Genomic DNA, 57,243 nt, shown 5'->3' on the forward strand with positions numbered 1-57,243 from the left:
GGTGAGCGCGGTCCGCCCGATCTGCGCGAGGACGAGGACGATCGCGACGTCGTCGGCATCGTCGGCCTCGTCCTCGCGATCGTCCTCGTCCTCGCGCAGATCGGGCGGACCGCGCTCACCACGGCCATCCCGGTCCTCGCGTTCCAGGGCGGCTTCGACACCGCGCAGATCGGGGCGCTCTTCGCCGCCCTCGGGGTCACGATGCTCGTGCTCGCGACGGCGACCGCGATCGTCGGCGTCATCGGCGTCGCGCGGAAGGACCGCGCCCGGCTGCTCTCGGCCGTCGCGCTCGGCGTCGGCGCCAGCGTCGCGATCGTCGAGCTGGGCGCGCTCGTCGTCCCGCCCCTGGTCGGCCTCTCGCTCCAGTACTGACGAGGCCCGCCGGAGCGGATCCCTCCGCCCGCCCTCGCAGCATCCGCACGGCGCCGCGTCAGTTACCCGCGCTCCGCTGCGCCGCGACGGCCCTGCCGGCTCCCCGGCGATGCGCCAGGATGGGGGCATGACGACACGCGTGGACGGCCTCTTCGTCTACCCGGTCAAGGGCCTGACCCCGCAGCCGCTCCCCCGCGTCGAGCTCACCGCCGGCCGCGGCGTCCCCTTCGACCGCACGATCGCCCTCGCCCGCCCCGGCGGCGCGTACCGGCCCGGCATGCGGCACGGCATCTCCAAGCGCGAGTACTTCGTCCTCGTCGCCGAGGCCCGCCTCGCCGGCCTGACCACGCACCTCGACCCCGACAGCGGAGTGCTCACCGTCGACGTCCGCGGCCACCGGGTCCTCTCCGCCGACCTCGGCGCGGAGGACGGCCGGGCCGCACTGCGCTCCTTCGCCGCCCGCGTGCTCGACCTGCCGCCCGGCGTCGAGCCCGTGATCGCCCAGGACGCGGGGCGCCGCTACACCGACACGGCCCACAACTCCGACATCGAGATGGAGTACGTCTCGCTGATCAACCTGGCGAGCGTCCGCGACCTCGCCGAGCGCACCGGCCGGAGCGTCGATCCGCTGCGGTTCCGCGGGAACATCCACCTCGAGGGGCTGCCCGCGTGGAGCGAGCTCGAGCTGCTCGGCCGCGAGCTCACCGCGGGCGGGCTGCGGCTGCGGATCACGAAGGCCACCGAGCGGTGCGCCGCGACCGAGGTCGAGCCGGGCACCGGTCGGCGCGACCTGCCCGTCCCCCGCCTGCTGCACGAGACCTACGGCCACGAGCTCCTCGGCGTCTACGCGGAGGTCCTCGACGGCGGCACGCTCGGCGTGGGCGACGAGCTGGTGCTCCGTGGCTGAGCTGCGGCTCGTGGTGGCCGAGCGCGAGGCGCTCACCCCGGCCGTCACCCGCTTCGTGCTGCGGAGCGAGGACGGCGCCCCGCTGCCCGGCTACTCCGCCGGCGCGCACCTCACGCTCACGACCCCCTCCAGCGAGCGCCGCAGCTACAGCCTGGTCGAGCCGGGATCCGCGGAGCCGTCGCACTACGCGATCGCGGTGCGCCGCGAGCCCGGGGGTCGGGGCGGATCGCGGAGCCTCCACGACGACGTCCGCGTCGGCGACGTCCTCTCCTCCGCGCCGCCCGCGAACACCTTCGCCCTCCGGCCCGCCGCCCGCTACCTCCTGATCGCCGGCGGGATCGGCGTCACCCCGATCCGCGCCATGGCCGCCGAGCTCCGGGCGCAGGGCTCGGCCGTGCAGGTCGTCTACCTCAGCCGCACCCCCGAGGACACCGCGTGGCTCGACGAGTTCTCCGCCGACGGCTCCCTCGTGCACCACAGTGCGATCCACGGCCGGCTCGACCTCTGGCCGCTCGTCGCCGAGCCCGACGACGACGCCCGGATCTACTGCTGCGGTCCGTCCGCGCTGATCGACGAGGTCCTCGCCCTCACGATGCACTGGCGCCCGAGCCGGATCCACGTCGAGGACTTCGCGGGCGTCGACGCCGTCGGCGACCGGGCCGTCCCCTTCGCCGCCGTCTGGGAGCCGACCGGAGCCGTCGTGGAGGTCCCGGCCGACCGCTCGCTCCTCACCGCGCTCCGCTCCTCCGGGATCGACGTCGACTCCTCCTGCGAGTCGGGCACCTGCGGCACCTGCCGCCTGCGCCTCGTCGGCGGGACGGCGGAGCACCGCGACCTGGTGCTGACCCCCGAGGAGCAGGACCGCTGGATCATGCCGTGCGTCTCGCGCTCCGCCGGCGGCGAGCTGGTCGTCGCCCCGGAATGACGGAGCGACGGGGCCGGGCCCCACGCACGCCGGCCGACACGCGTCGGCCGTCGTGTGACGCCGCGTGACGGGCGCCCGGCGCCCGGTCCCCCGCATGCCTAGGCTCCCGGACGGGGGACCACGACCGTCACGACCGAAGGACTTCCGATGACCAGCACCTCCGTCCGCACCCAGCTCGACGAGTTCACCGTCGGCTTCGACGAGACGGTCGGCCCCGAGCTCGCCGCCGTCTTCTCCGGCGAGCGCGACGACCTCGTCGCCGCCGGCGCCCCGAGCGGAGCCGTCACCGCCGGCGACGCGCTCCCCGCCGCCTCCGTCGTGACCGTCGACGGCGACACCGTCGACCTCGCGGACGTCCTCGGCGCGGGCCCGGCCGTCCTCGTCTTCTACCGCGGAGCCTGGTGCCCGTACTGCAACATCACGCTCAAGCACTACAACGAGACCCTCGCCCCCGAGCTCGCGTCGCGCGGAGTCGCCCTCGTCGCGATCAGCCCGCAGACCCCCGACGGGTCGCGCGCGGCGGTCGCGAACGGCGACCTGGGCTTCACCGTCGTCTCCGACCCCGGCAACACGCTCGCGAGCGCTCTCGGCATCGTCACCGCCCCCAGCGGCGACGCGCAGGAGGCGCACACCGCGCTCGGCTTCGCCGTGAAGGACAGCAACGCCGACGACACCCCGGCCGTCCCGTACCCGACCGTCCTGGTCGTCGACGCCGACCGGATCGTCCGCACGGCGGACGTGCACGTCGATTACACGACGCGCACGGAGACCGAGGAGATCCTCGCCGCCGTCGACGCGCTCTGACACCTCCGCTCGCACCCTGAGCACGCGCGGCGGTCGAGCGCACCCCCTCGCCCGCCGCGCCGCCGCTCCCTAGGCTCGACCCGTGACAGCGGAGACGGACGTGCTCGTGGTCGGCGGCGGTCCGGTCGGACTCCTGCTCGGCGCGCTCCTGGCGCGGGCCGGAGTGGACGTGCAGGTGTGGGAGCGGCGCTCCTCGGTGCCGCGCGGCTCGCGGGCGATCGGCATCCATCCGCCGTCGCTCGACGCGTTCGCCGCAGTCGGCGCCGATGCTCCCGTGCTGGCCGAGGCCACCCGGGTCCGCGAGGGCGTCGCGCGCAGCCGGGGCCGCACCCTCGGCACGCTCTCGTTCGCGCGCGCCTCCGCGACGCACCCCTACGTCGTCACCCTCGACCAGCACCGCACCGAGGCGATCCTCCGCGAGCGCCTCGAGGCGGCGGCCCCGGACGCGCTGCGCCCCGGGGTCGCGCTGACCGGCCTGCTCCGTCGCGGCTCCACCGTCGAGGTGACCGGCACCGGACCGGGCGGCGAGCCGGTCTCCGTCCGCGCCGCCTTCGTCGTGGGAGCCGACGGCGCACGCAGCACCGTCCGCGATCTGCTCGGGATCCGCACCACCGGCCGCGACTACCCGGACCGCTACGTGATGGGCGACTTCGCCGACCCCGAGCCCGGCGGTCTCACCGGCACCGCGCTGGTCGACGTCGGCCCGGCCGGAGTGGTGGAGTCCTTCCCCCTGCCGGGCGGTCGGCGCCGGTACGTCGCCCTGAGCGGCCCCGACCGCTCCCTCGGCGCCCCCGCCTGGCGGCCCGAGGAGGCCCCCGACCAGGAGGCCGCGCGCGCCCTGGCCGCCGCTGTCCGCGACCGGACGGGCGCCGACGCCGACCCGGAGACCTGCACGATGCTCAGCGGCTTCCAGGTGCGGCGCCGCGAGGCCGAGCGGATGGGCGTCGGCCGCGTCGTGCTCATCGGCGACGCCGCGCACGAGATCAGTCCGATCGGAGGGCAGGGCATGAACCTCGGCTGGCTCGACGCCGCCGAGCTCGCCCCGCTCCTGGCCGGTGCCGTGCGCCGCGGCGAGGCCGGCCCCTGGCCCGGCTTCGCCCGGCGGCGCACCACCGCGGCCCGGCGCGCGGGGCGGCAGGCGGAGGCGAACATGGCCCTCGGACGCCCGCTCGGCTCGCTCGCGCACCGCGGCCGCGAGGCGTTCCTCCGCACCGCCCTCGCCCTGCCGACCTCGGACCTGCTCGCCCGCGTCTACGCGATGCGCTGGTCCTGAGGGCGGCCGGTCAGCCGATGAGCCGCGCGCCCGCCAGCCCGAGCTCGACCACCAGCACGAGCGAGGCCGCGATCACCAGCCGGAACAGGGTGCGCGTGGGCGGGCCGGTCAGCACCAGGCGGATGCCCGCCGCGGCGAGCACGACCACCGCGAGGGTCCCGATCACCGCGAGCACCACACCCGTCCCGCGCACCGGCTGGTCGCCGACGAGCTGTCCGACGAGCACGAGCAGCGCGGCCACCACCAGCGACCCGAAGGCGACGACTCCGGAGAGCCGCAGGCCGAGGCGGTGCGGGAAGCCGCGGACCCCGGTGGCCTCGTCGTCGACCAGGTCGGGGAGCACGTTCGTGCAGTGGATCGCGACGCCGAACACGGCGCCGGTCGCGATCGCCCACCAGGCGGGGACCCGGCCGTCGCCCGCCGGCACCGCCACCACCGGCAGCAGCCCGAAGGCGACCACGAAGGGAACGACGGACCAGACCGTGCGCTTGAGCCCCGCGTCGTAGGCCCAGCCCGCGGCGACCAGCACCAGGTGCGCGACCGCGGCGACCGGTCCGAGCAGCAGCGAGAGCACCACGGCGGCCGCGGCCGTCCCCAGTGCGGCGGTGCGGACGGCGCCCACGCCGATCAGCCCCTGCGCGACCGGCTTGTCGGTGCGCCCCACCGCGCGGTCGCGGTCGGCGTCGATCCAGTCGTTCGCGAGCCCGATCGAGAGCTGCCCGAGCAGCACGGCGAGCGCCACCAGCACGACCTGCCCGAGCGGATGCCCGGACGCCGCCGCGATCACGGTCGCCAGCACGGTGACCGTCACGGTCGGCCCGGGGTGCGACGAGGCCAGCAGGAGTCGCACCCGGGACGTCATCCCGCCAGCCTACGGTCGCGGCGGCACAGCGGGGCGCCGGTCGCGCTCCCCGCCCCGGAGCGGGATCCAGCGTGGTTCGAGCGCGGCGCCCTCATCAGCCCGCGACGGGAATGGCCCGGGATGGGGCAGGGTTGCACCACCCGGCATCCCGACTCAGGAAGAAGGCCTCGTGGACCTCGTGCACTGGCTGTTCGACGCGCAGATCGTCATCGGCGAGCAGACCGTCCTCTGGCGGGAGGTCATCGGCAACGTCTTCGGGCTCCTCAGCGCCCTCGGCGGGATGCGGAGGAAGGTCTGGGCCTGGCCCGTCGGCCTCATCGGCAACGTGCTGCTGTTCACGGTCTTCATGGGCGCCCTGTTCGGCACTCCGAACCCCGTCAACCTGCTCGGCCAGGCCGGGCGGCAGGTGATGTTCATCCTGGTCAGCGTCTACGGCTGGTACCGGTGGACCCACCGCCCCGACGACTCGACCACCTTGATCGAGCCGCGCTGGGCGTCGTGGCGCACCCGCGGCCTGCTGGTGCTCGGGATGGTCGGCGGCACCGCAGTGCTGACCCCCGTGTTCCGCGCGCTCGGCTCCTACGAGCCGGTCTGGAGCGACGCGTGGATCTTCGTCGGCTCCGTCCTCGCCACCTACGGCATGGCGAAGGGCTGGACCGAGTTCTGGCTCATCTGGGTGGCCGTCGACCTGGTCGGCGTGCCGCTGCTGTTCTCGGCCGGCTACTACGCGTCGGGGCTGATGTACGTCTTCTACGGCGCGTTCACCCTGGTCGGATTCTTCGTCTGGATGCGGCAGGGCACCCGTCCGTCCGCCGCTCCGATCACGGTCGGCTAGCTCTAGCAGCCTGCCGCCGCCGGCGGAAGTGGCCGTGCGGGAGGCGCTGTCGGTGGTCCACTGGGAGCGGAGGCGCCCGCCTCCCCCACCCGGAACGGACGCCATGCTCTCCCTCGTCTACTCCAGCCGCACCTCCGCCGGCTTCACGGACGCCGACCTCCCCGCGCTGCTCGCCCAGTGCCGCGCGAACAACGAGCGCCTCGGCCTGACCGGCATGCTCCTGCACCGCGACGGCCGATTCCTCCAGGTGCTCGAGGGGCCGGACGCGGTCCTGCGCGAGCGGATGGCCGTCATCGCCGCCGACGAGCGCCACGCGCAGCTGCGCACCCTCCTCGAGGAGCCGATCCGGGAGCGGCTGTTCCCGGAGTGGTCGATGGCGTTCGAGTCCGCCGCCGACGCCGACGCCGCCGGGCTCCGCACCTCCTTCGACGACCTCGACGACGCCGAGGCCGAGAGCCCGACGCTCCCGGCCCTGCGCGAGCTCATCCGCTTCTTCCGCGAGCGGAGCTAGGCGGAACTGGGCGGAGCTGGGCGGAGCGATACGGGACGCCGCGATCGCGGCCGGTCCGCCGCCGGAACCCGACGCCCGTCAGTCCTCCGCCGAGGGAGGAGCGAGCCGGTCGAGCCGCGCCAGGAGCGGGGCGAAGCCGTCGCCGAGCAGGGCGCTCAGCGGCTCGCCGAACCAGAACCGCCAGACGGCGTCGAGCTCCTCGCCGGTGATCCGTCCTCGGCGCAGGAGGATGCTCGCGATCGGGGCCGCCTCAGACGCGTACTCGTCGCGGGGAGCGCCGTCCTCGCGACCCGGCTCGAGTCCGTACGGATCGACCCCGTCGAGCTCCCGCAGGACGGCCGCCACCATCGCGTCACGGCGTTCCGCGGTCGCGCCGTCCTGATTCGTCGGTGCTCGGCGCTCCATCGCGAGAAGGTACCCAGCCCACTCCTCGTCGTCCATTCGTCGTCTCCGATCTCTCCGGATGCCGCGCCTTCTCGAGGCCTTTCTCTTCTTTCGGCGCCGGCTTGTCGAGGCACGGGGGAACCGCCTCTCCGACGGCTTGTCATCCCCCCGCGAGAAAGGCGCGGACGCCTTCCCGCGTCAGCCCCGAGGCGACGGCGAGCCGGTGCTCTCCGGCCCCGAGTCGGGCGGCTCCGCGGAGGGCCGCGGCCCTTTCTCCGCCCTCGCCGGAAGTCCCGCTCCGGAATGCCGCGAATTCCGCGGACACCTTATCGAGAGCGTCGGCGACATCGCCGGACACGCTCTCCGGCGGCTCGCCGAGATCGATGCGCCAGCCTCTCCCGGACTTCTCGTCGCTGTCGTTCACACGCGGGAAAGTACCCCGGACCGCAGGGTGGCGCCTGTGATCGCCCGACGCCGTCGCGCCCCAGGGATCCGTCGTCGACGTCCGAGCGCACACGCCTCCCGGTCCGGAGAGGACGGCCTTCGAGGACTGTCCCGCGGACCTCGTCGCCGTGCTCCGCTCCGATGCGGCCTTCGCCTCGGCCGAGGTCTTCGACGGCTGACCCGACCGCGTCGACCACCCGCTGCGACGACCGCGGGGCGGAGGCGCGGATCGCGTCGTTCCGGCGCGCCCGCACCAGCGGTGCCGGAACGTCCGGCCGATCCGGGAGCGGCACGCGTCCGCGCCGTCGAGGTTCCGTCAGTGTGCAGGGCCCCGCGCCGAGGGACGTAAAGTGTGCTCACACGCGCCCGCGGACGGGCGAGCCGCCCGTGAGGGCGCCCCGGTCCTGCGTCGGAGGCGCCGATCACAGAGAGCCGCGGTGCCCGATGCCGGAAGACAAGCCCGCGTCGCGGGCGCCGAGCATCTACGACGTCGCCCGCGCGGCCGGCGTCTCGCACCAGACCGTCTCCCGGGTCCTGAACGACCACCCGAGCCTCCGCGCCGAGACGAAGAAGCGCGTGCTCGAGGTCATGGCCGAGCTCGACTACCGCCCCAACCTCGCCGCGCGGGCACTGGTCACCAGCCGCACCCGCACCGTCGGCGTGCTGTCCTCGCAGAGCCTGCAGTACGGTCCGGCCTCCAGCATCCAGGCCATCGAGGTGGCGGCGCGCGACGCGGGCTACCTCGTCGTCACAGCCAACGTCGACGGCACCGACGGCGCGTCGATCCAGGCCGGGATCCGGCATCTGCTCAACCAGGCGGTCGAGGGCCTCGTGGTCGTCGCCCCGCAGATCCGCGTCTTCGACATCCTGTCCGGAGTCGCGCTGCGCATCCCGCACGTGACGCTGCAGACGAGCGAGGACGACCGCGACGACGCGCTCTACGTCGACCAGATGGCCGGCGCCCGCATCGCCACCGGGCACCTGATCGACCTCGGGCACACCGAGATCGTGCACCTCGCCGGCCCGCAGGACTGGATCGAGGCCGAGGCGCGGATGCGCGGCTACCTCACCGAGCTCGACCACCGCTCGATCCCGCTGCGCCCGCCTCTGCTCGGCGACTGGAGCGCCGAGCGCGGCCACCGCGTGGGCCTCGAGCTCTCGCGCTTCCTCGACTTCACCGCGGTGTTCGCGGGGAACGACCAGATGGCGCTCGGACTGATGAGCGCGTTCCACGAGCGCGGGGTCCGCGTGCCGGAGGACGTCAGCGTCATCGGCTTCGACGACATCCCCGAGGCGGCGTTCTACTGGCCGCCGCTGACCAGCGTCCGCCAGGACTTCGTGGAGCTCGGACGCCGGTGCGTGGCCGCGCTGCTCAGCCTGATCGAGGGCGACCGGCCGGAGAAGGCGGCGCCGATCGCTCCGCAGCTGGTCGTCCGCGGATCCACGGCCGTCCCCCGGAGCGCGAGCGTCACCGCCTCGCGCTGACCGGCGGCCGCGACGCCCTCGCGCCGCGACCGCCCGGGATCACTCGCCGTGAGCGGCGATCGACACGTCGTTCCAGCGCTTCCAGGTCTCGAGGCGCGACTCGTAGTCCGCCGTCGCGATGCCCAGCGGCGCGCGCCCGAAGAAGATCCGCAGCGGCGGCTCGTCCGCGTCCACGACCGCGAGGATCCCGAGGCGCGAGGCCCGCGGGTCGCCCTGCTGAGCGGCGGAGGGGCGTCGGCTCGCTGCCTCCCGGACCTCGTCGTACGCGGCGATCGGCTCGCTGCGCGACGCGGAGGGACCGGACCAGTCGGTCGAGTACCCGCCGGGCTCGACGAGGGTCACGTGGATCCCGAAGCCGGCGACCTCGGCGGCCAGCGACTGGGTGAAGCCCTCGAGCGCCCACTTCGACGCGTGGTACGCGCCGATCGAGGGGAACGCGCTGATGCCGCCGATGCTCGACACCTGGACGATGTGGCCCGAGCCCTGCTCGCGGAGGATCGGCAGCGCGGCCTGGGTGACCCAGAGGGCGCCGAAGACGTTGGTCTCGAGCTGCGCGCGGACCTCCTCCTCGGTGAGCTCCTCGATCATGCCGAAGTGCCCGTAGCCGGCGTTGTTGATCACGACGTCCAGCCGGCCGAACCGCTCGGCCGCGGCCTGCACAGCGGCGAAGCCGGCCGCGCGGTCGGTCACGTCGAGGGTCAGCGGGAGGAACGTGTCCGGATACTCCTCGACGAGGGCGTCGAGGGTCTCGATCCGGCGGGCGGTGCCGGCGACCGAGTCGCCGCGCTCGAGCGCCGCCTCGGCCCACTCGCGGCCGAAGCCCTTCGAGGCGCCGGTGATGAACCAGGTCTTCGTCATGGTGTGCGTCCTTTCGACAGTGCTGGACGCAACGCCGACAGCTCCGGCTCCCTTCCGGGGCCGGGGACCCTTGACAGCACCGCTCCGAGAGCGGACGACGCGCCGCGGGTGTCCCGTTACCGAGTCGAGACGTGCGCGTTGACACGAACGGCGCCGTCGGGTCTAGCATGACGCAATGTGATCGCTCACATGGCATCACATCTCCGCCCCGATCCCGAGGGCGGCCCTGCATCCACTGCATTCAATGACGAAGGAATCACAGTGACCACAATGAAGCGCGCTCTCATCGCCGGCATCGCCGGCGGAGCGATGATCCTCTCCCTCGCCGCCTGCTCCTCCGGAACCGGTGGCGGCTCGGGCTCGGGATCCGGCGACGGCGGCCTCGTCGGCGTCGCGATGCCGACCAAGTCGTCCGAGCGCTGGATCGCTGACGGCAACAACGTCAAGTCGCAGCTCGAGGAGGCCGGCTACCAGGTCGACCTTCAGTACGCCGAGGACGACATCCCCACCCAGGTCTCGCAGCTCGAGAACATGATCACCAAGGGCGCCAAGGCCCTGATCGTCGCCTCGATCGACGGCACCACCCTCACGAGCGTGCTCGAGGAGGCCAAGGCCAACGACATCCCCGTCATCGCCTACGACCGCCTCATCCGCGACTCCGAGAACGTGGACTACTACGCCACGTTCGACAACTACAAGGTGGGCGTCCAGCAGGCCACCTCGCTCCTCGCGGGCCTCGGTCTCACCGACCTCACCGGCGCGAAGGCCGCCGACGCCCCCGCCGGCCCGTTCAACGTCGAGCTGTTCGCCGGCAGCCCCGACGACAACAACGCCACGTTCTTCTTCAACGGCGCGATGGACACCCTCCAGCCGTACATCGACGACAAGACGCTCGTCGTGAAGTCCGGCGAGACCGACTTCAACACCGTGGCCACGCTCCGCTGGGACGGCGAGGTCGCCCAGAGCCGCATGGAGGACATCCTCACCAAGACGTACTCCGACGGCTCCAAGGTCCAGGGCGTCCTCTCGCCCTACGACGGCCTCAGCCGCGGCATCATCTCGGCCCTGACCGACGCCGGCTACACCGTCGGCTCCGACTTCCCGATCATCACCGGTCAGGACGCCGAGCTCGACTCCGTCAAGGCGATCATCGCCGGCGAGCAGTACGCGACCATCTACAAGGACACCCGCGAACTCGCCAAGGAGGCCGTGAAGATGGCCCAGGCCGTGCTCGAGGGCACCGAGCCCGAGGTCAACGACACCGACACCTACGACAACGGCAAGAAGGTCGTCCCGTCCTTCCTGCTCGAGCCGGTCATCGTCACCAAGGACCAGATCCAGTCCGTCCTCGTCGACGGCGGCTACTACACCGACGCGGAAGTGAACGGCTAGTCCTCTCTCCTCACCCGAGAAGGAACACCCCGGGAGGGCGCCCACCGGGCGCCCTCCCCCACTACGAAGGAAGGGAGGCGGCGTGACCTCGAACATCCTCGAGATGCGCGGCATCACCAAGACGTTCCCGGGCGTGAAGGCGCTCCAGGACGTCACGCTCAACGCACAGCGCGGCGAAGTCCACGCGATCTGCGGGGAGAACGGCGCCGGCAAGTCGACGCTGATGAAGGTCCTGTCGGGCGTCTACCCCCACGGCACCTACGAGGGCGACATCGTCTTCGAGGACGAGGTGATGCAGTTCTCCAGCATCCGCGACTCGGAGGCGAAGGGCATCGTCATCATCCACCAGGAGCTGGCCCTCAGCCCCTACCTCTCCATCGCGGAGAACATCTTCCTCGGCAACGAGGTGCGCGGCTTCGGCGGCCTGATCGACTGGAACAAGACCAACCAGGAGGCGGCGGCGCTGCTGGCCCGCGTGGGTCTGCGCGAGAACCCGACCACCAAGATCATGGAGATCGGAGTCGGCAAGCAGCAGCTCGTCGAGATCGCGAAGGCGCTCTCCAAGCGGGTCAAGCTGCTCATCCTCGACGAGCCCACCGCGGCCCTGAACGACGAGGACTCGGACCACCTGCTCGACCTGATCCTGCACCTCAAGGAGCAGGGCATCACGTCGATCATCATCAGCCACAAGCTGAACGAGATCAAGAAGATCGCGGACACCGTCACGGTCATCCGAGACGGCAAGACCATCGAGACGATCGCGCACGACGACGTCACCGAGGACCGCATCATCAAGGACATGGTCGGCCGCGACCTCGACCACCGCTACCCGGACCACACGCCGCACATCGGCGAGGAGATCCTGCGCGTGGTCGACTGGACGGCCCACCACCCCCAGGACCCGACCCGCGTCATGGTGGACAAGGTCAACCTGACGGTGCACCGCGGCGAGATCGTCGGCATCGCCGGGCTCATGGGCGCCGGGCGCACCGAGTTCGCGATGAGCCTCTTCGGCCGCTCCTACGGCAGCCGCATCTCCGGCCAGGTCTTCAAGGCCGGCAAGGAGATCAAGATCCGCAACGTCTCGGAGGCGATCGCCCACGGGCTCGCCTACGCGACCGAGGACCGCAAGCACTACGGCCTCAACCTCATCGACGACATCAAGCGGAACATCTCGCTCGCGTCGCTCGACAAGGTCGCCCGCGGCGGACTCGTCGACGACAACCGCGAGTTCGAGGTCGCCAACGAGTACCGCGGCAGCATGAACATCAAGTCGCCGACCGTGCTCGCCAAGACCGGGAAGCTCTCCGGCGGCAACCAGCAGAAGGTCGTCCTGTCGAAGTGGATCTACTCCGACCCGGACGTCCTCATCCTCGACGAGCCCACCCGCGGCATCGACGTGGGTGCGAAGTACGAGATCTACACCATCATCAACCGGCTCGCGGCGCAGGGTAAGGGGATCATCGTCATCTCCTCCGAGCTGCCGGAGCTGCTCGGCATCTGCGACCGCGTCTACGCGCTGTCGGAGGGCCGGATCACGGGCGAGCTGCCCATCGCCGAGGCGACCCCCGAGGCGGTCCTCACCCTCATGACCCAGGAGAAGCAACGATGACCGATCTGCAGAACGAACCGTCCACCGCGGCCGGTGCGCAGGTGAAGCCCACCGAGAACGCCTTCACGAAGCGCCTCAGCCACGTGCTGGGCGACCTCGGCAAGAACGGCATCTTCATCGCCCTCATCGTGGTGGTGCTGCTGTTCGAGGTGATGACCGGCGGCATCCTCCTCCGCCCCCAGAACATCTCGAACCTGATCGTCCAGAACGGCTACATCCTGATCCTCGCCATCGGCATGGTGATGGTCATCGTGGCCGGGCACATCGACCTCTCGGTCGGCTCGGTCGCGGCGTTCGTCGGAGCGATCTCGGGCGTCTTCGCGGTCAACATGGGTCTCCCGTGGTGGCTGTCGATCGTCCTCTCCCTCCTCATCGGCGCCCTGGTCGGAGCGTGGCAGGGCTTCTGGATCGCGTACGTCGGGATCCCGGCGTTCATCGTGACCCTGGCGGGCATGCTGATCTTCCGCGGCCTGGCGCTCGTCGTCCTCGGCAACGCGAACATCGGCTCCTTCCCGACCGAGTACCGCGCGCTGGGCAACGGCTTCCTCACCGACCTGTTCGGCGAGACCGACCTCGACCCGCTGTCGCTCGTCATCGGCGCGCTCGCGATCGTCGCCTTCGCCGTGCAGTCCGTGCGCACTCGCCGCGGCCGCCAGAAGTACGCGCAGAGCGTCGAGCCGGGCGCCTGGTTCGTCACCAAGCTCGTCCTCGTCTCCGTCGTGATCGCGGCCTTCTCCTTCGCGCTGGCCACCTTCAAGGGCATCCCGGTCACCCTGATCGTGCTCGCCGTGCTCGTCCTGATCTACGGCGTGGTCATGAACCGCTCCGTCTTCGGCCGTCACGTCTACGCGATCGGCGGCAACCTGCACGCCGCGGAGCTGTCCGGCATCAAGACCCGCAACGTCACCTTCTGGCTGTTCGTCAACATGGGCGTCCTCGCGGCGCTGGCCGGCCTCGTCTTCACCGCGCGACTCAACCTCGCCGGCCCGAAGGCGGGCGACGGCTTCGAGCTCGAGGCCATCTCGGCCGCCTTCATCGGCGGCGCGGCGGTCCAGGGCGGCGTCGGCACCATCGGCGGCGCGATCATCGGTGGTCTCATCATCGGCGTCCTGAACAACGGCATGTCGATCATGGGCATCGGCATCGAGTGGCAGCAGGCGGTCAAGGGCCTCGTGCTCCTGCTCGCGGTCGCCTTCGACGTCTACAACAAGCGCCGCTCGGGCGGACGCTAGGCCCTGCGGTCGTGCCCGACTGGTCGCGGTTCCTGCCGCTGAGCACCGGGCCCTCGGTCGACGAGACGGGCGTCAGCAACGACTGGCGCCCCCTCGTCGCCGAGAGGCTCGACCGCCTCGCCGTCCTGGCCGCCTCCCCCTCCACCACGGAGGGCGAGGCGGCCAGTGCCGTCTCCCGGGACGCCCTGCTCGGAGAGCTCGTCGTGCGGCTCTCGAGCAGCACCGGCCAGCGCCTCGCGACGCGGATGGGCGCCCGCGAGGCCTCCTCCCCTCCCCCTGCCGCCGAGATCGCCCCGGCCCTGGCCGCTCTCGCCTCCGCTCGCCGCGCCGGCGCTGGTCCCCGCTCGGTCGCCGAGCTGGTCGAGGTCGTCCGCGTCGAGCTCGCCCTCTCCCCCGAGCCGCTCGCCCTCTCCTCCCGCATCACCGGCGGGGTGGCCCTGGACCGCCTGCAGCGCGCGCCGCTCGCGATCCGCGCCGCCGTCCGCGGTCGCACCCTCGCTCCGACCGACGCGGAGTGGGAGCTCGGCTCCGGCCCCGCCCTGCGCGTGCCGGCCGACGCGATCCTCCGCTTCCTGCTCGGCCTCGGGCCCTTCCCCGCCGAGCCGACCGCCTAGGCGGCGCCGCCTCCTGCCCCCGGGCGGAGGCGGCGCCGCGCCGGTCGTAGCATCGGAGGATGACGCGCTCACTGCCGAGAAGCACCCCGTCCGCCCGCTCCGTCGACGCCGAGGGAGTGCTGGCCTTCGTCGAAGGGGTCGAGGCCGCTCCCGGCGTCGAGCTGCACGGCCTGATGGTCGTGCAGGGCGGCGACGTGGTCGCCGAGGGCTGGTGGGCGCCGTACTCGGCCGAGCGGCCGCACCTCTTCTACTCGCTGAGCAAGAGCTTCACCGCGACCGCCGTCGGCCTCGCGGTCGCCGAGGGCCTGGTCGACCTGGACGCCACCGTCCTCTCGTACTTCCCCGAGCTCGACGACGAGATCACCGACCCGCGCTCGCGTGCGGTCCGCGTCCGCCACGTCCTCGCGATGGCGAGCGGCCACTCCGCCGAGACGATCGACCGTGCCGAGGAGACGGACCCGGCCGACCTGGTGCGCGGCTTCCTCCTCCTCCCGCCGGAGCAGGAGCCGGGCAGCGTCTTCGCCTACAACCAGCCCTGCACCTTCGCCGCCGCCGCGATCGTGCAGCGCGTGAGCGGGCAGTCGCTGACCGACTACCTGCGCCCGCGCCTGCTCGATCCGCTCGGCATCGGCGAGGTCGCCTGGCATCGCGACGACTCGGGGCGCGAGCTCGGCTACAGCGGGCTGCACGCCACCACCGAGGCGGCAGCTGCGCTCGGACTGCTGTACCTGCAGGAGGGGCGCTGGGGCGACCGGCGGATCCTCTCGCCGGAGTGGGTCGCCGAGGCGTCCCGCGCGCACGTCCCGACCCACGAGGACGGCGGACCGGACTGGCAGCAGGGCTACGGCTTCCAGTTCTGGCGGTCGCTGCACGGCTACCGCGCGGACGGCGCGTACGGGCAGTTCAGCCTGATCGTGCCCGAGCACGAGCTCGTGATCGCGCTGACCGGCCAGACCTCGGACACGCAGACGCTGCTCGCGCTCGCCTGGGAGCACCTGCTCCCCGCCGTCGGCCGAGGGTCCACGGCGGAGGCCGACGCCCGACTGGCCGACCGGCTGTCGGAGCTCGCCCTGCCCGCGCTCGAGGGCGCCTCCCCCGCGACCGGGAGCTACACGCCGGTCGGATCGTGGCCCGACGCCGTCGAGGTGACGGCCGACGAGGGCGGCTGGACGCTCGCGCTGACCGAGGGCGACGAGCGCTTCACGGTGACGCCCGGCGCGGGAGCCTGGACCGTCGACGGGCCGTTCGCGGCGAGCGCCGGACCCTCGGGCGACGGAGTCCTGGTCGACGTCGTGTTCCTCGAGACCCCGCACCGCCTGCACGTCGAGCTCGGTCCCGACCGCACCGCCCGCGTCCGCTGGGAGACGGAGCCGCTGCACGACGGCCCGCTCGCCGGGCTGCGCGCCCCGCGCTGACGGCAGGGCCCGCTCCGCTCATCCGTCGCGAGCGGCCCGTCCGCCCGCTCCGCTCATCCGTCGCGAGCGGCCCGTCCGCCCGCTCCGCTCATCCGTCGCGAGCGGCCCGTCCGCCCCTCGGTGACGGGCCGTTCGCGACGGATCGAGAGGGGTCGCGCTCGGCCGTGCGGACCGCGCGCATCGGGCGGTGCACACCGGGGGTCGACGAGTCGAGGAGCGGAGTGGGCACGAGGGTCCTTCCTGGGGGGCGGCGCTCTGGCACAATCGTCGGAGCGCTGCTCCGGAACATTGCGGAGCACTGCTCCGGAACGTGGTGGAGCTCCGCTCGGAGACATTACGGAGCGCCGCTCCGAAAAGCAAGGAGAACCGATGAGCGACCGTGTGCCCCGCACGCCCGGCCGACCGCGGACGAGTCGCGACGCACTGCTCGCCGCCGCGGCGACGGTGTTCGTGGCCTCCGGCGTGGACGCGCCGGTCCGCGAGATCGCGGCGGAGGCCGGCGTCGGCATGGGGACGATCTACCGGCACTTCCCGACCCGCTCGGAGCTCGTGGTCGCCGTCTACCGCCACCAGGTCGAGGCCTGCGCGGAGGCGGGCCCACGGCTGCTCGCCGACAGCGCGACCCCGGAGGCCGCCCTCCGGGCCTGGGTCGCCCACTTCGTCGACCTCCTGGTGACCAAGCACGGCCTCGCCGGTGCGCTCCAGGGCGACAGTGCCGGATCCGACGCCCTGCACGCCTACTTCGTGGAGCGGCTCGTCCCCGTCTGCGGCGACCTGCTCGAGGCGGCACGACCCGCCCGGATCCCGGCGTCGAGCCTCAGCGGCTACATGCTCCTCAAGGGCATCGGCAACCTCTGCATCGGCGCCGCCCACGATCCGGACTACGACGCCGACACCCTCGTGCAGGCCCTCGTCACCGGAGCGCTACAGGCGGATCAGCCCTGATGGCCTCCACGGTCCGCTCGACCGCGTCCTCGACCGCCGCCCGGCGGCTCGCGTCGTCCTCGCGCTCGGACTCGTGGACGAAGACGGCTGCGCCGCGCCGGGCTCCGCAGTAGTCGATGATCCCGTGCTGGATCTGCGTCAGCAGCGCCTGCTCGTAGCCGTGCCGCTCGTAGGTCCCGGCGGAGTCCCCCGCGACGAGGACGAGGTGGACGGTCAGAGCGCCGAGCCTGCGCTGCGTGCCGTGGACGGGGTCGATGTCGAAGGCCCAGCCGGCGAGGAAGACGCGGTCGATCCAGCCCTTCAGCAGCGCGGGCATCGACCACCAGTAGACGGGGAAGACGAGCACGAGGTGGTCGACGCCGTCGAGCCGGCGCTGCTCGCGGAGGACGTCGTCGGGAACCGGGCCGACACCGCGGTAGCGGTCCCGGTCGGCCGCGCCGAACCGCGGGTCGAAGCCCTCGCTGTCGAGGTCGGCCGTCTCCACTCCGTCGGGGCCGAGCTCGTCCCGCAGCCGCCGGGCGAGGGCGGCGGTGAGGGAGTCGCGGTCGGGGTGCGCGGTGACGAGGAGGGTGCTCACCGCTCCAGTGAACCGCACCCGCCCTGCGGCACCCCTGGCAGGATGACCCGGTGACTCCGCACCGCTCCCCCCGCCGCCCCGACGTCGTCTCCGTCGAGCTCGTCGGCGGACCGGAGCCGCTCGAGCTCGCCCTGCACGAGCACGACCCCGAGTGGTCCGCCGTGTTCGAGGAGCACCGGCGGCGCATCCTCGAGGCCGTCCCGGGCGTGCGGGTCGAGCACATCGGCTCGACCTCCGTCCCGGGCCTGCCCGCGAAGCCGATCGTCGACGTGCTCGTCGTCGTGCCCGACGTCACGGCGGAGGAGGACCACGTCGCGCCGCTGCTCGCGGCCGGCTACGTCCTGCGCACCCGCGAGCCCGGGCACCGGCTCGTCCGCACGCCCGGACGGGACGCCCACGTCCACATCTACGAGGAGGGTCATCCCGCGATCGACGCGTACCTCCTCCTGCGCGACCGGCTGCGCACCGACCCGGCCGACCGCGAGCTCTACCGCAGCACGAAGGCGTCTCTCCTCCTCCGGCGCTGGGAGGACGGGAACGACTACGCCGAGGCGAAGTCCGCCGTGATCGCGGCCATCCTCGAGCGCGCGAGATCCTCGCAGCCCTGAGACCTCCCGCGCTTCGTCCAGAACAGCGCCAACTTCCTCGACCTGCGCACGCTGGGCGGCGACGACGTCGGAGCGGACTACCTGCCCTGGGCGGCGACCGCGGCGGACGCGGCGGACGGCTCCGTCGTGGGCGTGCCGACCGACGTGGGCGGCCTCAGCTTCGCCTACCGCGCGGACCTGTTCGAGCAGGCAGGCCTCCCCACCGATCCGGACGAGGTCGCCGCGCTCTGGAGCGACTGGGACGGCTTCCTCGCGACCGGCGAGAAGTACACGGCCGCGACCGGTGAGCCCTTCGTCGACAACGTGGAGACCAGCGTCTTCTACTCGACGATCAACCAGGTCACCGAGAAGTACTACTCCCCCGACGGCGAGCTCGTCTACGACACGAACCCGCAGGTGGAGGACGCCTTCGACATCGCCGTGAAGGCCCACGACGCGGGGATCAGCGCCGGCATCGCCGCCTTCTCCTCCGGCTGGGCGCCCGGCCGGGCGAACGGCTCGTTCGCCGTGACCGTCGCTCCGTCCTGGATCCTCCAGGGCATCAAGACCGACGCCCCCGACACCGCGGGGAACTGGCGCGTCACCTCGGTCCCCGGAGTCGGCGGCAACTGGGGAGGCAGCGTCATCGCCATCCCGGCGCGGGCCGAGCACCCGCAGGCCGCGTGGCAGTACATCCAGACGATGATGTCGGCGGAGGGCCAGGAGGACCACTTCGCCACCTCCGGCACGTTCCCCGCCGCCACCGCCGCCCTGCAGAGCGACAGTGTCCGCGCCTACACCGATCCGTTCTTCGGCGACTCGAGGATCGGCGAGGTGATCGCGAGCTCGGTCGAGGACTTCCCCTCGTTCGTGAACGGCCCCGACACCGGAGCGATCGGCGCCGCTCTCTCGGGGGCGCTGGTCGAGCTGGAGTCGGGCAACGTCTCCTCCGCCGACGCCTTCTCGAGCGGGCTCGACAGCGCTCGCCAGGCGGTCGGCGGCTAGGCCGCACCGCACGTCCGATCGCCCTCGAGCCCTCCGGCCCGGGGGCGGTCGCGGTTCGGGCGGCATCGGATGATCGACGGTTCGCGGAGCGCGCCCTCCAACCGGGCGGAGCGCTCGCGCCGGAAGGTCGAGCAGCGAGGACCGGGCCCGCGCAGCCGTCGGTATCCGGCGACCGAGTGGATTCGGATGTTGACGTCATCAGAGCCTCGTGGAAGCCTGATGTTTGCGTGAACATGCGCGAAGTCCCCGGTGCAAAGGAGCACAGCATGACGTCTCGACCACGAACGGCCGCCGCGGCGGTGGCCGCGCTGCTCGTCGCAGCGCTCCTGGGAACAGGAGCGCAGTCGGCCTCGGCCGCCGTGGCCACGGATCCCGACGACGGAGTGCCGCGCACCTCGACGCCCGTGACCTACACCGACTACCCGGCGGTCCAGGACCCGGGCAGCACCGCGGTCGGCTACTTCCAGCCCTACTGGTACGACACCGTCGGCCGCCACATCCAGGCGCACGGCGGCCAGATCGTCACCGTCGAGGAGGGCGGTCAGCAGGTCCAGTACTGGTACGGCGAGGACCGCACGAAGGGCTACTGGAACAGCCCCGGAGTCGCGGTCTACCGCTCCACCGACGGCCACAACTGGGAGAACAAGGGCACCGCGCTGCGCAGCGTCTCGGCTCCGGCCGACCTCGAGGCCCCCTACTTCGACGCGCTCTACGACACCGTCGACGACTCCGGAGCCCCTCGCGCCGACCGCATCGCGGAGCTCGACTACCACCTCGACACGACGCAGGCCTCGCCGAACACCGCCATCTTCGAGCGCCCCAAGGTCCTCTTCAACGAGAAGACCGGCAAGTGGGTCATGTGGTGGCACTCCGACGGCCGGACCACGCCGGGCGGCAGCACCTACGCGCGCTCGATGGCGGGAGTCGCCGTCTCGGACAGCCCGACCGGGCCCTTCACGCTCCAGGGCGTCTACCGCCTCTACAACCGCACGGACTACAAGGCCTGCACCACCTCCGCCGTTCCCGGGCAGGCGCGGGACATGACCGTCTTCCAGGACGAGGACGGCACCGCGTACATCTCCTACTCCTCCGAGGAGAACTACTCGCTCTACGTGGCGAAGCTGGACGCCGACTACACCAACGTCGAGCGGACCACCACGACCGACACCCTCGACGCGAACCAGTACTCGGCCGACGGGACGTACCCCTACGTCTTCGCCGACGGTGCGGCCGGAGCACCGGTGCGCGGCACCGACTTCCAGATCGTCAAGGAGTGCGGACACCTCGAGGCGCCCGCGATCTTCGCCAACGGCGGCAAGTACTACACGATCGCCTCCGGGGCGACCGGCTGGGCGCCGAACCCGCAGACCTACTACACCGCCGACTCGATCCTCGGCGCGTGGACCCGCGGAGTCGAGAAGGGCGACGCCGACGAGAACGTCGCCTACAACGCGATCCCGGAGGGCGGCGACGGCCTGCTCTCGATCGGCGACTCCCGCAAGACGACCTTCGGCTCGCAGTCGACGAACGTCCTCACGCTCGCTCCCGGGAAGTACGTCTACATGGGCGACCGGTGGAACGAGGGCAAGTCGGACTCGACCTACGTCTGGCTCCCGATGACGGTCGGTGAGAACGGCCGCCTCGAGATGCGGAACCCGGCTCAGGAGGACCCGGCGCGCTGGGGATCCGGCTGGAACCTCTCCTACTGGGACGACAAGGGGGTCGGCGAGGGCGTCTGGTCGGTCGTGGACGCCCGTCTGCCGAAGCAGGTCCGCCGCGGCGCCGACATCGCCGCCGCGCTCCCCTCGACGGTCTCGGTCGCGAGCAACGGCTCGACCCGCGACGTCGCCGTGACCTGGGCCGCCCCCGGCCCCGCCGAGCTCGGCACGGTGCAGGTGACGGGCACGCTCGCCGCCGACGCCGGGTTCTCCTCCGGCCGCCGCTTCACCCGCACGATCGAGGTGGCGGAGCCGGGCATCGCGAACCTCGCTCCCGGAGCGTCCGTCGCGGTCTCGAGCCGCACGGACCTCGCCGGCAAGCTCATCGACGGCGACGTCAAGGGCAAGGGCTGGGACGACTGGTCCTCGGCCGGCTACCCGCGCGACAGCCGCCTCTCCTTCTCCTGGGGCGCGGCGCAGAACCTCGACTCGGTGACGGTCAGCACCTACAAGGACGGTGCGACCGCCACCTGGCCGTCGAGGATCGAGGTCGAGTACCAGGTGAACGGCGCATGGACGACTTCCTCCGTCGCCACCACCCTCAGCCAGGCCGCGACCGGATCCGCCCCGACGGCGATCCTCGACCTGTCCTCCCTGCCCGACACCACGGGCCTCCGCCTGCACCTCACCAGCGCGGCGAACACGTGGCAGTCGGTCTCGGAGGTGCAGATCTGGGGCACCGCGCCGCCGACGAACGTCTGCCGCGTTCCCGGGGCCGCAGTCTCGGCGTCGTTCAGCCAGACGAAGTACGCGACCCTCCCCGCGAAGAACGCCTGCGACGGCAACGTGAGCACCCCCTGGTCGACCTGGACCGACGGCACCTTCGCCGGCAGCGCCGAGTTCACGCTGACGAACACCGAGGCGCACCGCGTCGCCGGGCTCACCTTCACCAACACCGAGGGCACCCTGGCGTCGGTGAGCGTGGCCTACCGCGCCGAGGACGGCACCTGGAAGCCGACCACCGCGCAGAACGTCGCTCCGGCGGCGAACGGCACGCTGACCACGATCCCGTTCGCGGCGGTCTCGGCCACCGGCCTGAAGCTGACCTTCTCCACGCCGGGCTCGTTCCTCAAGATCGGCGAGATCGTCGTCCCCGAGGCGGCCGCCCCGGCGCTGACGGTGCCGGTGACCGTGACGTCGCGCTGTGTGGCCGGGAAGGCGGTGCTGACTGTCCTCGCCAAGAACGGCGGCACCGCTCCGATCGACGTCGCGATGGCCTCGGCCTACGGCTCGAAGACGGTCACCGCGGTGGCCGGGGGCGCGAGCGGATCGGCCGCGTTCACCACCCGCCTGACGAGCATGCCGGGCGGCCAGGTGACGGTGACCGCCACGGCGGGCTCCGAGACCCTCGCGCAGACGGTGGCCTACCCGGCCCGCGTCTGCTGAGCGCACGGCGGCCGGTCGACCGGCCGTGACGGAGGAGGGGGTGCCCGCGGGCGCTCCCTCCTCTGCATGTGCGGCACATCATCCGAGGCGCAGGGCGAGTGCGGGCTCGAGGCGCGCGGCTCAGGGCTCCAGATGCCGAAGGACGTGCCGGGCCTGGGCGGGAGCGCCGTCACGTCGATCTCCGCGGGCGAGAAGGAACGGCCGCTCCCCCGCAGGCGCTCCCCGAGAAGGAGATCGGTCGCCTGATCGATCCGGCTCAGCGCCGCCTCGTCGAGGAGGTGGGCGCACGAGCATGGCCGAGCCCGCTGGCGCGCTCCGCGGCACTCCACCCGGAAGCGGGGGTGCAGAGCACTTCGCGCTCCTGGTAGTAATCACAGGCGGGCGCATCGCAAAGCCCGCAGAACTGGACCGTCCGTGACCCGCACCACCCGCGCTCTCGCCGCGTTCGTCCCGACGACGACCCTCGTGCTCTCCGTGGTGTTCGCCTCCGCCGCACTCGCGCCCGAGGCGATGACCGCCCCGGAAGCGGTGTCGACGCCGACCGCCGCCTCGCCCACGGAGGATGCGGCGCCGACTGCGGACCCCTCCGCTCCCGGTGCGGAATCCGGCGCCTCCGACCGCCGCTCCTCGAGCCCCTCCTCCGCGGACCCCGTCGACCCCGCGCAGCCGACGACCGGCTCCTCCCCCGCGGACCGGCCCGCCACAGACCCGCCCGCCGCGGACCGTCCCGCCGACTCCCCCTCCGCCACCCCGCCCGACGCCGCCGATCCCCTCACCGGCGAGGACCCGGTCCGCACGCCGCCCCTGCTCCACGACCTCGACGGAGTGGACGTCGACGTCGACATCACCCCTCCGGCGCAGCCCGGCTCCCTCTCGCTCTCCGTCGCCGCCGACGCCGTCGACCTCGCCGAGTCGGGCTCCACCGCCCTCCAGCGCCGGTTCACGGGCGGGCTCCCCACGGTCACCGTCACCGACTCGCGCGTCGGCGCGCAGAACGACTGGTACGTCCTCGCCTCGGCGAGCGCCCTCACCGGCGCGAGCGCCTCGATCGGAGCCGACCACCTCGGCTGGACCCCGCGCCTGATCACCGGCACCGGCGCCGTCGCGGGCGATCCGGTCGCCTCCTCCCTCGAGGGCGGCGCGGGCCTGCGCGACGCGCTGCTGCTCGGAGCCGCCGGCGGGGCCGGCACCTGGAGCGCCGACGCCGAGCTGCGGCTGCTGGCCGAGCCGGACGTCGAGGCCGGCTCCTACCGCTCGACGATCACGCTGTCGCTGTTCGCCTAGGCGCGGACCAGCGCAACGGCCGGGGACCGCGCCCCGCGGTCACTCCTGAGCGACCGCGACCGCCACGACGAGCGCGGAGTGGACCGTCGGCTCCGAGACGGCGAAGTAGCGGCTCGAGCCCTCGATCCAGGCCTCGGTCGCACCCTCCCTGGTGCGGAAGCGGACGGGCTCGTCGCTCGAGGTCCCACGCCCGTCGGCCTTCGCGACCGCCTGCGAGCGCAGATCGGCGAGCACCTGCTCCGCCGTCGTCGCCCCGGAGGCCACGCGGTCGCGGACGGTGCGGGCGCGCACCGCGTCGATCCCGATGTCGCGTCCGGTCGCCAGCGCCGCGACCACCGCGCCGTCGCAGTGCGCGATGCTGATCCGCATCCGCTCCAGCGCCGGGTGCTCGCCGCGGAGCACCGGGCGGCCGTGCGGTCCGGAGCAGCGCTCGCAGCGCGCGTCCACGGCGACCTCGAGGGGATCGATCCCGAGCGTCTCGGCGGCCAGCTCGCGCACGAGGACCCGGCCGAGGAGGAAGCCGTCCCGGACCTCGCGCCGACTCGTCGCCTCGTAGCGCAGGCGCTCGGCGAGGGTGAGCAGGCGCAGCATCCGGTGGCGGGCGGAGTCGAGGACCTCGGGCCGCGCCCAGCGCAGCTGCACGTCGTCGGTGGCGAGGAGGGGGAGTCCGGTCATGCCCCGGACGCTACGCACGCCAGGCGACATCGGCGTGACGGGAGGGTGGCCGGAGGGAGACGGGCCGCTGTTGACTGGGAGGCGTGCAGACCTTCCTCCCCTACCCCGACTTCCACCGCAGCGTCCGCGCCCTCGACGGCAAGCGGCTCGGCAAGCAGCGCGTCGAGACGCTGCAGGTCATGCGGGCGCTGACCGTCCCGGGGTACGGCTGGCAGAACCACCCCGTCACGCGGATGTGGCGGGGCTACCGGCCGGCGCTGATGACCTACCAGCGCGAGACCTGCGCGGAGTGGACGGAGCGCGGCTTCGCCGACACGTGCCTCGTGAAGACCGAGGAGGCCCTCGCCGCCGCCCCGGAGGATCTCGCCGCCTACCTGACCGGCGACTACCCGCTCCCGCCGTGGTTCGGCGACGAGCGGCTGCACCTCTCGCACCGCTCGAAGCTCGTGACCAAGGACGAGGACCACTACGGCCCGCTGTTCCCCGGCACGCCGCCGGGGCTCGACTACCTCTGGCCCGTCGGCGCCTGAGCTCAGGCCGCGGGCGGGCGGAGGAACGGGATCGCGATGCGCGGACGGAACACCTCGCGCTGGTTCGCCTTCACCAGTCCGCAGATGATCAGCACGAAGTGCACCAGCCAGAGCACGGCGAACAGCGTGATCGGGATGCCGATCGGATAGAAGTCCTTCGCGAGCGGGGTGTCGGAGGCGGCGAAGAGCAGCACGACGTGCGCGCCGAGCGTCACGACCCCGATCAGGATCACCGTCAGGCCCCAGTTCGCCGCGTTCCGCGCGTTCTCGGCGGCGAGCCCGCCCTTCCTCCGGGCGGAGGGGTACACGGACGCCATGACGATGCCGCCCACGATCAGGCTGAGGAACGGGATCCCGATGAACGCGAGGAAGCCGAGAGCGTACGAGAGGGCGCCCGTGGGCGGTGCGGCGACGGCCTGCGGGGGCGCGACCGGAGCGGCCTCCGGGGTCGTCGCGTCGGCCGGTCCGGGGTCGGAGGAGGGGCTCGCCATGTAGACAGCCTAGGGAACACCGTCCCCCGGGTCGCGGTCAGGGTCTTTTCAGGCCTCTGGCCGGGCCTTCGTCTTCGGGGGCTCTCGGGTTAGTCTGTCGAGGTTGACCTGCCGCACGGAGCGTGCAGGGCGTCGGCCGCGGTCGTCGCAGCATCCGGGGGGATTCGCGAAGGAGAAGGTTTGGCGTCCGACAGAAGGACCACCGGTGGTGTGGTCAAGGCGATCGTGGGCTTCCTGGGCATGAGCGTCGTGGCCGGAGTCCTCGTGACCGCCACCGTCACCCCGGCCGTGGCGCTCGCCGGAGTCGCCGCGAACCAGTCGATCGGCGTCTTCGACGGCCTGCCCGACTACCTCGAGGTCGACAAGCTCTCCGAGAAGAGCAACATCTACGCGACCGGCTCCGACGGCCCGCAGCTGCTCGCCTCCTTCTACGTCGAGAACCGCGTCGAGGTGCCGCTCGACCTCATCGCCCAGGCCGCCAAGGACGCCGCCGTCTCGGGTGAGGACCCCCGCTTCTACGACCACGGCGGAGTCGACCTCCCCGGCACGCTCCGCGCCGTCGCGCAGACCTACGTGCTCGGCAACGACGTGCAGGGCGGATCCTCGATCACCCAGCAGTACGTGAAGAACGTCCTCGTCGAGAAGGCCGTCCGCAACATCTCGGACGACGCCGAGCGCGCGGCCGCGATCGACGAGGCCACCCGGACCTCGCCCGAGCGCAAGCTCCGCGAGATGAAGCTCGCCATCGGGCTCGAGAAGCAGTACACGAAGGACCAGATCCTCCAGGGCTACCTCAACATCGCGTTCTTCGGAGGCACCACCTACGGCCTCGAGACCGCCGCGAACTACTACTACGCGACCTCGGCCGCGGACCTCTCGATCGCCCAGGCCGCGAGCCTCATCGCGATCGTCAACAACCCGGCCGTCCTGCGGATCGACCAGCCCGACAACCCGGACAACGGCGCCGCGAACGGCTACGCCCGCAACAAGGACCGCCGCGACTACATCATCGGCAAGATGCTCGAGGAGGGGAAGATCTCGCAGGAGGACCACGACGCCGCCGTCGCCACTCCGATCGAGCCCCGCATCACCCAGCCCAGCACCGGCTGCTCGACCGCGGGCAACGCGGGCTTCTTCTGCGACTACGTCACCAACGTCCTGAAGAACAACGAGATCTTCGGCGCCGACGAGGACACCCGCTGGACGAACTTCCGCCGCGGCGGCCTCGACGTCTACACGACGCTCGACGTCGGCCTGCAGGACGCGGCCGTCGCCGCCGTCGACGCGCAGGTCCCGCAGACCTGGAACTTCGACGTCGGAGCCGTCTCGGTCAGCGTCGAGGTCGGATCCGGGCGCGTGCTCGCGATGACGCAGAACAAGAAGTACTCGCAGGATCCGGACGTCCTCACGACCGACCCGTCCTACAGCGCCGTGAACTACAGCACCGATCGGGCCAACGGCGGATCCTCCGGGATCCAGCCGGGCTCGACCTACAAGCTCTTCACGCTGGTGGAGTGGCTGAAGGAGGGCCACAGCATCAACGAGTCGGTCGACGGGACGCGCAAGTCCACCTGGGGCACCTTCACGGACTCCTGCGTCTCCGGCGGCACCGACACGAGCAACGAGACGAGCGCGAAGAACGACGAGGGCGGCACCGGCGAGGTCGGCACCCCGGTGTCCTTCACGAAGACCTCCCTCAACACCGGCTTCGTCGGCATGGCCCGTGAGCTCGACCTGTGCGGCATCCGCGACACCGCGGTCGACATGGGCGTGAAGCAGGGCAGCGGCGAGGAGCTCGAGCACAACCCGTCGTCGGTGCTCGGCACGAACTACGTCTCGCCCCTCTCGATGGCCGGCGCCTTCGCCACCATCGCCTCCGGCGGCACGACCTGCGACCCCGTCGCGATCGACCGCATCACCGACTCCGCCGGAGCCGACCAGCCGGTGCCCCCGGCGAACTGCCGCCAGTCGATCGACCGCAACGTCGCCGCCACCGCGGCCGTCGCGCTGCAGGCGACCTTCACCGGCGGAGGGACGGCCGTGGCCTCCCGCACCGGCGACGGCGTTCCGCTGATCGGCAAGACCGGCACCACCGACGACGCGAAGGCCACCTGGATGACCGGAGCGAGCACCCGCGTCGCGACCGCCGTCGGCGTGTTCAACGTGAAGGGCGACGCGAACCTGCGCCTCGGCCGCTACTCCTTCGACTCCGGATCCGCCGCCACCGCGCGCCACCGCATCTGGCCGGTCGTCATGCGCGCCGCCGACGCGACGTACGGCGGGACGGCGTTCCCGGAGGCCGACGGCTCGCTGCAGGTCGTCCCGAAGGTCGACATCCCGGATGTCGTCGGGCTCTCCTCCGCCGACGCCGAGGCCAAGCTCGAGGCGGCCGGCTTCGGCGTCGTGCAGGGCGGCACGGAGGCGAGCGACGCCGCGGTCGGGACGGTCACCCGCGCCGACCCGTCGGGCTCGGCCCCGCGCGGCACCGCGATCACCGTGTTCACCAGCTCCGGCAACCAGAAGACCGTGCCGAACGTGACGGGCCAGGATCTGGAGGCCGCGAAGAACGCCTTCGGCGCCGCCGGCTTCACGAAGATCACGCTCGCCTGCGCCGAGGACCCGAAGGCGCCCGACGCCGGCCAGGTCACCGGGCAGGAGCCGGCCGGCGGCTCCCCCGTCGCTCCGGACGCCACGCTGAAGGTGACGATCACCGCGAAGAAGTGCCCCTGACCGGCGCCCGACGGCTCGCGAGAACGCGTCCGGCCCGCGAGGATCCTCGGATCCGGCGGGCCGGACGCGTTCCTGTCGGACGACGGCGTCGGAGCCGGGGCTACTGCCCGCGCCCCCGGATCGCGCCGACGATCGCGACGGTCGCGAAGTAGACGATGAGGGCCAGCACGCCGAACGAGGCGAGCGCCCCGCTGGCCTCGGCCCAGGGCCGTCGCTCGTCCGTCATGGTGCCGGGCATGACGATGTCGAGGGCGAACATGCCCACCGCCAGGGCGAAGCAGACGAGGCTCAGCACGAGCAGCGCCCGGACCGCCTTGCCCACGGGGTCGTAGTAGCGCGGGTTCGACATCGTGCCTCCGGTTCTCGTGCTCTCGTGTCTATCCCGCCCGGACCGCTGTGGCAAGCGGTGGAGACGCGAAGACCCCCGCCCCTCCCCCTCCGCGGGCGCCGCTCTCGACGACGGGCGGTGCCGTCGTCACGAGCGGTGTCTCGCGGGAGGAGGAGGGACGGGGGTCGGAGCGGGACCGGCTACGCGGCCAGCGGGAGGGCGGCGGCCGAGGTCACCAGCAGCTCGCCGCCGACGGCGTCGACGCGGACCGCGCCTCCGTCGGAGACCTCGCCGCTGACGAACAGGTCGGCGATCCGGTCGTCGATGGAGCGCTGGACGAGCCGACGCAGGGGCCGGGCACCGTACTGCGGCTCGTAGCCGTTCTCGGCGAGCCAGTCGACGGCCGCCTCCGTCACCTCGAGCGTCACCTCGCGGGGAGCGAGGCGGGAGCGCGTGGTGTCGAGGACGATGCCGACGATCTCCCGCAGCTGCTCGCGGCCGAGGCGGCGGAACAGGACGATCTCGTCGATCCGGTTGAGGAACTCGGGGCGCATCGCCTCGCGGAGCCGGCCCATGACGCGATCCCGCAGGTCCTTCTCCGAGGCGAAGCCCTCGGCCGACGCATCGCTCTGAGCGACGAAGCCGAGCGCACCCGACCGCGAGGCCAGGAACTCCGAGCCGAGGTTCGAGGTCATGATGATCACCGTGTTGCGGAAGTCGACCGTCCGCCCCTGGCCGTCGGTCAGACGCCCGTCGTCGAGCACCTGCAGCAGCAGGTTGAACACGTCGGGGTGCGCCTTCTCGATCTCGTCGAAGAGGACCACCGAGTACGGGTTCCGGCGCACGCGCTCGGTCAGCTGACCGGCCTCGTCGTAGCCGACGTACCCGGGAGGGGCGCCGACCAGCCGCGAGACCGTGTGACGCTCGCCGAACTCGCTCATGTCGAAGCGGATGACCGACTGCTCATCGGCGAAGAGGGAGCCCGCGAGGGTGCGCGCCAGCTCCGTCTTGCCGACACCGGTCGGACCGAGGAAGAGGAACGAGCCGACCGGGCGCGAGGAGTCGCCGAGGCCTGTGCGGCTGCGGCGGACGGCCCGGGCGACCGCGGTGACCGCGTCGTCCTGGCCGATGACCCGCTGGTGCAGCTCGGTCTCGAGGTGGGCGAGGCGCTCGCGCTCCCCCTCCGTGAGCCGCGACACCGGGATGCCGGTGGCGCGGGCGATGACGGCCGCGATCTCCGTCTCGCCGACGACCGCCTCCGCGGGGGCGCTGCCGGTGGCCGCGTCGAGCTCCGCCTGCACGGCGCTGATCTCGTCGCGGACGCGGGACGCCTCCTCGTAGTGCTCGGCCGAGACGGCCGCGTTCTTGTCGGCCTCCAGGGTCGCCAGACGCTCGAGCAGAGCTCCGGTGTCGACGCCGGCTCCGAGGCGGAGGCGGAGGCGCGCGCCGGCCTGGTCGATCAGGTCGATCGCCTTGTCGGGCAGCACGCGGTCGGTGAGGTACCGGGCCGAGAGCTCGACGGAGGCGCGCAGGGCCTCGTCCGTGAAGCGCACGCGGTGGTGCTCCTCGTAGGCGGGGCGCAGGCCGTGCAGGATGGCGACCGCGTCCTCGATGCCGGGCTCGCCGACGCGGACCGGCTGGAAGCGCCGCTCCAGTGCCGGGTCCTTCTCGATGGTGCGGTACTCCTTGAGCGTGGTGGCGCCGACGAGGTGCAGCTCGCCCCGGGCCAGACGCGGCTTGAGGATGTTGCCCGCGTCCATGCCGCCCTCGCCGCCGCCGCCCGCACCGACCACGGTGTGGACCTCGTCGATGAAGACGATCAGCTCGCCGGAGTGCGCCGCGATCTCGTCCATGGTGCCGGTGAGGCGCTCCTCGAAGTCGCCGCGGTAGCGGGTGCCGGCCAGCATGCCGGGGAGGTCGAGCGAGATCACGCGCTTGCCGCGCAGCTGCTCGGGGACCTCCTCCGCCACGATCGCGCGGGCCAGGCCCTCGACGATCGCGGTCTTGCCGACGCCGGCCTCGCCGACGAGCACCGGGTTGTTCTTGGTGCGGCGGCTGAGGATCTCGACGGCCTGCTCGATCTCGTCGGCGCGCCCGATGACCGGGTCGAGCCGGCCCTCGCGGGCGAGAGCGGTGAGGTCGGTGCCGAACTTGTCGAGCATCGGAGTGTCGGAGGCGGGCTGTCCCGCCTCCTGCTGCTGCGGGGCCTCGGTCTCGCGCATGCCCTGGGTGAGAGCCTCGGCGGTGACGCCGGCGCGGGCGAGGACCTGCCCGGCGGGGGCGTCCTGGCCGAGCACGAGCGCGAAGAAGAGGTGCTCGGGCTCGATGTAGGTCGAACCGCTGGAGCGGGCGACCTGGTAGGCGTGGAACAGCGCGCGTTGCGCGCTGGGGGTGATGGTGGCCGCGTTCTGCGAGGCGTGGGCCTCGTCGGCCTGCGGGAGGCGCGCCTCCGCGGCGGTGGCGATGGCGGCGGGGTCGACGCCGATGCGGCGCACGGCCTGCGAGACGGTCTCGTCGTCGATGAGCACGCGGAGCACGTGCAGGGCGTCGAGCTCGGTCTGGCCGCGCTCGAGGGCGAAGCGTCCTGCGGACTGCAGGATGTCGCGGGTACGGGCGGTGAGGAATCGGCTGAGGTCGATCGACCGCGCCGCGCGGGCGCGCTCACCGTCGAGGTAGCGGGCGAGGAAGTCGTCGAACGAGCTCGCTCCGGCCTCGCTGTAGTTGTCGGGCACCTGTCCTCCTGAGGAAGTTGAGTCGGTTACGCTCAAGTTCAACGCAGGGGTGCCGTTCCTATTCCCGCCCCTCCCCCGCGAGATGCCGCTCCAGTCCGCGACGGGCGTACCGACCGGCGTCCCGCGGGGACGGGAAGAGGCACGGACTCCGGGGAGTCCGTGCCTCTCTGCGCCGACGCGCATTTCCTCCGGGGTGGGAGCTCTAGGGGACGAGGTAGCCCGCCGCGCGGAACAGCTCGTACCACTCCGGCCGCGTGAGCGGCAGATCGGAGCCGAGGGCCGCATCGCGCACGCGCTGCTCGTTGGTCGTGCCGAGCACGACCTGCATGCCCGCCGGGTGGCGGGTGATCCAGGCGGTGGCCACGGCGATCGCCGGGACCTCGTAGGTCGCTGCGAGCCGGTCGATGACGGCGTTCAGCTCGGGGTAGGCCGGGTTGTCGAGGAAGACGCCGGTGAAGAACCCCGCCTGGAAGGGCGACCAGGCCTGGACGGTGATGTCGTTCAGGCGGCAGTAGTCGAGGATGCCGGCGTCGCGCATGACGGACTGGTCCTCGCCGACCATGTTGGAGGCGACGCCCTGCGCGATCAGCGGCGCATGGGTGATCGAGAGCTGCAGCTGGTTCGCCACGATCGGCTGGTTCAGCGACTTCTTCAGCAGCTCGATCTGGTACGGCGTCTGGTTCGAGACGCCGAAGTGCTTCACCTTGCCGGACGCGTGCAGCTCGTCGAACGCGCGGGCCACCTCGTCGGGCTCGACGAGCGCGTCGGGCCGGTGCAGGAGCAGCACGTCGACGTAGTCGGTGCGCAGCGCCTTCAGCGAGCCCTCGACCGAGGCGATGAGGTGCTCGTAGGAGAAGTCGAAGTACGGGCCGTCGCCGACGATGCCCGCCTTGGTCTGCAGGACGACCTGCTCGCGCTCCGACGGGGTCAGCGCCATCGCCTCGGCGAAGCGCTCCTCGCAGCGGTGCAGCTCGCCGCCGTACACGTCGGCATGGTCGAAGAAGTCGATGCCGGAGTCGCGGGCGGCGCCGACGAGGCCGCGGATCGCCTCGTCGCTCATCTCGGGGATGCGCATGAGGCCGAGGACGACGTTCGGGGAGTCGACACCGGAGGTGCCGAGGGGGACGTGCTTCACAGGGAGTGCTCCTTCGTTGGATACCTCGTCCACGGTAGGCGCCCCGCCTGGGCGCCGTCCAACAGGGGGTGCTGGTGCGATTCATCCGGTGGAGTGGTGAATCGGCGGAGTGGTCGGCTGGGCGGCGGTGCGCTCCGTGCTCGACGGCTTCCCCCGGGTGCTGATGCGCCTGGCCCTCTGAGGCGCGCACGACGGCCGCTCCGGCCCCGCTCCGCGAGACACCGACGTGCCGCGCGAGGCGCCGCCGACAGGACGGCGCCTCGGCGACAGGGCGGCGCCTCGCCGGGTGCGGTGACCCGGCGCCCGCCCGCCGCCCGGAGACGAGGAACGGCCCCTCACCCGCGAGGGGAGGGGCCGTTCGCCGTGGAGGCCGGGACGTGGTGTCGACGCCTAGAAGTCCCAGTCCTCGTCCTCGGTGTTCACGGCCTTGCCGATCACGTAGGAGGAGCCGGAGCCCGAGAAGAAGTCGTGGTTCTCGTCCGCGTTGGGCGAGAGGGCCGACAGGATCGCGGGGTTCACATCGGTGACCTGCTTGGGGAACATCGGCTCGTAGCCGAGGTTCATCAGCGCCTTGTTCGCGTTGTAGTGCAGGAACTTCTTGACGTCCTCGGTCAGGCCGAGCTGGTCGTAGAGGTCCTGCGTGTACTGCGCCTCGTTGTCGTAGAGCTCGTAGAGCAGCGAGAACGTGTAGTCCTTGATCTCGTCGCGCTTGGCCTGGTCGACCCGCTCGAGTCCCTTCTGGAACTTGTAGCCGATGTAGTAGCCGTGCACGGCCTCGTCGCGGATGATCAGGCGCACGAGGTCGGCCGTGTTGGTGAGCTTGGCGCGCGAGGACCAGTACATCGGCAGGTAGAAGCCCGAGTAGAAGAGGAACGACTCCAGCAGCGTGGAGGCGACCTTCCGCTTCAGCGGGTCGTCGCCGCGGTAGTAGTCCATCACGATGGACGCCTTCTTCTGCAGGTTCGGGTTCTCCATCGACCAGCGGAAGGCCTCGTCGATGTCCTGGGTGTTCGACAGGGTCGAGAACACCGAGGAGTACGACTTGGCGTGGACCGACTCCATGAACGCGATGTTCGTGTAGACGGCCTCCTCGTGAGGCGTGATCGCGTCCGGGATGAGCGAGACGGCGCCGACGGTGCCCTGCACGGTGTCGAGCAGGGTGAGCCCGGTGAACACGCGCATGGTGAGCTGCTGCTCCTGGTGCGTGAGCGTGTTCCACGACTGGATGTCGTTCGACAGCGGGACCTTCTCGGGCAGCCAGAAGTTGCTCGTGAGGCGGTTCCACACCTCGACGTCCTTGTCGTCCTGGATCCGGTTCCAGTTGATCGCCTGGACGGAGTCGACGAGCTTGAGCTTCTCGGGGGGAGTCATGATTCCTTCTCGCTGCTGCGGATGGGTCGTGCGGAGGGGGGTGGGGCTGCGTGCTCTAGAGCATGCACGAGACGCACTGGTCGAGCTCGGTGCCCTCGAGCGCCAGCTGACGGATGCGGATGTAGTAGATCGTCTTGATGCCCTTGCGCCAGGCGTAGATCTGGGCGCGGTTGACGTCGCGGGTGGTCGCCGTGTCCTTGAAGAAGAGCGTGAGCGAGAGGCCCTGGTCGACGTGCTGCGTGGCGGCGGCGTAGGTGTCGATGATCTTCTCGTAGCCGATCTCGTACGCGTCCTGGTAGTACTCCAGGTTGTCGTTCGTCATGAACGGCGCCGGGTAGTAGACGCGGCCGAGCTTGCCCTCCTTGCGGATCTCGATCTTCGACGCGATCGGGTGGATCGAGGACGTCGAGTTGTTGATGTACGAGATCGAGCCGGTCGGCGGGACGGCCTGCAGGTTCTGGTTGTAGATGCCGTGCTCCATGACCGAGGCCTTGAGCGCACGCCAGTCGTCCCGGGTGGGGACCGCGATGCCCGAGTCGGCGAAGAGGCGGGAGACGCGCTCGGTGGCCGGCGCCCACTCCTTCTCCGTGTAGGTGTCGAAGAACTCGCCCGAGGCGTACTTCGAGTCGGCGAAGCCCTCGAAGGTGGTGCCGCGCTCGATGGAGAGGTTGTTGGAGGCGCGCAGGGCGTGGAACAGCACCGAGTAGAAGTAGATGTTGGTGAAGTCGATGCCCTCCTCGGATCCGTAGTGGATCCGCTCGCGGGCGAGGTAGCCGTGCAGGTTCATCTGGCCGAGGCCGATGGCGTGCGACTTGTCGTTGCCGTCCTCGATCGAGCGGACCGAGGTGATGTGCGACTGGTCGGACACCGAGGTGAGGCCGCGGATCGCGGTCTCGATGGTGCGGCCGAAGTCGGGCGAGTCCATCGTCAGCGCGATGTTCAGCGAGCCGAGGTTGCAGGAGATGTCCTTGCCGATCTGCGCGTAGGAGAGGTCCTCGTTGTAGGTCGTCGGAGTGTTGACCTGGAGGATCTCGGAGCAGAGGTTGGACATGTTGATGCGGCCCTTGATCGGGTTCGCCTGGTTCACCGTGTCCTCGAACACGATGTAGGGGTAGCCCGACTCGAACTGGATCTCGGCGATGGTCTGGAAGAACTCGCGCGCCGAGATCTTGGTCTTCTTGATGCGCGGGTCGTCGACCATCTCGCGGTACTTCTCCGAGAGGGAGATGTCGCCGAAGGGGATGCCGTAGACGCGCTCGACGTCATAGGGCGAGAAGAGGTACATGTCCTCGTTGTTCTTCGCGAGCTCGAACGTGATGTCGGGCACGACGACGCCGAGGGAGAGCGTCTTGATGCGGATCTTCTCGTCGGCGTTCTCGCGCTTGGTGTCGAGGAAGCGGAGGATGTCGGGGTGGTGCGCCGAGAGGTACACCGCTCCCGCGCCCTGGCGCGCGCCGAGCTGGTTGGCGTAGCTGAAGCTGTCCTCGAGGAGCTTCATCACGGGGATGATGCCCGAGGACTGGTTCTCGATCTGCTTGATCGGGGCGCCGGCCTCGCGGATGTTCGAGAGCGAGAGGGCGACGCCGCCGCCGCGCTTGGAGAGCTGGAGCGCGGAGTTGATGCCGCGGGCGATCGACTCCATGTTGTCCTCGATGCGCAGCAGGAAGCAGGAGACGAGCTCGCCGCGCTGGGCCTTGCCTGTGTTGAGGAAGGTCGGGGTCGCGGGCTGGAAGCGGCCGGCGACGATCTCCTCGACGAGGGCGGTCGCGAGCGTCTCGTCGCCCTGGGCGAGGCCGAGGGCGGTCATCACGACGCGGTCCTCGAAGCGCTCGAGGTAGCGCTTCCCGTCGAACGTCTTGAGCGTGTACGAGGTGTAGTACTTGAACGCGCCGAGGAAGGTCGCGAAGCGGAACTTCTTCGAGTACGCCAGGTCGTTGAGCTGCTGGATGAACTCGAACGAGTACTGGTCGAGCACGGCCTGCTCGTAGTACTCCTTCTCGACCAGGTAGTCGAGGCGCTCCTTGAGCGTGTGGAAGAACACCGTGTTCTGGTTGACGTGCTGCAGGAAGAACTCGCGAGCGGCCTCGCGGTCCTTGTCGAACTGGATCTCTCCGTTCGGGCCGTAGAGGTTCAGCATCGCGTTGAGCGAGTGGTAGTCCATCTGTGCGGCGTCGCGGGGAGCGTCGATCACTGCTGCGTCCAAAACGTGTCCAATCCTTCGTCGACGGCGCGGACGTCGTCGGGTGTTCCGAATACTTCGAATCGATAGAGGTGCGGCACCTCGCACTTGCGGGCGATGATGTCGCCGGCGAGGCAGTACGCCTCGCCGAAGTTCGTGTTGCCGGCGCCGATGACGCCGCGGATCAGGGAGCGGTTGCACGGATCGTTGAGGAACCGGATGACCTGCTTGGGGACCGCTCCCCCGCCGTTGCCGCCGCCGTAGGTGGGGAGGACGAGCACGTACGGCTCGTGGACGTGGAGCGTGTCGAGGGCGGCTCCGTCGCGGCGGGCGTGGAGCGGGATGCGCTGCGCCGGCCGTCCGAGCTTCTCGATGAACCGGTGCGTGTTCCCCGAGCTGCTGGAGAAGTACACGAGCCCGCTCATCCTCCGGCCCCTCTCCCCGTCAGCTGCTGTTCTCGGTCCCGCCTCCGAGGCGGCTGCGCGGTGAGCCGCAAGGCGGAGGAGGAAGCCGCAGCGGCGCTACGGCACCCGCCGACGACGTCGCGGATCGCCGTCCGTGCGCCTCAGAGGGTCGCGATCTTGTCGGGGCGGAAGCCGGACCAGTGGTCGTCGTCCGTGATGACGACCGGCGCCTGGAGGTAGCCGAGGGCCTTGACGGCCTCGAGGGCCTTCTCGTCCACGGAGAGGTCGAACACCTCGTAGTCGATGCCCTTGCTGTCGAGGGCGCGGTACGTCGCGGTGCACTGGACGCAGGAGGGCTTGGTGTAGACCGTCACAGCCATGGGTGTCGCCTTTCGAAGGGGGTGTCCCGGTGCCGCTCCCCGACCGGCGGCTCGCGATGCGGGCGGGGTCGGAGGGTGGTCCGGGTGAGTTCTGGGTGCCAGTGGGGCTCTCGCTCCGACCTGCTCAGCAATACTACATATAGGGGGCGGGCCGGTGTCAGCCCACTAGACGTAGTAGTTACAGCCGTGTAGTTATCCACCGGTTCCTCCCCCGTTCATCCACAGGTCGGAGCCCGTGGAACCGCGGAAGGACGCGGATCCGGACGAACCATCCACAGGTGTGGACAGAAGGATCCCGTTCACTGTGTACAACGCGCCACGGCGTGTCGGCATGCCCGACCGGTGGGGTCCGCGCGGCGGCTCGACCACAAGATGTGGTGGTCGGATCGCATCGCGGGGCATGCCCGGACGGTACGCCCGACCACCGACACCGCGAACGGTCAGAGGAGCTGCGCGGCCCACTCCCGGGCGACGGCGCGCAGGTGCGGGAGCGGGTCCGCGAGGGCCGCGGACGAGGAGCCCGCCGCCTCCGTCAGCGACACCGCCGCGGTGAAGCCGGGAGTCGGCGCCGCGATCGCCCCGGCGACGAGGAGCGTCCGCGCCCCGGCCGCCTCGGCGAGCGCGAGGACGTGCACCGGGACCTTGCCGGCGGCGGACTGCGCGTCGAAGCGCCCCTCCCCCGTGATGACGACGTCCGCGCCCGCTAGGAGCGCCGGGAGCCCGATCGCCCGTCCGACGGCGCCGGCGCCGGAGGTCGTACGCGCGCCCCAGGCGAGCAGCCCGAAGCCCGTCCCGCCAGCCGCCCCGGAGCCCGGCGCATCGGGATCCGCGTCCAGGTGCGTGGCGAGACGGCGGAGGCCGCTCTCGAGGACGAGGACGTCCTCGGGGCCGGCCCCCTTCTGCGGTCCGAAGACGCGGGCCGCCCCGGAGTCGCCGAGCAGCGGGGTCGCGACGTCGCTGAGCACGACCGCACCTCCGGGCGGCAGAGGACGCAGCGCGCGGAGGTCGGCGGCGGCGATCGCGGGCAGCGCACCGCCTCCCTCGCCGAGGTCGCGGCCGGAGGCGGTGGAGAAGCGTGCGCCGAGCTCGCGGAGCGCTCCGACTCCGCCGTCGGTCGAGGCGCTGCCGCCGATCGCCAGCAGCAGGGCGTGCGCCCCCGCGTCGAGGGCGGCGGCGATCGCGCGGCCGAAGCCGCGCGTGTGCGCGGTGAGCGGTCGGAGCGGGTCGAGCAGCGTGATGCCGCTCGTGGAGGCGAGCTCGACGACGGCTGTCCCGTCGGGGAGCAGCAGCCACCAGGCGCGGACCGGCCGGTCGTCCGGGCCGGGGACGATGACCGGCCGCCGAAGCGACCCCGGGACCGCGAGTGCGAAGGCCTCGACCGTGCCCTCTCCTCCGTCGGCCATCGGCGCGAGGACGATCTCGTCCCCCGGGCGCGCAGCGCTCCAGCCCTCGGCGATCGCCCGCGCGACCTCGACCGCGCTCGCCGACCCCTTGAAGGAGTCGGGCGCGACGACGACCCTCAGCCTGCCCACGCGCTCAGTGTGGCACCGCGCCGCCGCTCAGAGCGGGGTCGCGAGCCGGTAGCCGCGCTTGATCACCGTCGCCACGAGCCGCGGTTCGGGGAGGGCCTGACGGAGGCGGCTGACAGCGACGTCGACCGCGTGGTCGTCGAGAGCCTCCGGCGCGGAGGCCGCGAGGACGTGACGCGCGACGGTCGCGCCCTCGGCGGCGACGAGAGTCCGGAACAGCGCGAGCGCGACCGGGGTCAGCGCCACCCGGGTCCCGGCCAGGACCGCGTGCCGGCCTCGGAGCTCGAGAGTGCCGAAGGCCGTCTCGATGCGGGGCGACGCCTGCTCGAGGTGCTCGCAGGTCAGGCGGATGAGCGCGCCCATCCGGAACCGGTCCGGCACGACCGGGAGGATCCCTGCCTCGAACAGGGGTGCTGCGGTCACCGGGCCGACGGCGGCGGCGACCACCGTCTCGCGGAAGGCCGCCTGGAGGTCGTCGAGGCGGCCCGCGGCCTCCGCGACCGTGAAGAGCGCCTCCACCGCCGGCGCGCTGGTGAAGGTGACGGCGTCGATGCCCCCTCCGCAGACCGCGTCGATCAGCCGCAGCACCCGGGCGGAGTCCTCGTGCACGCTCCAGCGGTAGGGCGCGGCCGTGAGCACCCGGGCGCCGGCGTCGCGGAGACGCTGCAGCTGAGCCGGGTCGGTGAATCCGTGCAGCTGCACCGCGATCGTGCGGCCGGCGACGCCCTCGCGCAGGGCCAGGTCGACGAGGGAGGTGGTCGTCTCGCGCTCGCTCATCCCGTGGTCGTCGAGACCCGCCGCACGGATCGCTCCGCGCGCCTTGGGTCCGCGGACGAGGATCCGCGCGGAGGACAGCGCGTCGGCCAGCTCGATCCCCGCGGCGTCCGCGGCCTCGAGCCAGCGCCGCAGGCCGTAGGAGGTGGTGGCGAGGAGCACGTCGGGACGGGCGGCGACGATGGCGCGGGTCTCCTCCTCGAGCGCGCCCTCGGTGTCGACGCCGCGCATTCGGATGGTGGGGGCGTGCGTGACGGCGGCACCGCGGCGCTCGAACGCGGCGATCAGGTCCTCGGAGCGGCGGTCGGAGGTGACCCCGATGCGGAAGCCGTCCAGCTGGTCGGGTCGGAACCCCACGGCGGCGTCGGGATCGGTGCCGGTCATGCTCGGCCCCCTCGGGGTCTCACGCGGTCAGTGCATCGACCGCTCGGGCGATGCTCTCGGGGTCCCCCGCATCATGGCACGCGGCCTGCCGGACCACCTCGCCGATGACGATCACGGCGGGCGAGCGCGGTGCCAGCTCGGCGAGCAGGCCGAGCACTGCGCCGACCGACGAGACCGTCGTGCGCTGGTCGCGCGACCAGCCCCGCTCGACGATCGCGAGGGGCGTGTCGGCGCGCATCCCGGCGCGCTGCAGCCCGGCGACGAGGTGCGGGAGGGTGTTCACGCCCATCAGCACCACGATCGTCCCGCCCAGCCCGGCCAGATGGCCGAGCTCCTGCTCGCTGAACGGCGCATGGCCCGAGACCACGGTGAAGGCCCTGCTGACCTCGCGGTGGGTGACCGGGATCCCGGCGGCGGCGGGCACCGAGATCGCGCTGGTCACTCCGGGGACGACCGTGGAGCCGACGCCGGCGAGCCGGCACGCGCGCACCTCCTCCGACCCGCGGCCGAACACGAACGGATCGCCGCCCTTCAGGCGCACGACGTCCAGACCCGCGAGGGCCCGTTCGATCATCAGCCGCTCGATCTCGTGCTGCGGCACCGCATGATGACCCGGCGTCTTGCCGACGTCGATCAGCTCGGCGCCGGGCGCCCACTCGGCCAGGCCCTCGTGCGGACCGAGCCGGTCGTAGAGCACCACGTCCGCGTCGCGGAGGGCGCGGCGGGCGGCGAGGGTCATCAGATCCGGATCGCCGGGGCCGCCGCCGACGATGCTGACGTGCCCGACCGGCCGGGTCGGCGCGGGGGCCTCGTCGACGATCCAGGGGCAGAGCTCGGCCGCCGCTGCTCGGAGCGGCGCCGGCCCCTCCACCCACACGATCAGGGCCGGGGGCGCCGGGGTGAGCGCGTCCTCCGCCTCGTGCCGCTCGACGAGTGCGCCGGCGGCTCGGTAGCGGGCGAGCACGCGGCGGGTCCCGGAGGCGGTGCCGATCACGAGCACGCGGCGTCCGGCGAGGTCGAGGGAGAGCTGCATCACGAGTCCGATCCGATCCCGGCCGGACCGACGGGGATCCTCGGCCCCGCGACCAGCACGGGTCCGTCCGGTCTCTCGTCCCGGCCGGCGGGCCGGACCTGCCCGCGCTCGCGCACGGTCGCGACGCGCGGATCCGCGGTGTCCGGGGCGTTCACGAAGGAGCGGAAGCGGCGGAGCCGGTCGGGATCGGCGAGGGTCGCCGCCCACTCGTCGACGTAGGTGTCGACGTGCGTGGCCATGGCGGCCTCCAGCTCGGCGGCGATGCCGAGCGAGTCCTCGCAGACCACCTCGCGCACGTGCTCGAGTCCGCCGGGGAGCTCCTCCTGCCAGCGTGCGGTCCGCTGGAGCCGCTCGGCCGTCCGCACGTAGTACATGACGTAGCGGTCGATGTAGCGCACCAGGGTCTCGTCGTCGAGGTCCTGCGCGAGCAGCTGGGCGTGCGCCGGCTGGTAGCCGCCGTTGCCGCCGACGTAGAGGTTCCAGCCGAGGTCGCTCGCGATGACGCCGATGTCCTTCCCCCGCGCCTCGGCGCACTCGCGGGCGCAGCCGCTGACCCCGAGCTTGAACTTGTGCGGCGAGCGGAGACCCCGGTACCGCTCCTCGAGGAAGACCGCCATCCCGACCGCGTCCTGGACTCCGAAGCGGCACCAGGTCGATCCGACGCACGACTTGACCGTGCGCAGCGACTTGCCGTACGCCTGACCCGACTCGAAGCCGGCGTCGACGAGGAGGCGCCAGATCTCGGGCAGCTGCTCGAGGCGGGCGCCGAACATGTCGATCCGCTGCCCGCCGGTGATCTTCGTGTAGAGGCCGTACTGCTCGGCGACCTCGGCGATCACCTTGAGCTTCGCCGGCGTGATCTCGCCCCCGGGGATCCGCGGGACGACGGAGTAAGTGCCGTCCTTCTGCATGTTGGCCAGGGCGCGGTCGTTGGTGTCCTGCAGCGGCGCCTGGCCGCCGTCGAGGATGTAGGCGTTCGTCTGGGTGGCGAGGACGGAGGCGATCACCGGCTTGCACACGTCGCAGCCCAGCCCGGAGCCGAAGCGCTCCATCACCTGCTCGGCCGAGTGCAGCCCGAGGATGCGGACCGACTCGAACAGCTCGCTGCGGCTGAGCGCCACATGCTCGCAGAGGGCGCGGGAGACCTCGACGCCCGCACGGATCAGCTCCGTGTCGAGCAGCTTCTTCACCAGGGGCACGCACGATCCGCACTGGGTGCCCGCGCGGGTGCAGGCCTTGAGCGGCCCCAGCTCGGTGCACCCCTCGCCGATCGCGTGGCGGACCTCGCCGACCGAGACGTTGTTGCACGAGCAGACCTGGGCGTCGTCCGGAAGGTCGCCCGAGGGCGCCTCCGCCCCCGCCGCCGCGAGGTAGGCGCCGGGCTCGGCCGGCAGCTCGCGCCCCAGCAGCGGGCGGAGGGAGGAGTAGGGGCCCGCGTCGCCGACGAACATCCCGCCGAGCAGCGTGCGCGCATCGTCCGAGACGACGACCTTCTGGTAGAGACCGCGGGCCGGATCGGCGTAGACGACCTCGAGCGCTCCCTCCGTGGTGCCGAGGGCGTCGCCGAAGCTGGCGACCTCCACGCCCGAGAGCTTGAGCTTGGTGGCGTCGTCGACCCCCGGGAAGGTCGCGTCGCCGCCGAGGATCCGGTCGGCGACCACCTCCGCCATCGCGTTGGCGGGTGCGACGAGCCCGACGGTGCGGCCGGCGATCGCGGCGACCTCGCCGATGGCCCAGACTCCCGCCCTGCTGGTGCGGCAGGCCTCGTCGACGACCACGCCTCCGCGCGGTGCGACCTCGATCCCGACCGCTCGGGCGAGCTCGTCGCGCGCCGTGATCCCGATGGAGAAGACCACGAGATCGGCGCTGATGCTGCTGCCGTCGGTCAGCGCGACGCCGAGCACCGTCCCCGTCGGCGAGGTGAGGATCGCGGTGGGCCGGTTGCCGAGGTGCAGCGCGATCCCCTGCGCCGAGATGATGCGGCCGAGGGCCTGCCCGGCGCCCTCGTCGAGCTGCGCGCTCATCAGCCAGCGGCCGGAGTGGACGAGGGCGGTGCGCGCACCGAGCCGGTGCGCGCCTCCCGCCGCCTCGAGGCCGAGCAGACCGCCGCCGACCACGACCACGATCGCGGGGCGGCCGCGCCGGGCGCGGAACGCGGCGAGCTCGGCGACGAGCCCGTCCACGTCCTCGAGCGTGCGGTAGACGCGGCCGTGCTCGGCGCCCTCGATCGGCGGGACCGTGGCGGAGGAGCCCGTCGCCAGGACGATGTCGTCGCCCTCGAGGGAGCGGCCGTCCGCGAGCTCGACGCGCAGGCGGTCGGGATCGATCGCGACGACACGGGAGGAGGTGATCAGCCGCGCCGACTCCCACAGAGCGCCGTCGCCCAGAGTCAGGTCGTGCTCGCCGTCGAGGCGCTTCGAGAGTGCGACGCGGTCGTAGGGACGGTGCACCTCCTCGCCGAGGACGGTGATCTCCAGCGCCTCGTCGCCGGCCCGGGCGACGAGCGCGTCGACCAGGCGGTGCGCGGCGGGTCCCGCTCCGACGACGAGCACGCGTCGGGGCCGGGCGGCGGGGTTCGCTCCAGGAGTCATGACGTCCACCGTAGGGACGGCCCGTTTCCCCGCCGTTGCCCCGGTGTAACAGCGTGTGACGCGCGCCTCTCGGCGAGTGCCGCCGGCCGTGAGGGCTTCGTTACGCCCGTGACACCGGAGGCGTGCTCGCACGAAACGCGCGATCCCTACCGTTGCCTCATCGCGTCCGACCGGATGCGGTGGCCCACCCGCAGGAAGAAGGCGCAGCGATGACCCTCCTCGATCGGCTCGCCCCCGCGACCGCCACCACCTGGGTGCCGGTCTGCGCCGTCGGCGACCTCGAGCCGCTCTGGGGCGAGGCCGCCCTGGTCGGCGGTGTGCAGCTCGCCCTGTTCCTCCTGCCCGACGGGCGGGTGCGGGCCGTCTCGAACCTCGACCCCGCGACCGGCGCGGCCGTGCTCTCGCGCGGCATCGTCGGCTCGCGTCTGGTCGACGGGGTGCAGCGGCCCACGATCGCCTCGCCCCTGCACAAGGACGTCTTCGACCTCGAGACCGGCGCCTGCTTCACACGAGCGGAGCTGCACCTCGCCACCTGGCAGGTGCGCGAGAGCGACGGCACGATCGAGGTCGCCCAGCGGACCGCTCTGGTCGCCGCGTCCCACGGGACCTCCGACGACGACGGGAGACGTGCCGTCGCCGCGCTGGTCGAGGCGGTCCGCCGGGCCAACCCGGCGCTGGACGTGCTCGACTCCTTCGTCGACGTGCAGCAGCCCGACGTCCCCGCGACCCTGGGCTCTCTCGAGCCGGGCCGACCGGCGGTGGTCGTGCCGCTGCTGCTCTCGGCCGGCTACCACGTGCACGTCGACCTCGCCGAGGCCGCGGCGGAGGCGGAGCGGCCGGTGCGGGTCTCGGGCGCGCTCGGACCCGATCCCCGCCTGGCGCGCGTGCTCGCCCGCCGGCTCCACGAGGCAGGGCTCGACGACGGCGACCGCGTCGTGCTCGCCGCTGCCGGCTCGAGCGACGCCGGTGCCGTCGCGGACTGCTGGACCACCGGCCGCCTCCTCGCCGCCGAGCTCGGCCGCGAGGTGAGCACCTCGTTCATCTCGGCCGCCGAGCCGCGGATCGCGGAGGCGGTCGCCGCCGAGCGCGCCGCCCACCCCGGCGCGCGCGTCGTGGTCGCCACCTACCTGCTCGCGCCCGGCTACTTCGCCGGCCTGGCCGCCACCGCGGGGGCCGACCTCGCCTCCGCTCCCCTCCTCACCGCCGTCGATCCGCCCGCCCGCGAGCTGGTCGACATCGTCTCGGAGCTGTTCGGGCGCAACGCCTGACGCCTCCTCCCCGCACCACCACCGCTCCACCTCCCCGTCCCGAGCGCGCCCTCGCGCGCGCCGCCCACCCTCCGGAGGACCACGATGACTGCTGCACCCCCGACCACCGTCCCCACGACCGCCGCCACATCCACCGGCATCATCCGACGGCCGGGCCGCTGGATCGACGGCTGGAACCCCGAGGACCCCGCCCAGTGGGAGGCGGAGGGACGCTCCGTCGCCGCTCGCAATCTGAGGTGGTCGATCTTCGCCGAGTTCCTCGGCTTCGTCGTCTGGCAGCTCTGGTCGGTCGTCGTCGTCTCGCTGCCGGCGGCCGGGTTCGCCTTCGACACCGGGCAGATCTTCTGGCTCATCTCGATGCCGAGCCTCGTCGGCGCCACCCTGCGGATCCCGTACACGTTCATGGTCCCCCGCTTCGGCGGCCGCAACTGGACGATCGTGTCGGCGGGCCTCCTGCTGATCCCGAGCGTCGGACTCGGCATCGCGGTCTCGAATCCGGAGACCCCGTTCGGCGTCATGCTCCTGGTGGCCGCGCTCGCCGGCTTCGGCGGCGGCAACTTCGCCAGCTCGATGGCGAACATCACCTTCTTCTACCCGCACGCGCAGAAGGGCTGGGCTCTGGGGCTCAACGCCGCGGGCGGCAACCTGGGCGCCTCCGTCGCGCAGCTCGTCGTGCCGATCGCGATCACCGTCGGCGCCGCGGCCACGCTGAACCTGCCGATCGCCGGCTTCCTCTGGGTCCCCCTGATCGTCGTGGCGATGATCGGCGCCGCCAAGCGCATGGACAACCTCTCGACCGCGAAGTCCGACGTCGCCGCCTCCCTCGCCGCGCTCCGCGAGCCGCACCTCTGGCTGCTGGCCGTGCTCTACATCGGCACCTTCGGGTCCTTCATCGGATTCGCCGGCGTGTTCCCGAAGCTCATCGCCGACACCTTCCCCGAGTTCTCCGGCTTCGCCGTCGGCTCGGCGACGGTCGGCCTCGCGTTCCTCGGCTCCCTGGTGGGCTCGCTGTCCCGCCCCTCCGGCGGCCGTCTGGCCGACCGCTTCGGCGGAGCGCCTGTCACGGTCCTCGCCTTCGTCGCCATGGGCGCCGGGATCCTCGGCGTGATCGCGACACTGCCGCTCGGCAGCTTCTGGCTCTTCCTCGCCTGCTTCCTCGTGCTCTTCTCGGCGGCCGGTATCGGCAACGGCGCGACCTACCGCATGATCCCCACGGTGTTCGCCCTCCGCGCCCGCCAGCGCGGCGACGACGGCATCGGCGCCCAGCGCACGTCCGCCGCGGCGCTCGGCCTGATCTCGGCGATCGGCGCCTACGGCGGCTTCGTGATCCCCCAGCTGCTCGGCTTCTCCAAGACCGAGTTCGGCGACTACACCACGGCGCTGGGCTGGTTCGTCGGCGCCTACGCGGTGATGCTCGCGATCACGGCCGGCGTCTACCTCCGCCTCGCCGCGAAGACGGGGACCCGGATCTGACGATGAGCGCCCCCGCCCCGACCGACTCCCACTGCCCGTACTGCGCCCTGCAGTGCGCGATGACGCTGACACCCGCGGCGGGCCCCGTACCCGTGGCGGTCGAGGGGAGGGAGTTCCCGACGAACCGGGGCGGGCTCTGCGCCAAGGGCTGGACCTCCGCCGAGCTGCTGGCGAGCGGACAGCGCCTGGTCTCCCCGCTGCTGCGCGGCGCCGACGGCGTCCTCGCGGAGGCGTCGTGGGAGGAGGCGCTCGACGCGGTCGCCGGGGCGGTGCGCGGCGTCCGGGAGCGGCACGGCGCCGACGCGGTGGCCGTCTTCGGCGGCGGGGGCCTCACCAACGAGAAGGCCTACCAGCTCGGGAAGTTCGCTCGGATCGCTCTCGGCACCTCCCGGATCGACTACAACGGCCGCTTCTGCATGTCCTCGGCCGCGGCGGCCGGCAACCGCGCCTTCGGCGTCGATCGCGGACTGCCGTTCCCGGTGTCCGACCTCGACGACGCCGACACGATTCTGCTCCTGGGCTCGAACGTCGCCGCGACGATGCCGCCGCTTCTCGCCCACTTCGCCGGTGCCCGCTCGCGGGGCGGCCTGGTGGTCGTCGACCCGCGCCGCTCGGCCACCGTGCGGCTGACGGAGGAAGGCGCCGGCACGCATCTGCAGCCCGCCCCGGGGACGGATCTGCCGCTCCTGCTCGGGCTGACCCACCTGGTCTTCGCCGAGGGCCTCGCCGACACCGCCTACCTCGCCGCGCGCACGACCGGCGCCGAGGCGGTGCGCCGCAGCGTCTCGGCGTGGTGGCCGGAGCGCACGTCCGCGGTCACGGGCGTGCCGACCACGCTCCTCCGCTCCCTCGCGCGCCGGCTCGCCGCGGGGCGGTCGTTCGTGCTGACCGGCCGCGGGGTCGAGCAGCACGTCGACGGCACCGACACCGCGACCGCCGCGATCAACCTCGCTCTCGTGCTCGGCCTGGTGGGCCGCGAGGGGTCGGGGTACGGCACGCTCACCGGTCAGGGCAACGGCCAGGGCGGACGCGAGCACGGCCAGAAGGCCGATCAGCTCCCGGGGTACCGCTCCATCCGCGATCCGGAGGCGCGGCGCCACGTCGCCGCCGTCTGGGACGTGACGCCCGAATCGATCCCCGGCCCGGGCCTGCCCGCCACCGCCCTGCTCGCCGAGCTCGGACGCTCCGTGCACTGCCTGCTGGTGCACGGCTCCAACGTGGTCGTCTCGGCTCCGGACGCCGACGCCGTCCGCGCCGGGCTCGAGGCCCTGGACACGCTGGTCGTCTGCGACTTCTTCCTCTCCGAGACCGCCGCGCTGGCCGATGTGGTGCTCCCGGTGCCGCAGTGGGCGGAGGAGGAGGGCACGATGACCTCGCTCGAGGGCCGGGTGCTCCGCCGCCGCCGGGCGATCGACCCGCCGGCGGGAGTGCGCAGCGAGCTCTGGATCATGAGCGAGCTGGCGCGCCGTCTCGACGCCCCCTCGAGCTGGTCGGCGGTCCCCTCGGAGGTGTTCGACGAGCTGGCCCGCGCGTCCGCGGGAGGCGTGGCCGACTACTCCGGCCTCTCGCACGCCCTGCTCGACACCGGGATCGCCGCCCACTGGCCCTACCCCGCGGGCGGCACGGGGACGCCGCGCCTCTTCGCTGAGCGCTTCGGGCACCCCGACGGCCGGGCGCGCCTGGTCGCCGTCATCCCCGCCGTCCCTGACGTCGTGGACCGCGGCGAGGAGCTGACCCTCGTGACCGGCCGCTACCTCCAGCAGTACCAGTCGGGCACCCAGACCCGGCGGGTCGCGGAGCTCGATGCGGCCCGCCCCGAGGCTCGACTCGAGATCCACCCGGCGACCGCCTCCCGGCTCGGCGTCCGCGACGGAGCACCTGTGGCGATCGGGAACGCGCGCGGCGTGGTCCGCGCCCGCGCGAGCGTCACCGCGGACATCCGCCACGACACGGTGTTCCTGCCCTTCCACTACGCGGGTGAGCAGTGCGCGAACCTCCTCACCGAGGCCGTCGTGGACCCGGTGTCGTCGATGCCCGAGTTCAAGCGCACGCGGGTCTGGGTCCGCGCGGAAGGGACGGCACATGCCTGAGACACCTCCCGAGCGGATCGTCCTGATCGGCTATGGCCCCGTCGGCTCGCGCTTCGTCGAGGAGCTGCTGCCGGCCGTGCGGGCCGGTCTGGTCGCGCTGACGGTGGTCGGCGCCGAGAGCGACGACCCGTACAACCGTGTCCTGCTCGCGGAGTACGCCGTCGGCCGGGCGACCCGCGAGCGCCTCGACCTCGGCGACCGGACGGCGGCGGAGGCGGCGGGCGTCGTCCTGCGCCTGGGAGCGGCCGTCGTGGGGATCGACCGCGCGCGGAACGTCGTGCGGCTGCACGACGGCGAGCGGCTGCCCTACGACCGCCTCGTCCTGGCCACCGGCGCCCGGGCGAACGTGCCGACCCTCGCCGGGATGGAGCGGTCCCGACGCGAGCGGACGGTGCGCGCCGCCGATCCGGAGTCGCTCGACGCGGGCTCCCGGCCCCTCCCGGAGCGGGTGGTGGCGCTGCGCGACCTGGCCGACGCCCGGGTGGTCCGCGAGTCCGTGCGCTCCGGCGCGCGCCTCGTCGTGCTCGGGGCGGGAGTGCTCGGGATCGAGTTCGCCCTCGCGGCCGCCGAGCAGGGCGCCCAGGTGGTGGTGGTCTTCCACGGCGACATCCCGATGGCCCGCAATCTCGACACGGGCGGGGGCCGGATGCTGGCCGCGGCCGCCCGCGCGGCCGGCGTCGAGATGGTGGCGCACGCCCGGTCCGAGAGCGTCCTGCTCGCGCACGACGACCGCGGCCGTGCGCACTTCCAGGCGCTCGTCTGCGCTGACGGCAAGCAGATCGAGGGGGATCTGCTGGTGCTCTCGTGCGGTGTCGGTGCGCGGGTCGAGCTGGCCGCGGGCGCGGAGCTCGCCGTCTCGACCGGGATCCTGGTCGATGAGCAGCTGCGCAGCTGGAGCGACCCGGACGTCTTCGCGATCGGCGACTGCGCGCACGTCGCCCCCCGCGGCTCGGCCCTGCCCGACGGCCGCGTGCCCGGCGGACCGAGCGGACTGATCGGTCCGGGATGGGAGCAGGCGGACCGGCTCGCAGCGCGGATCCGGGCGGAGGCGGAGGGCCGCTGCGGCGAGGAGCGCGTCCCCGACGCCCGACCGGCGGTCGTGATGCTGAAGGCCGAGGGCGTCGACCTCGTGGCAGGAGGCGACGTGGCCCCGGAGCCGTGGGACCCGCACCGCCCGGGCGAGGAGCACCTCGAGGTGACGCTGTGGGCTGACCCCGCCCGCGGCGGCTACGCCAAGCTCGTGACCGCAGGAGGAGTGCTGCGCGGGTTCGTCTCGGTGGGTCTGCCCCGGGTCGGCGCCGAGCTCAGCCTCCTCTTCGAGCGGGGCTCGGAGCTGCCGGCGGACCGGTCGAGCCTCCTGCGTCTGGACGCCCCGGATGCGGGCGCCGCGGCGACCGGCGATCCGTTCGCCCCCGATGCCACGGTCTGCTGGTGCAACGGCGTGACGGCGGCGGTGATCACCGATGCGGCTGCGGCGGGACACGGGACGGTCGCCTGCGTCGGGCGGGCGACCCGCGCCGGCACGGGCTGCGGCGGCTGCACCGGTCGTATCGCCGAGCTGCTCGCGCGGACGGCGGTCCCCGCCTGATCGCCGCGAGGACCGGGCCTCGCCGCCTCAGCGGTCGAGCGCCTCCGCGAGGCGCCGGGTGACCGCCCGCAGTTCGAGCTCGACCCCGCGGACGCGCTCGTCGAGAGCCGCCGCGGTGTCGGCGGCCTGCTCGGCGGCCGCCGCATCCGCCGCCTCGGACGAGGCGCGGTCGGCCGCGACCGACGCGCTGAGCTCGTCCAGCGCCTCCCGGAGGCCCGCCGACTCGTCGCGCAGCACGGAGACGTCGCCCTGCACCGCGCTCAGCTCGCCGCGGAGCCCGGCCACCTCGTCGCGCAGGGCCGCCGTCTCGGCGCGCAGCTCCTCCGTGCGCAGCCGCGCCTGCTCGAACCAGGGGGCGACCAGCCGGTGCACCGCGTCGCGGAGCACGACGCCGCCGCGGCCGAGCCGGGTGGGCGCGGAGCCGGGGTCCTGGAGGAAGTCGTGGTCAGTGGTCATCGTCGTGGTCCCGTCCGGAGAAGCGGCGGTGGAGCACGTCCATCGCCCGCAGATCCTTGTCCATGATGTCGGCCTCGAGGGTGGTGTCGGCGAGGCGGTCGGCGAGGCCCGGCCGGGAGCGGCGCTCGAGCGAGGCCTCGATCAGCTCGACGGAGCGCTCGAACGAGAGCGGTCCGCGCGCCGCGGCCCGGCCCCGCCGACCGAGCGCCTCGAGGTCCACCGCCCCGCTCGCCACGTCCCGCATCGCCTCGAGGAGCGTCGGGGCGGAGCGGGTGATCTTGATGCAGTCGACGCCGTCGATGAGGAACTCCGCTACTCCGCTGGCCGCCGTCACGATCGGCACGGCGCCCGCCGCGGCCGCCTCGACCGGCGCGACGCCGAACGCCTCTCCGGCCCAGGTCGGGAAGAGGAACGCGTCGGCGCGGCCGTGCGCGGCGAGCACCTCGGCGTGGGGCGTCGGTCCGTGGAACTCGACCAGGCCGTCCAGGCCCGCCTCGTCCGCCCGGGCGCGCCAGCCGTCCACGTCTCCATCGCCGTAGAGGTCCACACGGAAGTCGCGGGTCTCCTCCGCGAGAGACGCCGCCGCCTCCAGCACCAGCCCGACGCCCTTGTGCTCGCCCAGCGACGCGGCGAACGTGAACCGGGTGGTCCCGCCCTCGCGGTAGCGCCGCGGCTCCGCGGTGTCAGGGGGAACGGACACTCCCCGCCCGATCACCTCGACCTCGCCCAGGCTCAGCCCGCCGGCCTCGATCGCGTCGACGAGGGAGCGGCTGACCGCGACGATCTCGCCGCGGTCGAAGTGGTCGGGGGCGTCAGCGCCGTAGACGCGGAGCACGCGCTCGGGCAGCCCGTCGACCAGGGCGTTCGGGATGCGGTCGCCGAGGTTCCACATCCACGGGGCCTCCACCGCCCGCAGCAGGTCGATCAGCGCGAGGCCGCCGATCCCGAGCAGGTTGAAGGCCACCACGTGGGTCGGCGCGAAGTCGCGCAGCTCCTCGAGCAGGATGCGGGTGTTCTCGAACCGGGAGACGGCACTCTCGTGGTGCATCAGCTGAGCGATCTCGCCGCCGGTCTGCGGCAGCGGGAAGTAGGTGCGCAGGCTCAACGTGCGGTGCACCTCGACGCCCGAGGGCTCCGGCGGCAGGTAGGTCGGCGTGGTCAGCACACGCACGGTGTGGCCGCGGGCCGCCATCGCCTCCGCGACGCGCGCACAGGTCATCTCGTATCCGCCGAGCACCTGCGGCGGATAGAGGTTGCTCACGAACAGCAGGCGCATCAGCGCACCTCCCCTCTCGCGGAGGCGTCGGCCGCGATCCGCGCCGTCACCTCGGGCGTGTAGGCCGCGCGGGCCTGGCGGTCGTTGCCGCCGTCCCAGTAGTTGACGAGGTAGAGCCCGGACTGCTGCGTCCGCGGCACGAACGGGAACAGCTGGGCCCGGGGCTCGATCTGCGCGATCCGGTAACCGGCGTCGACCGCGCGCACGTGCAGCCAGATGTCGTCGGCGTCCGGGGCGATCTCGCGGAACGCGTCCCCGTGCGCGGCGATCTCGCCGAGGAGCGGGGCGGGCAGCAGCTGCCCGGAGACGGAGGTGCCGAAGACATCGGTCGACGCGCGCGTGTCGGCGACCGGCGTCCAGTTCGTGTACGGAGCCACGGCGCCGTCGACGATCCCCACCCGGTGGGCGCGGTAGCAGAGCACGGTCTCGCGGGGGTAGCGCGAGCGGGCGTCGAGCAGGCCCCTCAGCCAGGTGCGCGGGTACACGATGTCGTCGTCGGAGGTGACGAGGTCGCGCTCCCCCGCCCGGCCCGAGAGCAGGTGCGGGTAGTACTTCGTGTGCACGCGGTAGCCGTCGACCAGGCGGATCTCGACGCCGCGGCGGCGGAGGCGTCGCAGCGGCGCGGGCAGGTCGGCGTGCAGGGCCGGGTCGTCGAGCCAGAGCACCAGGCGCGCGGGTCGGGCGTCGCCGCGGGCGATGGACTCGAGCGCCACGTGGACCCGCTGCAGCCGCTCGCCGTGCGTGGTCATCGTCACCACGACCTCGCCCGCCGGATCGACTGCCGAGCGGCGGGAGAAGCGGTTGGCCAGGTCGAGCAGCAGCAGCTCGCGCCGGAGCGCGGGCGAGGGGTGGTCGATCGGCCGGGCGGCGATCACGGCGGCGCGGCGCTCCGAGAGGCGCTGAGGGGCGGAGCGGACGACCCGGGCCGCGGAGCGCAGCCGCGTGCGGGGGCGGACACGACGGCCCAGCGCCGCGAGGCGCGTGCGGGGCCGGACGCGCCGGCCGACGGCGGCGAGAGCGGGATGCATCGGTCCAGGTTAGCCGGAGGCGCCCGGGGGCCCTGAGCCGGTCAGGGCTCGTCGACGACCGCGAAGGCCCGCACCGGGAAGGTCCCGAAGCCCCGCACCTTCGGCGGCACGGCGGTGAAGCGCGCCCCTGTCGCCGGCAGCCCGCCGAGGCCGGTGAGGTGCTCGACGACGTGCACTCCCGCGGCGAGGAGGGCCGAGTGCGCGGGCCGCGATCCGCCCGACTCCGTGTCGTCGATGTTCACCGAGTCGATGCCGACCAGCACCGCGCCGGCGGCGACGAGCGCCTCCGCCGCCTCGCCGCTGAGGAAGGGGGCGCCCCTGCCGTACCCGGGCGTGGCGAAGTGCGCGTCCCAGCCGGTGCGGAGGAGGACGGCGGCGCCGCGGACGTCGAGTCCCGCGACCGCGTCCGCACTGATGCCCCGTCCGGTGGCTCCGGTCGCGTCGACCACGACGGCAGGCAGATCGACCAGCGTCTCGAGGCGGAGAGCGGCGAGATCGGCTCCGCCCTCGTAGCGGTGGAACGGGCTGTCGAGGTAGGTGCCCGTGTTCCCGATCATCTCGATGACGTCCATCGCGAACTCGGTGCCGGGCGCGTAGGAGGCGCGGGACGCCTCACGCGTGAGGTGCGGCCGGATGCGCGGAGCGGGCAGGCCCGGGTAGGTCACCAGCCCGTCCGCGACGGTGTGGCTGAGGTCGACGAAGCGGCGCGAGGAGGTCATGCGCCCGATCCTGGCAGGGGCCGGATCGGGCGCACCATCGAGATGCCGCCCCGCGGGGCGGCGTTCCCGCCTCTACTTCTTCGGCAGCGCCGCCGACAGGTCCGCGATCAGGTCGGACGAGTCCTCGAGGCCCACCGAGAGGCGCACCAGCGACTCCGAGACCTCCAGCGGCGTGCCCTTCACCGACGCGTGCGTCATCTCGCTCGGGTAGCCGATCAGCGACTCGACGCCGCCCAGCGACTCCGCGAGCTGGAACAGCTCGGTCGACTCGGCGAACTTCCGGGCCGCGCGCGGCGTCGCGAGCTCGAGCGAGAGCATCCCGCCGAACCGCGACATCTGGCGCTTCGCCAGCTCGTGGCCGGGGTGCGAGGGCAGGCCCGGGTAGTGCACGGCCGTCACCGCCGGGTGCTCGACGAGGAACTCGGCGACCGCCTGCGCGTTGACGGAGTGGCGCTCCATCCGCACCCCGAGGGTCTTGATGCCGCGGACCGTGAGCCACGCGTCCATCGGGCCCGAGATCGCTCCGACCGCGAACTGCAGGAACGCGATCTTCTCGGCCAGCGGCCCCGAGCGCAGGGCGAGCGCGCCGCCGACGACGTCCGAGTGGCCGCCGAGGTACTTCGTGGTCGAGTGCACGACCACGTCGGCACCGAGGGCCAGCGGCTGCTGCAGGGCGGAGGAGGCGAAGGTGTTGTCGACGACGACGATCAGGTCGTGCGCGTGGGCCAGGTCGGCGAGCTCGGCGATGTCGCTGATGGTCATCAGCGGGTTCGACGGGGTCTCGACCCAGAGCATCTTCGTCTCGCCGGGGACGATCGCCCGCTGCACCTCGCGGAGGTTCGACATGTCGACGGCCGTGTTGCGCACGCCCCAGGCGCTGTGCACCCGGTCGATCAGGCGGTGGCTGCCGCCGTACGCGTCGTTGCCCAGGACGACGTGGTCGCCGGGCGCGAGGGCGGCGCGCAGCAGGGTGTCCTCGGCGGCGAGGCCGGAGGAGAAGGAGTAGGCGACGTCCGCGCCCTCGAGCGAGGCGATGAGCTCCTGGAGCGAGTCGCGCGTCGGGTTCGCCGAGCGGGCGTACTCGTAGCCGCCCCGGAGACCGCCGATGCCGTCCTGGACGAACGTGGAGGTCATGTAGACGGGCGGCACGACCGCCCCGGTGGTCGGATCGAACTCCTGGCCGGCGTGGATGGCGCGGGTGTCGAAGTGCTGCTTCTTGGGCATGGTGCGGGCTCCCTGGGTCGGAGGTGCGGAGGCGGCGGCCGTCAGGCCGTGGCGTAGGTGAGGAGGTCCTGTCGGGTGATCACCGCGACGGGCTTGCCCTCGTCGGTGACGAGGAGGGCGCTGTGCTCGGTGAGCGCGGCGCGGGCGGCGGTGATGCTCTCGCCGAGCCCGATCAGCGCGAGCGCGTCGCCCACGCAGTCGCCGAGCGGGTCGTTCATCGAGGCGGATCCGGCGAAGACGCGGTCGAGCAGCTCGCGCTCGTCGACGGCTCCGACGACCTCGCCCATCACGACCGGCGGCTCGGCGGTCAGCACCGGGAGCTGCGAGACGCCGTACTCGGTCATGATGCCGATCGCGTCGCGGATCGTGTCGGTCGGGTGAGCGTGCACGAGCGCCGGGAGGTCGGCCTGCCCGCTCGCCGCCCGCGCGCGGAGCACGTCGCGGACGGTGCCCTCGTCGCGCATCTCGAGGAAGCCGTAGGAGCGCATCCAGCGGTCGTTGAAGATCTTGCCGAGGTAGCCGCGCCCGCCGTCCGGCAGGAGCACGACGACCACGTCGTCCGGCCCGAGACCGGCGGCGGCCTTGAGCGCGACGGAGACGGCGAGCCCGCTCGATCCGCCGACGAGCAGCCCCTCCTCGCGTGCGAGGCGGCGGGTCATCGCGAACGACTCGGCGTCGCTGGAGGCGATGATCCGGTCGACCACGCTCGGGTCGTACGCGCTCGGCCAGAAGTCCTCGCCGACGCCCTCGGTCAGGTACGGGCGACCGCCGCCGCCCGAGTAGACGGAGCCCTCGGGGTCGGCGCCGACGATCTGCACGCGGCCCTCCGACACCTCCTTGAGGTAGCGGCCGACGCCGCTGATGGTGCCGCCCGTGCCGACTCCCGCGACGAAATGGGTGAGCCGGCCGGCGGTGTCGCGCCAGATCTCGGGGCCCGTGGTCTCGTAGTGGCTGAGCGGTCCGTTGAGGTTCGCGTACTGGTTGGGCTTGAAGGCGCCGGGGATCTCGCGGGCGAGGCGGTCCGAGACGGAGTAGTAGGAGGCGGGGTCCTCCGGAGCGACGGCCGTCGGCGTCACGACGATCTCGGCCCCGTAGGCGGTGAGGACGTTGCGCTTGTCCTCCCCCACCTTGTCCGGCAGCACGAACACGCAGCGGTAGCCGCGCTGCTGCGCGACGAGGGCGAGGCCGATGCCGGTGTTGCCGCTGGTCGGCTCCACGATGGTGCCGCCGGGCTTCAGCAGCCCGTCGCGCTCGGCGGCGTCGATGATGCGGGTCGCGATGCGGTCCTTCGACGAGCCGCCGGGGTTCAAGTACTCGACCTTGACCAGCACGGTCGCCTGCACGCCCGCCGCGACCGGGCCCAGCTTCACCAGCGGGGTGTCGCCGATGAGGTCGAGGACCGAATCGGCGTAGGCCATCCCGGTCTCCGGGCGTGCGGGAAGGGCGCGATCCAGGCTCATCCCGCCAGCGTAGCAACCGGCTCCCGGCGTGTGACGGGGGTGGGCGGAGGCACAGGGAGCGGTCTCGGGAGGGGAGTGCCGCCGGTCGCGCCGGTGCCCTATCGTGGGGGTCCGCGAGCGCCGCCGTCGACCCGGAACGGACCCCGAATGACCTCACCGATCGCCGCACCGCCGCGGCGTCCGGCCGACATCCACCTCCTCCGCCTGCTCGGCCCTGCGCTGGTCGCCGGAGTCGCCTACCTCGACCCGGGCAACGTCGCCAGCAACATGACGGCCGGCGCCCGGTTCGGCTACCTCCTGGTCTGGGTGGTGGTGCTCGGCAACCTGATGGCCTGGCTCATCCAGTACCTCTCGGCGAAGCTCGGCCTGATGACCGGCCGCAGCCTCCCCGAGCTGCTCGGCGACCGCCTGCGCGGCCGCTGGGGCCGCCGGGCCTACTGGCTGCAGGCCGAGACGGTCGCGATGGCGACCGACCTGGCCGAGGTGATCGGCGGCGCGATCGCGCTGAACCTGCTCTTCGGACTGCCGCTGCTGGCCGGCGGCGTGGTCACCGGCGCGGTCTCGCTGGTGCTGCTGCTCGTGCAGACGCGGGGCGGGGCGCAGCCGTTCGAGCGGGTGATCACGGCGCTGATGGTGCTGATCGCCGTCGGCTTCACGGTCGGCGTGGTCGTCGATCCGCCGGACGCGGGCGCGACCGTCGCCGGTCTCGTGCCGCGCTTCGAGGGCTCGGAGTCGGTGCTGCTCGCCGCCTCGATCCTCGGCGCGACCGTCATGCCCCACGCGATCTACGCCCACTCCGCGCTCGCCCGCGACCGCTTCGGCCACGTCGAGGGCGTCGGCGCGCGCCGGAGGATCCTGGTCGCCACCCGGATCGACGTGACGATCGCGCTCGCCATCGCCGGCACCGTGAACCTCGCGATCCTGCTCCTCGCCGCGCACTCCCTCGCGGGAGTCGCCGGGACCGACAGCCTCGAGGGCGCCCACGCGGCCATCGGAGCGGCGCTCGGCCCGGTGGTCGCGACCCTGTTCGCCGTCGGCCTGCTCGCCTCCGGCCTCGCCTCGACCTCGGTCGGCGCGTACGCGGGAGCCGAGATCATGCACGGTCTGCTCCAGGTCCGGGTGCCACTCGTCGCCCGTCGTCTGGTCACGCTGATCCCGGCGCTCCTGGTGCTCGCGATCGGCTTCGACCCGACGCGCGCGCTGGTGCTCAGCCAGGTGGTCCTGTCGTTCGGCATCCCCTTCGCGCTCGTGCCGCTCGTGATCCTGACCCGCGACCGCCGCCTGATGGGCGACCAGACGAACCGCTGGTTCACCACCCTCGCCGCCGCCCTGGCCGCCGTCTTCCTCATCGTCCTGAACGGCCTGCTGCTCTGGCTCACCTTCGCCCCCTGAGCGGAGCGGCGGCGCGCCGTCCCACTCCTCCGCGGCCTCCTCTCCCGCTGATCGAGCGGCCCGCTCCGCATGCGTGTCGAGATCTCCCCTGACCGCGCATTGATCCGATCCGAAGCCTCGCTCGTTATCCTCTGAGAGCGCCTCTCAGGCGCCTGCGCCCGCCCCAGGCGCCTTCCGCCCTCAGAACGAGAGACGCCGCCGTGCCCAAAGACACGATGTCCGCCAAGAACCGCGCCCGACAGGAGAAGCTCGAGGCCTACAAGCGCGAGCAGGACCGCCGCAAGCGCGGCTCCCGCATCTGGATCTGGTCGCTGTCGGCCCTGGCCGTCCTCGCGGTCGGCGGGATCGTCGCGGTCACCGTCTTCGGGAACCAGCAGATCGTCGAGGCGCGCGAGATCGACGGCCTGCAGACCTTCGACAACGACGCCACCCACGTCGCCGGCGCCGTCGACTACCCGCAGACCCCGCCGGCGGGCGGCCCGCACAACGCCGTGTGGATGAACTGCGGCGTCTACGACGAGCCCGTCCCGAACGAGAACGCGGTGCACGACCTCGAGCACGGCGCCGTCTGGGCCA

General features: G+C 72.6%; 50 protein-coding genes (1 of these 50 only partly in view). 26 read left to right on the forward strand and 24 right to left on the reverse strand.

The genetic code is table 11. The features are described from left to right. From C5B93_RS17335 to C5B93_RS13720, 5 genes are all read left to right on the forward strand, one after another. On the forward strand, positions 1-372 hold a 372-nt coding region (locus C5B93_RS17335), incomplete at its 5' end, for a hypothetical protein (RefSeq protein ID WP_219814046.1). A 127-nt stretch (positions 373-499) separates the two neighbouring features. Further along, on the forward strand, positions 500-1,279 hold the full coding sequence (locus C5B93_RS13705; RefSeq protein WP_181068112.1) for an MOSC domain-containing protein: 780 nt from the start codon (positions 500-502) through the stop codon (positions 1,277-1,279). After that, positions 1,272-2,204: a PDR/VanB family oxidoreductase gene (locus C5B93_RS13710; RefSeq protein WP_104292701.1), complete on the forward strand. Its 933-nt coding sequence runs from the start codon at positions 1,272-1,274 to the stop codon at positions 2,202-2,204. Before C5B93_RS13705 ends, C5B93_RS13710 begins: the two co-directional genes overlap by 8 nt. Before the next feature lie 147 nt (positions 2,205-2,351). Next, entirely contained in the window at positions 2,352-3,008 is a 657-nt protein-coding gene (locus C5B93_RS13715; protein WP_104227406.1) for a peroxiredoxin-like family protein, read from the forward strand. An 82-nt stretch (positions 3,009-3,090) separates the two neighbouring features. After that, positions 3,091-4,281 (forward strand): NAD(P)/FAD-dependent oxidoreductase, encoded by a 1,191-nt coding sequence (locus C5B93_RS13720; protein WP_104292702.1) that lies wholly within the window; start codon positions 3,091-3,093, stop codon positions 4,279-4,281. 10 nt (positions 4,282-4,291) lie between these two features. On the opposite strand, the gene C5B93_RS13725 is transcribed toward C5B93_RS13720, so the two are convergent. Next, positions 4,292-5,143 (reverse strand): UbiA family prenyltransferase, encoded by an 852-nt coding sequence (locus C5B93_RS13725; protein ID WP_104292703.1) that lies wholly within the window; start codon positions 5,141-5,143, stop codon positions 4,292-4,294. Positions 5,144-5,312: 169 nt separating this feature from the next. Between C5B93_RS13725 and pnuC the strand changes: the two genes are divergently transcribed. Both pnuC and C5B93_RS13735 read left to right on the forward strand, forming a co-directional pair. Next, positions 5,313-5,978: a nicotinamide riboside transporter PnuC gene (gene pnuC, locus C5B93_RS13730; RefSeq protein ID WP_104227403.1), complete on the forward strand. Its 666-nt coding sequence runs from the start codon at positions 5,313-5,315 to the stop codon at positions 5,976-5,978. 103 nt (positions 5,979-6,081) lie between these two features. Beyond that, on the forward strand, positions 6,082-6,489 hold the full coding sequence (locus C5B93_RS13735; RefSeq protein ID WP_104292704.1) for a BLUF domain-containing protein: 408 nt from the start codon (positions 6,082-6,084) through the stop codon (positions 6,487-6,489). Positions 6,490-6,567: 78 nt separating this feature from the next. On the opposite strand, the gene C5B93_RS13740 is transcribed toward C5B93_RS13735, so the two are convergent. Both C5B93_RS13740 and C5B93_RS13745 read right to left on the reverse strand, forming a co-directional pair. Then, positions 6,568-6,894, reverse strand: a complete 327-nt coding sequence (locus tag C5B93_RS13740) for a hypothetical protein (protein ID WP_146078497.1) — start codon at positions 6,892-6,894, stop codon at positions 6,568-6,570. A gap of 139 nt (positions 6,895-7,033) precedes the next feature. Further along, entirely contained in the window at positions 7,034-7,297 is a 264-nt protein-coding gene (locus tag C5B93_RS13745; protein ID WP_104292706.1) for a hypothetical protein, read from the reverse strand. A 464-nt stretch (positions 7,298-7,761) separates the two neighbouring features. Between C5B93_RS13745 and C5B93_RS13750 the strand changes: the two genes are divergently transcribed. Next, positions 7,762-8,802, forward strand: coding sequence for a LacI family DNA-binding transcriptional regulator (locus tag C5B93_RS13750; protein WP_104224986.1), 1,041 nt, complete (start codon positions 7,762-7,764; stop codon positions 8,800-8,802). 39 nt (positions 8,803-8,841) lie between these two features. On the opposite strand, the gene C5B93_RS13755 is transcribed toward C5B93_RS13750, so the two are convergent. Next, positions 8,842-9,660, reverse strand: a complete 819-nt coding sequence (locus C5B93_RS13755; RefSeq protein ID WP_104256397.1) for an SDR family oxidoreductase — start codon at positions 9,658-9,660, stop codon at positions 8,842-8,844. Between the two features lie 270 nt (positions 9,661-9,930). Here C5B93_RS13755 and chvE point away from each other — a divergent pair, with 270 nt between their 5' ends. The 6 genes from chvE to C5B93_RS13785 all read left to right on the forward strand — a co-directional run bounded on the left by chvE (position 9,931) and on the right by C5B93_RS13785 (position 16,870). After that, a complete protein-coding gene (chvE, locus tag C5B93_RS13760; protein ID WP_104224984.1) occupies positions 9,931-11,052 on the forward strand; it encodes a multiple monosaccharide ABC transporter substrate-binding protein in 1,122 nt (373 codons plus the stop codon). Between the two features lie 82 nt (positions 11,053-11,134). Further along, the gene (gene mmsA / locus C5B93_RS13765) at positions 11,135-12,664 is read left to right on the forward strand and encodes a multiple monosaccharide ABC transporter ATP-binding protein (protein WP_104227396.1); all 1,530 of its coding nucleotides are present in this window, start codon (positions 11,135-11,137) and stop codon (positions 12,662-12,664) included. After that, on the forward strand, positions 12,661-13,896 hold the full coding sequence (mmsB, locus tag C5B93_RS13770; RefSeq protein WP_104224982.1) for a multiple monosaccharide ABC transporter permease: 1,236 nt from the start codon (positions 12,661-12,663) through the stop codon (positions 13,894-13,896). Before mmsA ends, mmsB begins: the two co-directional genes overlap by 4 nt. Before the next feature lie 11 nt (positions 13,897-13,907). Beyond that, positions 13,908-14,510, forward strand: a complete 603-nt coding sequence (locus C5B93_RS13775) for a hypothetical protein (RefSeq protein WP_104234507.1) — start codon at positions 13,908-13,910, stop codon at positions 14,508-14,510. Positions 14,511-14,569: 59 nt separating this feature from the next. After that, entirely contained in the window at positions 14,570-15,925 is a 1,356-nt protein-coding gene (locus C5B93_RS13780; RefSeq protein WP_104292707.1) for a serine hydrolase, read from the forward strand. A gap of 369 nt (positions 15,926-16,294) precedes the next feature. After that, positions 16,295-16,870, forward strand: a complete 576-nt coding sequence (locus C5B93_RS13785) for a TetR/AcrR family transcriptional regulator (protein ID WP_104227392.1) — start codon at positions 16,295-16,297, stop codon at positions 16,868-16,870. Here the strand turns inward: C5B93_RS13785 and C5B93_RS13790 are convergent. Then, a complete protein-coding gene (locus C5B93_RS13790; protein WP_104292708.1) occupies positions 16,839-17,447 on the reverse strand; it encodes an NAD(P)H-dependent oxidoreductase in 609 nt (202 codons plus the stop codon). The two genes, C5B93_RS13785 and C5B93_RS13790, sit on opposite strands and share 32 nt — an antisense overlap. A 50-nt stretch (positions 17,448-17,497) precedes the next feature. On the opposite strand from C5B93_RS13790, the gene C5B93_RS13795 reads away from it, so the two are divergent. The 4 genes from C5B93_RS13795 to C5B93_RS13815 all read left to right on the forward strand — a co-directional run bounded on the left by C5B93_RS13795 (position 17,498) and on the right by C5B93_RS13815 (position 23,427). Beyond that, positions 17,498-18,055: a GrpB family protein gene (locus C5B93_RS13795; RefSeq protein WP_104292709.1), complete on the forward strand. Its 558-nt coding sequence runs from the start codon at positions 17,498-17,500 to the stop codon at positions 18,053-18,055. Between the two features lie 51 nt (positions 18,056-18,106). Beyond that, positions 18,107-19,039: an ABC transporter substrate-binding protein gene (locus tag C5B93_RS13800; RefSeq protein ID WP_258068231.1), complete on the forward strand. Its 933-nt coding sequence runs from the start codon at positions 18,107-18,109 to the stop codon at positions 19,037-19,039. 266 nt (positions 19,040-19,305) lie between these two features. Continuing rightward, complete coding sequence (locus C5B93_RS13805; RefSeq protein WP_104292711.1) at positions 19,306-22,143, forward strand: discoidin domain-containing protein; 2,838 nt, start codon at positions 19,306-19,308, stop codon at positions 22,141-22,143. A 414-nt stretch (positions 22,144-22,557) separates the two neighbouring features. Next, complete coding sequence (locus C5B93_RS13815; RefSeq protein WP_104292713.1) at positions 22,558-23,427, forward strand: hypothetical protein; 870 nt, start codon at positions 22,558-22,560, stop codon at positions 23,425-23,427. Positions 23,428-23,466: 39 nt separating this feature from the next. Here C5B93_RS13815 and C5B93_RS13820 read toward each other — a convergent pair whose 3' ends face one another. Next, entirely contained in the window at positions 23,467-24,102 is a 636-nt protein-coding gene (locus tag C5B93_RS13820) for a 4'-phosphopantetheinyl transferase superfamily protein (protein ID WP_104224364.1), read from the reverse strand. A gap of 83 nt (positions 24,103-24,185) precedes the next feature. Here C5B93_RS13820 and C5B93_RS13825 point away from each other — a divergent pair, with 83 nt between their 5' ends. Then, positions 24,186-24,632: an MSMEG_6728 family protein gene (locus C5B93_RS13825; protein ID WP_104292714.1), complete on the forward strand. Its 447-nt coding sequence runs from the start codon at positions 24,186-24,188 to the stop codon at positions 24,630-24,632. Between the two features lie 2 nt (positions 24,633-24,634). Here C5B93_RS13825 and C5B93_RS13830 read toward each other — a convergent pair whose 3' ends face one another. Continuing rightward, positions 24,635-25,123, reverse strand: coding sequence for a DUF4870 domain-containing protein (locus C5B93_RS13830; protein WP_104292715.1), 489 nt, complete (start codon positions 25,121-25,123; stop codon positions 24,635-24,637). 180 nt (positions 25,124-25,303) lie between these two features. On the opposite strand from C5B93_RS13830, the gene C5B93_RS13835 reads away from it, so the two are divergent. Further along, positions 25,304-27,853, forward strand: a complete 2,550-nt coding sequence (locus C5B93_RS13835; protein ID WP_258068229.1) for a transglycosylase domain-containing protein — start codon at positions 25,304-25,306, stop codon at positions 27,851-27,853. Between the two features lie 100 nt (positions 27,854-27,953). Here C5B93_RS13835 and C5B93_RS13840 read toward each other — a convergent pair whose 3' ends face one another. The 11 genes from C5B93_RS13840 to nirB all read right to left on the reverse strand — a co-directional run bounded on the left by C5B93_RS13840 (position 27,954) and on the right by nirB (position 42,693). After that, a complete protein-coding gene (locus C5B93_RS13840; protein WP_104224361.1) occupies positions 27,954-28,202 on the reverse strand; it encodes a hypothetical protein in 249 nt (82 codons plus the stop codon). Positions 28,203-28,381: 179 nt separating this feature from the next. Beyond that, the gene (locus C5B93_RS13845; RefSeq protein WP_104292716.1) at positions 28,382-30,913 is read right to left on the reverse strand and encodes an ATP-dependent Clp protease ATP-binding subunit; all 2,532 of its coding nucleotides are present in this window, start codon (positions 30,911-30,913) and stop codon (positions 28,382-28,384) included. A gap of 202 nt (positions 30,914-31,115) precedes the next feature. Further along, complete coding sequence (locus C5B93_RS13850; protein ID WP_258068230.1) at positions 31,116-32,048, reverse strand: aldo/keto reductase family oxidoreductase; 933 nt, start codon at positions 32,046-32,048, stop codon at positions 31,116-31,118. Between the two features lie 390 nt (positions 32,049-32,438). After that, positions 32,439-33,419 carry a class 1b ribonucleoside-diphosphate reductase subunit beta gene (nrdF, locus tag C5B93_RS13855; RefSeq protein ID WP_104224358.1) on the reverse strand — a complete coding sequence of 327 codons (981 nt, stop codon included), beginning with the start codon at positions 33,417-33,419 and terminating at the stop codon, positions 32,439-32,441. A 55-nt stretch (positions 33,420-33,474) separates the two neighbouring features. After that, entirely contained in the window at positions 33,475-35,580 is a 2,106-nt protein-coding gene (nrdE, locus tag C5B93_RS13860; protein WP_104250945.1) for a class 1b ribonucleoside-diphosphate reductase subunit alpha, read from the reverse strand. A 26-nt stretch (positions 35,581-35,606) separates the two neighbouring features. Next, positions 35,607-36,023: a class Ib ribonucleoside-diphosphate reductase assembly flavoprotein NrdI gene (gene nrdI / locus C5B93_RS13865; RefSeq protein ID WP_104224357.1), complete on the reverse strand. Its 417-nt coding sequence runs from the start codon at positions 36,021-36,023 to the stop codon at positions 35,607-35,609. Positions 36,024-36,163: 140 nt separating this feature from the next. Then, on the reverse strand, positions 36,164-36,382 hold the full coding sequence (nrdH, locus tag C5B93_RS13870) for a glutaredoxin-like protein NrdH (RefSeq protein WP_068255139.1): 219 nt from the start codon (positions 36,380-36,382) through the stop codon (positions 36,164-36,166). A 440-nt stretch (positions 36,383-36,822) separates the two neighbouring features. After that, positions 36,823-37,905: a glycerate kinase gene (locus C5B93_RS13875; RefSeq protein ID WP_104258226.1), complete on the reverse strand. Its 1,083-nt coding sequence runs from the start codon at positions 37,903-37,905 to the stop codon at positions 36,823-36,825. A gap of 36 nt (positions 37,906-37,941) precedes the next feature. Beyond that, positions 37,942-39,069, reverse strand: a complete 1,128-nt coding sequence (locus tag C5B93_RS13880) for a uroporphyrinogen-III synthase (RefSeq protein WP_104292717.1) — start codon at positions 39,067-39,069, stop codon at positions 37,942-37,944. 19 nt (positions 39,070-39,088) lie between these two features. Continuing rightward, positions 39,089-40,102 carry a uroporphyrinogen-III C-methyltransferase gene (cobA, locus tag C5B93_RS13885; RefSeq protein WP_104224371.1) on the reverse strand — a complete coding sequence of 338 codons (1,014 nt, stop codon included), beginning with the start codon at positions 40,100-40,102 and terminating at the stop codon, positions 39,089-39,091. Further along, a complete protein-coding gene (nirB, locus tag C5B93_RS13890) occupies positions 40,102-42,693 on the reverse strand; it encodes a nitrite reductase large subunit NirB (RefSeq protein WP_104292723.1) in 2,592 nt (863 codons plus the stop codon). The genes cobA and nirB overlap by 1 nt, the downstream gene beginning before the upstream one ends. Before the next feature lie 209 nt (positions 42,694-42,902). Between nirB and nirD the strand changes: the two genes are divergently transcribed. The 4 genes from nirD (at position 42,903) to C5B93_RS13910 (ending at position 49,112) form a co-directional block, all read left to right on the forward strand. Then, entirely contained in the window at positions 42,903-43,961 is a 1,059-nt protein-coding gene (nirD, locus tag C5B93_RS17835; RefSeq protein WP_104292718.1) for a nitrite reductase small subunit NirD, read from the forward strand. Between the two features lie 84 nt (positions 43,962-44,045). Further along, on the forward strand, positions 44,046-45,434 hold the full coding sequence (locus C5B93_RS13900; protein ID WP_104224352.1) for an MFS transporter: 1,389 nt from the start codon (positions 44,046-44,048) through the stop codon (positions 45,432-45,434). A 2-nt stretch (positions 45,435-45,436) separates the two neighbouring features. Continuing rightward, a complete protein-coding gene (locus C5B93_RS13905; RefSeq protein ID WP_104234479.1) occupies positions 45,437-47,524 on the forward strand; it encodes a molybdopterin oxidoreductase family protein in 2,088 nt (695 codons plus the stop codon). Beyond that, positions 47,517-49,112: an NAD(P)/FAD-dependent oxidoreductase gene (locus C5B93_RS13910; protein ID WP_104227174.1), complete on the forward strand. Its 1,596-nt coding sequence runs from the start codon at positions 47,517-47,519 to the stop codon at positions 49,110-49,112. Before C5B93_RS13905 ends, C5B93_RS13910 begins: the two co-directional genes overlap by 8 nt. A gap of 27 nt (positions 49,113-49,139) precedes the next feature. On the opposite strand, the gene C5B93_RS13915 is transcribed toward C5B93_RS13910, so the two are convergent. From C5B93_RS13915 to C5B93_RS13940, 6 genes are all read right to left on the reverse strand, one after another. Then, positions 49,140-49,568 (reverse strand): hypothetical protein, encoded by a 429-nt coding sequence (locus C5B93_RS13915; protein WP_104234477.1) that lies wholly within the window; start codon positions 49,566-49,568, stop codon positions 49,140-49,142. Beyond that, positions 49,558-50,844, reverse strand: coding sequence for a glycosyltransferase (locus C5B93_RS13920; protein WP_104292719.1), 1,287 nt, complete (start codon positions 50,842-50,844; stop codon positions 49,558-49,560). Before C5B93_RS13920 ends, C5B93_RS13915 begins: the two co-directional genes overlap by 11 nt. Continuing rightward, entirely contained in the window at positions 50,844-51,872 is a 1,029-nt protein-coding gene (locus C5B93_RS13925) for a glycosyltransferase (RefSeq protein WP_104292720.1), read from the reverse strand. The genes C5B93_RS13920 and C5B93_RS13925 overlap by 1 nt, the downstream gene beginning before the upstream one ends. Positions 51,873-51,913: 41 nt before the next feature. Further along, positions 51,914-52,591 (reverse strand): cyclase family protein, encoded by a 678-nt coding sequence (locus tag C5B93_RS13930; RefSeq protein ID WP_104247709.1) that lies wholly within the window; start codon positions 52,589-52,591, stop codon positions 51,914-51,916. Between the two features lie 72 nt (positions 52,592-52,663). After that, complete coding sequence (locus tag C5B93_RS13935; protein WP_104224345.1) at positions 52,664-53,815, reverse strand: cystathionine gamma-synthase; 1,152 nt, start codon at positions 53,813-53,815, stop codon at positions 52,664-52,666. A 41-nt stretch (positions 53,816-53,856) separates the two neighbouring features. After that, positions 53,857-55,233: a cystathionine beta-synthase gene (locus C5B93_RS13940; RefSeq protein WP_104234473.1), complete on the reverse strand. Its 1,377-nt coding sequence runs from the start codon at positions 55,231-55,233 to the stop codon at positions 53,857-53,859. 189 nt (positions 55,234-55,422) lie between these two features. Here C5B93_RS13940 and C5B93_RS13945 point away from each other — a divergent pair, with 189 nt between their 5' ends. Together C5B93_RS13945 and C5B93_RS13950 are read left to right on the forward strand one after the other, a co-directional pair. Continuing rightward, positions 55,423-56,667 (forward strand): Nramp family divalent metal transporter, encoded by a 1,245-nt coding sequence (locus C5B93_RS13945; RefSeq protein WP_104227179.1) that lies wholly within the window; start codon positions 55,423-55,425, stop codon positions 56,665-56,667. Between the two features lie 200 nt (positions 56,668-56,867). Next, positions 56,868-57,243, forward strand: the 5' portion of a protein-coding gene (locus tag C5B93_RS13950) for a DUF3105 domain-containing protein (protein WP_244230507.1). Its footprint extends 254 nt past the window's final position; only the first 376 of its 630 coding nucleotides appear in the window; it begins with the start codon at positions 56,868-56,870; its stop codon lies beyond the right edge, outside the window.

The organism is Rathayibacter sp. AY1A2 (assembly GCF_002930935.1).
Classification (GTDB): domain Bacteria; phylum Actinomycetota; class Actinomycetes; order Actinomycetales; family Microbacteriaceae; genus Rathayibacter.

Bases quoted from the DNA above. Each gene is read 5' to 3' on its own strand.
- C5B93_RS13705 (WP_181068112.1), top strand. From the start codon at position 500: ATGACGACACGCGTGGACGGCCTCTTCGTCTACCCGGTCAAGGGCCTG.
- C5B93_RS13715 (WP_104227406.1), top strand. From the start codon at position 2,352: ATGACCAGCACCTCCGTCCGCACCCAGCTCGACGAGTTCACCGTCGGC.
- C5B93_RS13725 (WP_104292703.1), bottom strand. From the start codon at position 5,143: ATGACGTCCCGGGTGCGACTCCTGCTGGCCTCGTCGCACCCCGGGCCG.
- C5B93_RS13735 (WP_104292704.1), top strand. From the start codon at position 6,082: ATGCTCTCCCTCGTCTACTCCAGCCGCACCTCCGCCGGCTTCACGGAC.
- C5B93_RS13740 (WP_146078497.1), bottom strand. From the start codon at position 6,894: ATGGAGCGCCGAGCACCGACGAATCAGGACGGCGCGACCGCGGAACGC.
- C5B93_RS13750 (WP_104224986.1), top strand. From the start codon at position 7,762: ATGCCGGAAGACAAGCCCGCGTCGCGGGCGCCGAGCATCTACGACGTC.
- C5B93_RS13755 (WP_104256397.1), bottom strand. From the start codon at position 9,660: ATGACGAAGACCTGGTTCATCACCGGCGCCTCGAAGGGCTTCGGCCGC.
- chvE (WP_104224984.1), top strand. From the start codon at position 9,931: ATGAAGCGCGCTCTCATCGCCGGCATCGCCGGCGGAGCGATGATCCTC.
- mmsB (WP_104224982.1), top strand. From the start codon at position 12,661: ATGACCGATCTGCAGAACGAACCGTCCACCGCGGCCGGTGCGCAGGTG.
- C5B93_RS13780 (WP_104292707.1), top strand. From the start codon at position 14,570: ATGACGCGCTCACTGCCGAGAAGCACCCCGTCCGCCCGCTCCGTCGAC.
- C5B93_RS13785 (WP_104227392.1), top strand. From the start codon at position 16,295: ATGAGCGACCGTGTGCCCCGCACGCCCGGCCGACCGCGGACGAGTCGC.
- C5B93_RS13805 (WP_104292711.1), top strand. From the start codon at position 19,306: ATGACGTCTCGACCACGAACGGCCGCCGCGGCGGTGGCCGCGCTGCTC.
- C5B93_RS13820 (WP_104224364.1), bottom strand. From the start codon at position 24,102: ATGACCGGACTCCCCCTCCTCGCCACCGACGACGTGCAGCTGCGCTGG.
- C5B93_RS13830 (WP_104292715.1), bottom strand. From the start codon at position 25,123: ATGGCGAGCCCCTCCTCCGACCCCGGACCGGCCGACGCGACGACCCCG.
- C5B93_RS13840 (WP_104224361.1), bottom strand. From the start codon at position 28,202: ATGTCGAACCCGCGCTACTACGACCCCGTGGGCAAGGCGGTCCGGGCG.
- nrdF (WP_104224358.1), bottom strand. From the start codon at position 33,419: ATGACTCCCCCCGAGAAGCTCAAGCTCGTCGACTCCGTCCAGGCGATC.
- nrdE (WP_104250945.1), bottom strand. From the start codon at position 35,580: ATGGACTACCACTCGCTCAACGCGATGCTGAACCTCTACGGCCCGAAC.
- nrdI (WP_104224357.1), bottom strand. From the start codon at position 36,023: ATGAGCGGGCTCGTGTACTTCTCCAGCAGCTCGGGGAACACGCACCGG.
- nrdH (WP_068255139.1), bottom strand. From the start codon at position 36,382: ATGGCTGTGACGGTCTACACCAAGCCCTCCTGCGTCCAGTGCACCGCG.
- C5B93_RS13880 (WP_104292717.1), bottom strand. From the start codon at position 39,069: ATGACCGGCACCGATCCCGACGCCGCCGTGGGGTTCCGACCCGACCAG.
- cobA (WP_104224371.1), bottom strand. From the start codon at position 40,102: ATGCAGCTCTCCCTCGACCTCGCCGGACGCCGCGTGCTCGTGATCGGC.
- nirB (WP_104292723.1), bottom strand. From the start codon at position 42,693: ATGACTCCTGGAGCGAACCCCGCCGCCCGGCCCCGACGCGTGCTCGTC.
- nirD (WP_104292718.1), top strand. From the start codon at position 42,903: ATGACCCTCCTCGATCGGCTCGCCCCCGCGACCGCCACCACCTGGGTG.
- C5B93_RS13900 (WP_104224352.1), top strand. From the start codon at position 44,046: ATGACTGCTGCACCCCCGACCACCGTCCCCACGACCGCCGCCACATCC.
- C5B93_RS13905 (WP_104234479.1), top strand. From the start codon at position 45,437: ATGAGCGCCCCCGCCCCGACCGACTCCCACTGCCCGTACTGCGCCCTG.
- C5B93_RS13910 (WP_104227174.1), top strand. From the start codon at position 47,517: ATGCCTGAGACACCTCCCGAGCGGATCGTCCTGATCGGCTATGGCCCC.
- C5B93_RS13915 (WP_104234477.1), bottom strand. From the start codon at position 49,568: ATGACCACTGACCACGACTTCCTCCAGGACCCCGGCTCCGCGCCCACC.
- C5B93_RS13920 (WP_104292719.1), bottom strand. From the start codon at position 50,844: ATGCGCCTGCTGTTCGTGAGCAACCTCTATCCGCCGCAGGTGCTCGGC.
- C5B93_RS13925 (WP_104292720.1), bottom strand. From the start codon at position 51,872: ATGCATCCCGCTCTCGCCGCCGTCGGCCGGCGCGTCCGGCCCCGCACG.
- C5B93_RS13930 (WP_104247709.1), bottom strand. From the start codon at position 52,591: ATGACCTCCTCGCGCCGCTTCGTCGACCTCAGCCACACCGTCGCGGAC.
- C5B93_RS13935 (WP_104224345.1), bottom strand. From the start codon at position 53,815: ATGCCCAAGAAGCAGCACTTCGACACCCGCGCCATCCACGCCGGCCAG.
- C5B93_RS13940 (WP_104234473.1), bottom strand. From the start codon at position 55,233: ATGGCCTACGCCGATTCGGTCCTCGACCTCATCGGCGACACCCCGCTG.
- C5B93_RS13945 (WP_104227179.1), top strand. From the start codon at position 55,423: ATGACCTCACCGATCGCCGCACCGCCGCGGCGTCCGGCCGACATCCAC.